Annotated in this window: 69 protein-coding genes (2 of these 69 cut by a window edge); 8 read left to right on the top strand and 61 right to left on the bottom strand. The window is 52.5% G+C overall.

Annotated elements, in window-relative coordinates; all coding sequences use genetic code 11:
• The 5 genes from N5D45_RS06645 to N5D45_RS06665 all read right to left on the bottom strand — a co-directional run.
• Positions 1-2,611: the 5' portion of a hypothetical protein gene (locus tag N5D45_RS06645; protein WP_279938626.1), read on the bottom strand. It extends 356 nt beyond the left edge of the window; 2,611 of the gene's 2,967 nt are visible here — the first part of the coding sequence; the start codon lies at positions 2,609-2,611; its stop codon lies beyond the left edge, outside the window.
• Positions 2,612-2,632: 21 nt separating this feature from the next.
• Positions 2,633-2,983: a hypothetical protein gene (locus tag N5D45_RS06650; RefSeq protein WP_180863349.1), complete on the bottom strand. Its 351-nt coding sequence runs from the start codon at positions 2,981-2,983 to the stop codon at positions 2,633-2,635.
• A gap of 64 nt (positions 2,984-3,047) precedes the next feature.
• Positions 3,048-4,502, bottom strand: coding sequence for a hypothetical protein (locus N5D45_RS06655; RefSeq protein ID WP_279938627.1), 1,455 nt, complete (start codon positions 4,500-4,502; stop codon positions 3,048-3,050).
• 75 nt (positions 4,503-4,577) lie between these two features.
• On the bottom strand, positions 4,578-5,219 hold the full coding sequence (locus N5D45_RS06660) for a hypothetical protein (protein ID WP_279938628.1): 642 nt from the start codon (positions 5,217-5,219) through the stop codon (positions 4,578-4,580).
• Between the two features lie 37 nt (positions 5,220-5,256).
• A complete protein-coding gene (locus N5D45_RS06665) occupies positions 5,257-5,706 on the bottom strand; it encodes a hypothetical protein (protein WP_141650976.1) in 450 nt (149 codons plus the stop codon).
• A gap of 910 nt (positions 5,707-6,616) precedes the next feature.
• Between N5D45_RS06665 and N5D45_RS06670 the strand changes: the two genes are divergently transcribed.
• Positions 6,617-7,627, top strand: coding sequence for a hypothetical protein (locus N5D45_RS06670; protein WP_279938630.1), 1,011 nt, complete (start codon positions 6,617-6,619; stop codon positions 7,625-7,627).
• Between the two features lie 197 nt (positions 7,628-7,824).
• Here N5D45_RS06670 and N5D45_RS06675 read toward each other — a convergent pair whose 3' ends face one another.
• The 14 genes from N5D45_RS06675 to N5D45_RS06740 all read right to left on the bottom strand — a co-directional run bounded on the left by N5D45_RS06675 (position 7,825) and on the right by N5D45_RS06740 (position 16,579).
• Positions 7,825-8,085, bottom strand: a complete 261-nt coding sequence (locus tag N5D45_RS06675; RefSeq protein WP_032960383.1) for a hypothetical protein — start codon at positions 8,083-8,085, stop codon at positions 7,825-7,827.
• A 40-nt stretch (positions 8,086-8,125) separates the two neighbouring features.
• Positions 8,126-8,584 (bottom strand): hypothetical protein, encoded by a 459-nt coding sequence (locus N5D45_RS06680; protein ID WP_004149591.1) that lies wholly within the window; start codon positions 8,582-8,584, stop codon positions 8,126-8,128.
• A 155-nt stretch (positions 8,585-8,739) separates the two neighbouring features.
• Positions 8,740-8,916 carry a hypothetical protein gene (locus N5D45_RS06685; protein WP_154354656.1) on the bottom strand — a complete coding sequence of 59 codons (177 nt, stop codon included), beginning with the start codon at positions 8,914-8,916 and terminating at the stop codon, positions 8,740-8,742.
• Between the two features lie 340 nt (positions 8,917-9,256).
• A complete protein-coding gene (locus N5D45_RS06690) occupies positions 9,257-9,469 on the bottom strand; it encodes a hypothetical protein (protein WP_032960386.1) in 213 nt (70 codons plus the stop codon).
• Positions 9,457-9,759: a hypothetical protein gene (locus N5D45_RS06695; protein WP_004149589.1), complete on the bottom strand. Its 303-nt coding sequence runs from the start codon at positions 9,757-9,759 to the stop codon at positions 9,457-9,459. Before N5D45_RS06695 ends, N5D45_RS06690 begins: the two co-directional genes overlap by 13 nt.
• Positions 9,760-9,943: 184 nt before the next feature.
• Complete coding sequence (locus tag N5D45_RS06700; RefSeq protein ID WP_279938631.1) at positions 9,944-10,156, bottom strand: hypothetical protein; 213 nt, start codon at positions 10,154-10,156, stop codon at positions 9,944-9,946.
• Positions 10,157-10,165: 9 nt separating this feature from the next.
• Entirely contained in the window at positions 10,166-10,501 is a 336-nt protein-coding gene (locus tag N5D45_RS06705; protein WP_279938632.1) for a hypothetical protein, read from the bottom strand.
• Positions 10,502-10,769: 268 nt separating this feature from the next.
• On the bottom strand, positions 10,770-11,126 hold the full coding sequence (locus N5D45_RS06710) for a hypothetical protein (protein ID WP_141650974.1): 357 nt from the start codon (positions 11,124-11,126) through the stop codon (positions 10,770-10,772).
• Between the two features lie 601 nt (positions 11,127-11,727).
• Positions 11,728-12,333: an ankyrin repeat domain-containing protein gene (locus tag N5D45_RS06715; protein ID WP_050483559.1), complete on the bottom strand. Its 606-nt coding sequence runs from the start codon at positions 12,331-12,333 to the stop codon at positions 11,728-11,730.
• A gap of 91 nt (positions 12,334-12,424) precedes the next feature.
• Positions 12,425-12,823: a hypothetical protein gene (locus tag N5D45_RS06720; protein ID WP_279938633.1), complete on the bottom strand. Its 399-nt coding sequence runs from the start codon at positions 12,821-12,823 to the stop codon at positions 12,425-12,427.
• 175 nt (positions 12,824-12,998) lie between these two features.
• Positions 12,999-13,538: a DNA N-6-adenine-methyltransferase gene (locus tag N5D45_RS06725; protein WP_279938634.1), complete on the bottom strand. Its 540-nt coding sequence runs from the start codon at positions 13,536-13,538 to the stop codon at positions 12,999-13,001.
• 81 nt (positions 13,539-13,619) lie between these two features.
• Complete coding sequence (locus tag N5D45_RS06730; protein ID WP_279938635.1) at positions 13,620-15,089, bottom strand: ankyrin repeat domain-containing protein; 1,470 nt, start codon at positions 15,087-15,089, stop codon at positions 13,620-13,622.
• Positions 15,090-15,199: 110 nt separating this feature from the next.
• Positions 15,200-15,640, bottom strand: coding sequence for a hypothetical protein (locus N5D45_RS06735; protein WP_164160745.1), 441 nt, complete (start codon positions 15,638-15,640; stop codon positions 15,200-15,202).
• A gap of 348 nt (positions 15,641-15,988) precedes the next feature.
• Complete coding sequence (locus N5D45_RS06740; protein ID WP_279938636.1) at positions 15,989-16,579, bottom strand: hypothetical protein; 591 nt, start codon at positions 16,577-16,579, stop codon at positions 15,989-15,991.
• Between the two features lie 399 nt (positions 16,580-16,978).
• Here N5D45_RS06740 and N5D45_RS06745 point away from each other — a divergent pair, with 399 nt between their 5' ends.
• Positions 16,979-17,491, top strand: coding sequence for a hypothetical protein (locus N5D45_RS06745; RefSeq protein ID WP_180886775.1), 513 nt, complete (start codon positions 16,979-16,981; stop codon positions 17,489-17,491).
• Here the strand turns inward: N5D45_RS06745 and N5D45_RS06750 are convergent.
• The 3 genes from N5D45_RS06750 to N5D45_RS06760 are packed head-to-tail and all read right to left on the bottom strand — an operon-like array spanning position 17,413 to position 20,732.
• Entirely contained in the window at positions 17,413-18,300 is an 888-nt protein-coding gene (locus N5D45_RS06750; RefSeq protein WP_279938637.1) for a hypothetical protein, read from the bottom strand. The two genes, N5D45_RS06745 and N5D45_RS06750, sit on opposite strands and share 79 nt — an antisense overlap.
• Entirely contained in the window at positions 18,297-19,103 is an 807-nt protein-coding gene (locus N5D45_RS06755; protein WP_258014507.1) for a hypothetical protein, read from the bottom strand. The genes N5D45_RS06750 and N5D45_RS06755 overlap by 4 nt, the downstream gene beginning before the upstream one ends.
• 48 nt (positions 19,104-19,151) lie before the next feature.
• Entirely contained in the window at positions 19,152-20,732 is a 1,581-nt protein-coding gene (locus N5D45_RS06760; protein ID WP_279938638.1) for an LA2681 family HEPN domain-containing protein, read from the bottom strand.
• A gap of 57 nt (positions 20,733-20,789) precedes the next feature.
• Between N5D45_RS06760 and N5D45_RS06765 the strand changes: the two genes are divergently transcribed.
• Both N5D45_RS06765 and N5D45_RS06770 read left to right on the top strand, forming a co-directional pair.
• Positions 20,790-21,164, top strand: a complete 375-nt coding sequence (locus N5D45_RS06765; protein WP_004149544.1) for a hypothetical protein — start codon at positions 20,790-20,792, stop codon at positions 21,162-21,164.
• A 170-nt stretch (positions 21,165-21,334) separates the two neighbouring features.
• Positions 21,335-21,649 carry a hypothetical protein gene (locus tag N5D45_RS06770; RefSeq protein ID WP_032960403.1) on the top strand — a complete coding sequence of 105 codons (315 nt, stop codon included), beginning with the start codon at positions 21,335-21,337 and terminating at the stop codon, positions 21,647-21,649.
• A 125-nt stretch (positions 21,650-21,774) separates the two neighbouring features.
• Here the strand turns inward: N5D45_RS06770 and N5D45_RS06775 are convergent, their stop codons facing one another.
• From N5D45_RS06775 to N5D45_RS06820, 10 genes are all read right to left on the bottom strand, one after another.
• Entirely contained in the window at positions 21,775-22,605 is an 831-nt protein-coding gene (locus tag N5D45_RS06775) for an ankyrin repeat domain-containing protein (protein WP_141650968.1), read from the bottom strand.
• 120 nt (positions 22,606-22,725) lie between these two features.
• Positions 22,726-23,259: a hypothetical protein gene (locus tag N5D45_RS06780; protein WP_141650967.1), complete on the bottom strand. Its 534-nt coding sequence runs from the start codon at positions 23,257-23,259 to the stop codon at positions 22,726-22,728.
• Between the two features lie 22 nt (positions 23,260-23,281).
• Positions 23,282-24,376 carry a hypothetical protein gene (locus N5D45_RS06785; protein ID WP_141650966.1) on the bottom strand — a complete coding sequence of 365 codons (1,095 nt, stop codon included), beginning with the start codon at positions 24,374-24,376 and terminating at the stop codon, positions 23,282-23,284.
• Between the two features lie 100 nt (positions 24,377-24,476).
• Positions 24,477-25,283: a hypothetical protein gene (locus N5D45_RS06790; RefSeq protein WP_141650965.1), complete on the bottom strand. Its 807-nt coding sequence runs from the start codon at positions 25,281-25,283 to the stop codon at positions 24,477-24,479.
• A gap of 70 nt (positions 25,284-25,353) precedes the next feature.
• A complete protein-coding gene (locus N5D45_RS06795) occupies positions 25,354-26,616 on the bottom strand; it encodes a Y-family DNA polymerase (protein WP_164160736.1) in 1,263 nt (420 codons plus the stop codon).
• Positions 26,616-26,945: a hypothetical protein gene (locus N5D45_RS06800; protein WP_164160733.1), complete on the bottom strand. Its 330-nt coding sequence runs from the start codon at positions 26,943-26,945 to the stop codon at positions 26,616-26,618. Before N5D45_RS06800 ends, N5D45_RS06795 begins: the two co-directional genes overlap by 1 nt.
• Positions 26,946-27,000: 55 nt before the next feature.
• A complete protein-coding gene (gene umuD, locus N5D45_RS06805; protein ID WP_164160731.1) occupies positions 27,001-27,441 on the bottom strand; it encodes a translesion error-prone DNA polymerase V autoproteolytic subunit in 441 nt (146 codons plus the stop codon).
• An 85-nt stretch (positions 27,442-27,526) separates the two neighbouring features.
• A complete protein-coding gene (locus tag N5D45_RS06810; protein ID WP_164160729.1) occupies positions 27,527-28,321 on the bottom strand; it encodes a hypothetical protein in 795 nt (264 codons plus the stop codon).
• A gap of 90 nt (positions 28,322-28,411) precedes the next feature.
• Positions 28,412-29,767, bottom strand: a complete 1,356-nt coding sequence (locus N5D45_RS06815) for a hypothetical protein (protein WP_164160727.1) — start codon at positions 29,765-29,767, stop codon at positions 28,412-28,414.
• 8 nt (positions 29,768-29,775) lie between these two features.
• Positions 29,776-30,294, bottom strand: coding sequence for a hypothetical protein (locus tag N5D45_RS06820; protein ID WP_164160725.1), 519 nt, complete (start codon positions 30,292-30,294; stop codon positions 29,776-29,778).
• A gap of 111 nt (positions 30,295-30,405) precedes the next feature.
• Here N5D45_RS06820 and N5D45_RS06825 point away from each other — a divergent pair, with 111 nt between their 5' ends.
• From N5D45_RS06825 to N5D45_RS06835, 3 genes are all read left to right on the top strand, one after another.
• On the top strand, positions 30,406-30,900 hold the full coding sequence (locus N5D45_RS06825) for a hypothetical protein (RefSeq protein ID WP_164160723.1): 495 nt from the start codon (positions 30,406-30,408) through the stop codon (positions 30,898-30,900).
• Positions 30,901-30,956: 56 nt separating this feature from the next.
• On the top strand, positions 30,957-31,460 hold the full coding sequence (locus N5D45_RS06830) for a hypothetical protein (RefSeq protein WP_164160722.1): 504 nt from the start codon (positions 30,957-30,959) through the stop codon (positions 31,458-31,460).
• 164 nt (positions 31,461-31,624) lie between these two features.
• Positions 31,625-32,842 carry a hypothetical protein gene (locus N5D45_RS06835; RefSeq protein ID WP_164160720.1) on the top strand — a complete coding sequence of 406 codons (1,218 nt, stop codon included), beginning with the start codon at positions 31,625-31,627 and terminating at the stop codon, positions 32,840-32,842.
• A gap of 79 nt (positions 32,843-32,921) precedes the next feature.
• Here N5D45_RS06835 and N5D45_RS06840 read toward each other — a convergent pair whose 3' ends face one another.
• From N5D45_RS06840 to N5D45_RS06905, 14 genes are all read right to left on the bottom strand, one after another.
• Positions 32,922-34,037: an ankyrin repeat domain-containing protein gene (locus tag N5D45_RS06840; protein WP_164160718.1), complete on the bottom strand. Its 1,116-nt coding sequence runs from the start codon at positions 34,035-34,037 to the stop codon at positions 32,922-32,924.
• A 100-nt stretch (positions 34,038-34,137) separates the two neighbouring features.
• Positions 34,138-34,794: a hypothetical protein gene (locus tag N5D45_RS06845; RefSeq protein ID WP_164160716.1), complete on the bottom strand. Its 657-nt coding sequence runs from the start codon at positions 34,792-34,794 to the stop codon at positions 34,138-34,140.
• 63 nt (positions 34,795-34,857) lie between these two features.
• Entirely contained in the window at positions 34,858-35,613 is a 756-nt protein-coding gene (locus N5D45_RS06850) for a DUF4942 domain-containing protein (RefSeq protein ID WP_279938639.1), read from the bottom strand.
• 67 nt (positions 35,614-35,680) lie between these two features.
• Positions 35,681-36,442, bottom strand: coding sequence for an ankyrin repeat domain-containing protein (locus tag N5D45_RS06855; protein WP_279938640.1), 762 nt, complete (start codon positions 36,440-36,442; stop codon positions 35,681-35,683).
• The gene (locus N5D45_RS06860; RefSeq protein WP_279938641.1) at positions 36,439-36,807 is read right to left on the bottom strand and encodes a hypothetical protein; all 369 of its coding nucleotides are present in this window, start codon (positions 36,805-36,807) and stop codon (positions 36,439-36,441) included. Before N5D45_RS06860 ends, N5D45_RS06855 begins: the two co-directional genes overlap by 4 nt.
• A 38-nt stretch (positions 36,808-36,845) precedes the next feature.
• On the bottom strand, positions 36,846-37,652 hold the full coding sequence (locus N5D45_RS06865; protein ID WP_279938642.1) for an ankyrin repeat domain-containing protein: 807 nt from the start codon (positions 37,650-37,652) through the stop codon (positions 36,846-36,848).
• Between the two features lie 361 nt (positions 37,653-38,013).
• Positions 38,014-38,604: an ankyrin repeat domain-containing protein gene (locus N5D45_RS06870; protein ID WP_279938643.1), complete on the bottom strand. Its 591-nt coding sequence runs from the start codon at positions 38,602-38,604 to the stop codon at positions 38,014-38,016.
• Positions 38,605-38,696: 92 nt separating this feature from the next.
• Positions 38,697-39,737, bottom strand: a complete 1,041-nt coding sequence (locus N5D45_RS06875) for a hypothetical protein (protein ID WP_164160705.1) — start codon at positions 39,735-39,737, stop codon at positions 38,697-38,699.
• Complete coding sequence (locus N5D45_RS06880) at positions 39,734-40,162, bottom strand: hypothetical protein (RefSeq protein ID WP_164160703.1); 429 nt, start codon at positions 40,160-40,162, stop codon at positions 39,734-39,736. The genes N5D45_RS06875 and N5D45_RS06880 overlap by 4 nt, the downstream gene beginning before the upstream one ends.
• 341 nt (positions 40,163-40,503) lie before the next feature.
• Positions 40,504-41,004, bottom strand: a complete 501-nt coding sequence (locus N5D45_RS06885) for a hypothetical protein (RefSeq protein ID WP_279938645.1) — start codon at positions 41,002-41,004, stop codon at positions 40,504-40,506.
• A gap of 89 nt (positions 41,005-41,093) precedes the next feature.
• A complete protein-coding gene (locus tag N5D45_RS06890; protein WP_141650956.1) occupies positions 41,094-41,486 on the bottom strand; it encodes a hypothetical protein in 393 nt (130 codons plus the stop codon).
• Complete coding sequence (locus tag N5D45_RS06895; RefSeq protein WP_279938646.1) at positions 41,483-43,741, bottom strand: fimbria/pilus outer membrane usher protein; 2,259 nt, start codon at positions 43,739-43,741, stop codon at positions 41,483-41,485. The genes N5D45_RS06890 and N5D45_RS06895 overlap by 4 nt, the downstream gene beginning before the upstream one ends.
• On the bottom strand, positions 43,738-44,370 hold the full coding sequence (locus N5D45_RS06900) for a fimbria/pilus periplasmic chaperone (RefSeq protein ID WP_279938647.1): 633 nt from the start codon (positions 44,368-44,370) through the stop codon (positions 43,738-43,740). Before N5D45_RS06900 ends, N5D45_RS06895 begins: the two co-directional genes overlap by 4 nt.
• A gap of 170 nt (positions 44,371-44,540) precedes the next feature.
• On the bottom strand, positions 44,541-45,041 hold the full coding sequence (locus tag N5D45_RS06905; protein ID WP_164160695.1) for a hypothetical protein: 501 nt from the start codon (positions 45,039-45,041) through the stop codon (positions 44,541-44,543).
• Positions 45,042-45,084: 43 nt separating this feature from the next.
• Here N5D45_RS06905 and N5D45_RS06910 point away from each other — a divergent pair, with 43 nt between their 5' ends.
• Positions 45,085-45,363 carry a hypothetical protein gene (locus N5D45_RS06910; RefSeq protein ID WP_279938648.1) on the top strand — a complete coding sequence of 93 codons (279 nt, stop codon included), beginning with the start codon at positions 45,085-45,087 and terminating at the stop codon, positions 45,361-45,363.
• Between the two features lie 362 nt (positions 45,364-45,725).
• Here N5D45_RS06910 and N5D45_RS06915 read toward each other — a convergent pair whose 3' ends face one another.
• From N5D45_RS06915 to N5D45_RS06985, 15 genes are all read right to left on the bottom strand, one after another.
• Positions 45,726-46,238, bottom strand: coding sequence for a glycine zipper domain-containing protein (locus N5D45_RS06915; protein WP_279938649.1), 513 nt, complete (start codon positions 46,236-46,238; stop codon positions 45,726-45,728).
• A 56-nt stretch (positions 46,239-46,294) separates the two neighbouring features.
• On the bottom strand, positions 46,295-46,687 hold the full coding sequence (locus N5D45_RS06920) for an ankyrin repeat domain-containing protein (RefSeq protein ID WP_279938650.1): 393 nt from the start codon (positions 46,685-46,687) through the stop codon (positions 46,295-46,297).
• Positions 46,688-46,753: 66 nt separating this feature from the next.
• Positions 46,754-47,380 (bottom strand): hypothetical protein, encoded by a 627-nt coding sequence (locus N5D45_RS06925; protein ID WP_279938651.1) that lies wholly within the window; start codon positions 47,378-47,380, stop codon positions 46,754-46,756.
• Positions 47,381-47,382: 2 nt separating this feature from the next.
• Entirely contained in the window at positions 47,383-47,997 is a 615-nt protein-coding gene (locus N5D45_RS06930) for a hypothetical protein (protein WP_279938652.1), read from the bottom strand.
• Positions 47,994-48,995 carry a zincin-like metallopeptidase domain-containing protein gene (locus tag N5D45_RS06935; protein WP_279938653.1) on the bottom strand — a complete coding sequence of 334 codons (1,002 nt, stop codon included), beginning with the start codon at positions 48,993-48,995 and terminating at the stop codon, positions 47,994-47,996. The genes N5D45_RS06930 and N5D45_RS06935 overlap by 4 nt, the downstream gene beginning before the upstream one ends.
• 7 nt (positions 48,996-49,002) lie before the next feature.
• Positions 49,003-50,097, bottom strand: a complete 1,095-nt coding sequence (locus N5D45_RS06940; protein WP_279938654.1) for a zincin-like metallopeptidase domain-containing protein — start codon at positions 50,095-50,097, stop codon at positions 49,003-49,005.
• Complete coding sequence (locus N5D45_RS06945; protein WP_032956330.1) at positions 50,094-50,309, bottom strand: hypothetical protein; 216 nt, start codon at positions 50,307-50,309, stop codon at positions 50,094-50,096. The genes N5D45_RS06940 and N5D45_RS06945 overlap by 4 nt, the downstream gene beginning before the upstream one ends.
• A 151-nt stretch (positions 50,310-50,460) precedes the next feature.
• Entirely contained in the window at positions 50,461-50,784 is a 324-nt protein-coding gene (locus tag N5D45_RS06950; RefSeq protein WP_032956332.1) for a hypothetical protein, read from the bottom strand.
• Positions 50,781-52,397 (bottom strand): DUF5906 domain-containing protein, encoded by a 1,617-nt coding sequence (locus N5D45_RS06955; protein WP_279938655.1) that lies wholly within the window; start codon positions 52,395-52,397, stop codon positions 50,781-50,783. Before N5D45_RS06955 ends, N5D45_RS06950 begins: the two co-directional genes overlap by 4 nt.
• A 57-nt stretch (positions 52,398-52,454) precedes the next feature.
• Entirely contained in the window at positions 52,455-52,679 is a 225-nt protein-coding gene (locus N5D45_RS06960; RefSeq protein WP_032956336.1) for a hypothetical protein, read from the bottom strand.
• A 596-nt stretch (positions 52,680-53,275) separates the two neighbouring features.
• Positions 53,276-53,581: a hypothetical protein gene (locus tag N5D45_RS06965; protein WP_279938657.1), complete on the bottom strand. Its 306-nt coding sequence runs from the start codon at positions 53,579-53,581 to the stop codon at positions 53,276-53,278.
• An 84-nt stretch (positions 53,582-53,665) separates the two neighbouring features.
• On the bottom strand, positions 53,666-54,103 hold the full coding sequence (locus N5D45_RS06970; RefSeq protein ID WP_032956337.1) for a hypothetical protein: 438 nt from the start codon (positions 54,101-54,103) through the stop codon (positions 53,666-53,668).
• Between the two features lie 146 nt (positions 54,104-54,249).
• Positions 54,250-54,738 (bottom strand): helix-turn-helix domain-containing protein, encoded by a 489-nt coding sequence (locus N5D45_RS06975; RefSeq protein ID WP_279938658.1) that lies wholly within the window; start codon positions 54,736-54,738, stop codon positions 54,250-54,252.
• Positions 54,725-55,465 carry a hypothetical protein gene (locus tag N5D45_RS06980; protein WP_279938659.1) on the bottom strand — a complete coding sequence of 247 codons (741 nt, stop codon included), beginning with the start codon at positions 55,463-55,465 and terminating at the stop codon, positions 54,725-54,727. Before N5D45_RS06980 ends, N5D45_RS06975 begins: the two co-directional genes overlap by 14 nt.
• A gap of 3 nt (positions 55,466-55,468) precedes the next feature.
• Positions 55,469-55,697, bottom strand: the 3' portion of a protein-coding gene (locus N5D45_RS06985) for a hypothetical protein (RefSeq protein ID WP_279938660.1). Its footprint extends 185 nt past the window's final position; only the last 229 of its 414 coding nucleotides appear in the window; the start codon falls outside the window, past its right edge — the gene reads right to left on this strand; the stop codon is at positions 55,469-55,471.

The following is a 55,697-nucleotide window of genomic DNA, read 5'->3' on the forward strand; positions in this document are numbered from 1 at the left end:
TTCCCCATGCCTTCATCCGGGCCATTGAGGCACGTTGTGGGTGATCTTCCATGTTTAATGGCGAACGTTTAAATGCTGTTGCTGCTCCTTTGTAGTCAATTCCTCGACCAGTTGGCTTGTACTGAATAAGGTTGGCCTGTCCCAACTTACTCATAACAAACTCATATGTCGCCTCAGACGCCATAGAGCATACGTATGACTGGAATTGATCCAAGAACCCTTTGAGGGCTTCGAGATTGTCGAAACAGCGCATCATGCCTTCGATGTTCTGCGACAAATAGACCGCACCCATTCCCAGCGAACGGGCGATAGAGAGCAAATCAATTTCTTGCTTGTTCACCAACAACTGGCATTCGTCCATAATCTGGATAAATACGGTCTCCTCCGGCATTTCTTTGCGCCAATTCTTGACTTTCACGCGCTGTCTGAGTTTTGCGTACACGCGCTGTTTCAGCAGAATTTGTACCGCTGCACCACCGGATCCGTACAACGCCTCGGGTAAGTCAATACCGATGCGGCTACCGCGCATGACGCTCGTGATGTCCACACCAGTGGTCAATGATGTCCAGGGTGTTCCGTTCTCGTCCACCAAACCTTTGGCTTGGTTCAGTCCGTTGGTGCGTTGATTAACATTCAAGCGGAATGAACTGCGTTGTTCGACAGGCATTGGCACCCAAGTTTCCATGATGTACGTCACTGCATCGCGCAAGTGCTGTTGACCGGACGGACGTAAACCGGGGTGGACAGCGATAGGAGCGCGTTCACCCTGAACATTCACGCCCAAGAATTTGAACCAACGGGTCAACTCAGGACCAGCCACACCCACTTCCGATCCTTTGGGCGTTTCAATGTTGTCTACAAGGTTCAAGGCCCGAATGAAGTTGGCCCAGCTCCATACCCACTCGCGTGGCCGCTGCACTTCTTCTTCGTACAGTCGCTTGCGGTCGCGGGTCTGTTGCAACTCACGAACTGCCTTCATGTGTGCGTCGCTACCGCTCATGGCGCCCATGTTCATTTGCTTCAACTGGTGCTCCATATAGGGGATCATCATGTCGATCTTCGTGAGTTCGGCCACGGCTTTGTTGAAGGTTGTTGTTTCGTGCTCGCACAACGCCTCAAAGATCTGACAGACCTGGAAGACGTGATTGTCGGCACCTTGTTCCCAAATTTTTTCGCGTGAATTGGAACCGACAATCATGGTGTTGACGGCCAATGCCAATTCTTCTGCGTTTAGACCTTCGATAAGTCCAACAGCCATCCCCGGCTTAATGTTCCAATTCAGAACATTCTCAAGCTCACCGGGCAAGGTCCCTTTACCGCACAGTACGAACATGCCAACGGGATAGCCACCCATTGCGGCCAGCGCAATTTGCAATGCGATGGTGCGTGCCACGGTTGTGGATTTACCGATACCGGTCCGACCAAACGAGAATAAGTGGGTGCACAAGTCGTTTACCGATACGACCATGAACTTGTTTGAGTCGGGCGAAAAGCTGTAGCCCTTACTGGACAAGTATCCAGTGGACACGCCCAGCTTAATCAAGGGCGACTTGTCCTTCTGTGCGTTCAACGCTTGGAACTTTTTATCCTCACGATCCCGAGCAAAAGAACGCGACTGAACGACCCCCCCAATTTTTTTGTTCATTTGATCAAACGCAAGTGCCCGCGCACGGAAGTTGTTTTCCGTGTAGTGCATTGGATATGAAGCAACAAACAACAAAATAACCCATGGCGCTAGAGTGGGAGGCAGACATAAAACAATCACACCGCCCACGCAAATCCATGCCCATTTTCTAACCAAAGACTTGCCGGCTTCAAATGCCCCACCCATCTTCTGATCGTTGTTGTAATTACAGCACGCAGAAAATGCAAATACAAACGGAGTGCTCATTACGAATGCAACAAGACCAAACATGATGGTGCTCAATATTGGGCCACCAACCATCAGTTCCTTCGTAAACCCCGGAGCCGCCTGGCTTGCGTTGAACGCTGTCGTCATGTTTATTGCCATAAATACAGGCAATGCGTACCCATAGAAACAAATTTTTAATGCCTCTTTAAAGTCTTCACCTTGTTTGATCGCTGCAAAGTGGGGAATCACCAGCAACGCGGGCGCAAGTGCCAACAAAGCCCACCACCCTGGTAATGCTTGAAGCAAGATGGTGACAGCGGCCAAGATTGGGAACATGCCGTACACAACAGCGGTGGCCGTGGAGTCGGCACCAGTGGTTATATCTTCTTCCGCTACGAAATTTTCCCATGGCGCGCCATCAGTTGTTGTCTTATATGTGCTGTGCTCATCGTCCAAGTCCTCGTGGATAATCGGAGCCCATTTCTTAAAGTCGTTTGGATCGAGCCCCTTTGGCACATAGAACACTCCATTGTCCCCTAGCTTGGCGCCCATGCTTAGAACCTTATCAACATCTTCGTCCGGGACATTGGGGAGTTCCCCAGTGACGATGTATTTGTCCCCACGCCCCATCAAACGCTTGAAACGTTTTTTTGCGTTCTTAACCGTTCGCTGCTCGGATGTTTCAACTCTCCCCGCGTTTTTGACTTTGCCGATTAGTTTTTCAATAAAGTCTGGTAGTGTGAAAATAGATAAACCCATTAGACCTCCTATATTATTTAGTTAGACAGACCCTGCAAGTAGTTTTAAAAGCGTCCAGTACATGCCCCCAAGTATCATCAGGATGACTATGGCGTTCATGAACACAGCTTTTGATACACGAGGAGCCTCTTCGTCACGGATTTGGGCAAGCAGTAAACTTGTATCTCGCCAATTGGACTCTGACTCCTCAATATCTTCCGTCCAGTTCCGATCGCCACGGTTGTAGTAATACTCACGCTCCAAGTGCGGGTTCACATCCTGGAACTTGTGAAACGGCGTCTTGATCAAGAACTTCCCGTAGAAGTCGTAGACCCGCGTTCCGAGCGATATACTCCGAGTGGTTTTGTATTGGTCAAATAAATATTTCAACATGCTGTTTCTCTCCTTATTAGTTGAGGTTCAATCAATCAAGCACAGTTGCGAACTTTGTCAATGCTCATAACTGCCTCGCCCATGCATCAAGATCGCTGTTGGCTTTGTCCTGCCATTTTTCTTTTGATTTTTCCGCTTGACGCGTTGACTCCGGCTTCATCTTTGATGCTTCGGTCGTCGGTTTCTGCGCCATGGTTTGCCGTTGCTGCCGTGGTGCTCCCGCGACTTTGGATCCCGAACCACTGGTCAGCTTGGCGGGTGCCACCTGGGGAACTTCCGGTTTGTTCTGGACGGTTGGGGTTGGTTCGGTTGCCTGAGCATTGACCACTGTCGCAGGAGCACCCTGGGTCTTGGTCTGTTGGACCGGTGCGGTCGTAGGCTGGGTGACAGCGGTTGGTTGCTTAGCAATGGCCTTGCCGACCGGTTGGCTCATGGTGTCAACGTTTGCTTTAGCCTCAGGTGCTTCTACCTTCGGCTTGTCCACTGCCAGTTTGGCTTTGTCGGTCAATGTGATGATCGTGGCCGGCCCAGCGACAAATCGAATGCTCTCTGGCTTGGTTGGGTCGTTCTCAACATGAACCAAATTGACGTTTGCAAACAGTTCTCCGTCGTTTGCGTCGGTCACCACCAAGGACGGTGCTTTTTCCTTGTAGTCTTCTGTTGGCTCGTACTTGTGCTCAGCCCGATCCATTGCGCCGGGAACACTAATGAACAACTTGCCATCGTTGCTGAATTCCATTTCAAAGAAGCCGTTGGTCCATGTCTTACCAAAGAACATCGTCACTTCCTGGTTGAAGACGAACCCGCTTGGGGCGGTGAACTGTTTGGGGATTGAGACCTCCTTCACCACAGGTGACCCATCTACCTGCGATCCGTCAAAGTGACTGAGGGCGTACACGCCCACACCGATGGACACGGCCAGCACCAACGATCCGATGGCTAACAGCGGTCCTTTGCGTCCACCTTTGGCCTTAACTGTACGAACGGCGGGCTCCTCCTCCTCCTCGTCTTCGTCCAGTGGCGCTGTCGCGCGCTTTGGCTTTGTGGATTTCAAAGTGACATCTGGTGCACGTACCGGTGCATTGATCTGCTCGTCTACAGGAGTTGGCGTTTCCTCGATTTCTGGTTTAACGTCTTCCTCTTGGTGAGCGGCTTGTTCAACTTGGGGCGCTTGAAGTTCAACAGCCGCGATGCAGGGCTGAGCCGAGGGTTCAACATTGGACGCAACGGGTGCAGACACTTCGTCCTCATCCCCATCATCCCCGCTTGGCACTTGTTTCGATTTTTTTTTGCGCTCTTGGACTTTCGCCGCTAACTCTTTGCTGCCTTTCTTTAGTCCACTCCAAATCCCAACGCCCATTTTTTTCGCGCCATCTTTCATTTTGGTTGCGGCTTCAATGGTCTTGTCTACTGCTTGGTCCAACTCCTGACTGTTTTGGTCTTCGCCGTCTTCATCGTCGTCATACCCGCGCATCCTCAATGCCCGTGGATCCACATCGCGTTTGTATTTGTCTGTCATTCATTCACTCCTTATCTATATGCGTGGCTTGATTGGAAGTGGGGCGCCAAATCCGACGCCCCTTCCGGTTTTGAGTTACCGCTGAGTCAAATCGGGCAACGGGGTGATAACGAACTTGCTGTCCCCCTGACCGCAACTGACCTTCACCGCGTGTTGCACGCCCGCTCCGTTGAAAGCGCCACGCTTGCTAAGTTCAGCCAAGGGCAGTTCACACCCCTTCTTCCCGCTGAACTCAAAAGTGAGTTGGTTTTGCGAACGGCTGGTGATGCTTGCCACCTTGTCGAACACCGCTGCGGTGCTGGCGGACACAGGCGCCATATCGTTGGGGTCGTAGGCAATGACCATTGCCCCCAGTTCCTTGGTTGGCTTCCCGTGCGCGTCGATCCCGTCGCGTTCGTTGACCGTTGCGGTCAATCCAGCGGCTTGGGCTTGGGCCTGTGCTTCTTGGAACTCTTTAAGTTGACGTTCCTTGCTCCACTTCTTGCCCACAACATTCCCTGCACCGCAGCCCAAAGCCCCAACGGCCACCGCGCCAGCGGCCTTGTCGTCCTTAAACACCTTGCTGCCCAGGACTCCACCCAGGATCCCGCCGACCACACATCCGATTTTGCCGGCCTTGGCAGTGCGGTCCTGATCTTCCTGTGCTTGTGCGCTGGCTCCAAACGAACCAGTCAAAAGTGCTACAGATACGGCTACTGCAATAATTGCTTGTTTCATACATTTACTCCTTTGTTGTTGTTATTGGATTTATTTCTTAATCTTCTTCGGGCAATGTCATTGATCCACTACCGCGCCCTGCCCTCGACGCTGGTTGTGTTTTCACAGAGGGGTGGCTGGTGAAATCCGACCCGCCTTCAACGGAACGAGCTAACGCCGTTGTAATTCCCATGATGTGTTTTTTGGCAATGTCAATGTGCCTGTCCCCGTGCTGCTCAACGGACTCCTTGATTAGCTCAAAGAAGTTCTTCATGTCGGAAATCAGAGACAGACGAAGCCCAGCTATTTCGCGACGCATCTCTTCTTGGGTGCGGAGCAAATCGTTTTTTGCTTCCTCGATCGCATCGACTGTTTCAACTCGGCCCAGTTTTATCTCGGCTGCGTTGCGCATCCAGTCGGTGAAAGTCATACCTGTCTGAGCCATTTGCTGCTCAATTCGACCAACTTGCCGCTCGCTCAGAACTATGTGTTTACGTAAATTTTTCATTTCTCCTCCTTTTTGTTTCAATTTACTGAAACAAATTTGCTGTTTTTGTCAAGCTCATTACTTAAATCCACTAAACATAAGGGTTTGGGGCGTTTAACTACCAGTGTAAAAACACACGCCCACGCACATCTGAAAAGCATTGGCAGGCAAAGCTTTTCATGTGTTTTTGCTTTGCGTTACGCACACGCCGTTAGAACACCAAAGGTGCGACATGTGCATATGTTCTGACCAGTCCCTATCCGACGGCTTTAGACTTTCGGCCCCCGCGTGCTTTTGATTTTGCTTGGAGCTTTTGATTTTTCTTTTTGGCTTTTGCCTTTTCGCTCTTCGCTTGGCTCGTCGCTTCTCGGCTGTTGGCCTTTAGCTCTTTCTTGTTGCTCTTCCGCTCTTTCTCGGCTGCCCCCATCGGGGGCTGTGCCCTTCTTCCGCTTTGGCTGAGCGTTGGGTTTTTCTTTCGACCTGGCTCTAGTTGTCCGGGTTGTTGCCTGCGAGTCTGCCCGTCTGTGGGTTGGGTCTGCTGTTCGTGTGGATGTTCGTTGGGGAGTCGTCCGGTCGCCCGAGCCCGCCGTCGTCTGGTTCCAAACGCTCGTCGTCTGGTCTTGAAATGTTTGCCGTCTGGTCCAGTCTTGTTGGTCGTCTGCTCGCCAAGCCGCGTCGTCAGGTCGTAAGCAATCCCAATCGCCCCAACTCCTGGCCGTCCGTCGTCTGGTTCAAAGGGCAATCAAAGCTCGGTGACAACCCACGTCTGCTGACCATTTTGGATTGCCGGATGAGCGGCCAGCGGCACACCGCTGCAAGGGAACCGGCCGTACTTTTGACTGACTCATAGATGAAGTGATGTAGTCCAACCCAGGTTTGACAAAGATTGATCTTCTGCTTGGATGAAGAGATCTAAAGAACAGGAGACGGGATGACAAACCCATTGGACGAACTGGTTTCTTCGATCTTGAGTCACAGCAAGCGGGCACGGATCAATGTTCCGCGCTACCAAAAACCCGTGATCCTCGACAAGTTCGGTGGGGTCTGCGCGTACTGCGGAACAGTCCTGAACGCGACAAAGAAAAACGGATGGGGTGTCACCCATGCGGTTCCTGTGCACTTGGGGGGTGAGTCCTCGGCGGACAATCGAATCCCGTCGTGCATTTCATGCATTCAACGGTACGGCGCGGTGGACTGCCTCGCTGCGTTACGAGACAACGGATCCACTTTGTCGCCCACCTGGGCGAACAAGCTCAACGGCATTCGGGACGCCGCCGCTCTACGTTCCCGCAATCATCTGACTCACCTATCGCCCAAGTCCGATATTTCGCTGATCCGAAACAACGTTCTGGCCCGCTGGCCCAATGAGCGGTTCACCGCCTTCCTCACCGTCCTGCCAACTTCTGTGATCGTCGGGATGAACAACCGTTGTGGCTCTGCTGAGCGGATTGGATCGATCGCGGCCATGCTTCGGTTTGGCTTCAAGGCTAACCACCTGGCCACATCCGGGGCACACAAAGCGGCGGCCGACCGGATTGGACTGAACCTGTTCGTTGTTGATCGCTCCCTTCTTCTCACTCTGACAATGGCGTTGATCGAGGAGAACGGCTGGCTTCAAGAGATCAAGCATTCCAGTTCGCCCAACCACTTGGACTCCAAGGTCTGGCGCTCGTTTTGGCCACGCTCGTACGTGACGATCGAGCTCAACCGCAAGCGGCGGGTGTACGGAGAAATACAAGCCCCGTGGGCACACAGGGTGTTGTCCAGCAACCCCGGAGCCGTGCGTGCACGCCGGCACTACCAGAAAAAGCAAGACGAACGGTTGAAGGATCTACAGTACGAAGCCAACATGGTTGACCTACGCGCTGCGGCCGGGCAACCCGTTGATTGGGCGGCGCGTCTGGACAACGTGGAAGCCATGTTGCGCCTGCAGCTCAAGTAAGCGGAAGTGCCACAACAAAAAAGGCCGTCACATGACGGCCTTTCTATTGAGTGTTCATCGTTGGGGTCCTTAAATCATCGTGCCGAAGCTAAACGATACTGCGGCCAAGATGAGCGCCATGACGGTGTTGATCTGCATCTGTGTGCGCTTTTCAAAGTCTCTCAATTTTCGTTTTGCATGTAATGTCTTCATAGTTCTCACTCCTTGATCTCGTCAATCGTGTTCCCACTACCAGACAGTGGATACTCCCCGTAAACGTCGGGCATCTGCTGGGTGGCCTTTTGGATGGGTTGTGCAGCCACAACAGTCTGCTCGTAGATCATCGGGTCGTTCTCTTCCACGCAAAACACGTAGAAGACTCCATAAATGTTGAACGCGATGGCTGCGTACAACGCGGCACGTAAGGCGTAGCGGGTGAACGTGCTTTGAGCGGGTTTGTTTGCGTAGTGTAATTTCATAGTCGTGCTCCTAAAGTTTGGGGGGCTGTGCTGCGAGGGTTCAAGCCAAGTCCAACTGCGCGTTGAAGTTGTCCTGGCGGTGCTTGTCGAACGTGCTCATGTCCACGGAGTTGACGTAGGACCGCACGAACGGAGGGAGGCAATCGGCGAACTCTTGGAAGATGGTGCGGCCGGTGGAGTCTTTGAAGCCCTTGCGGCGGTCGATCTCGCGGAACATTTCGGTGGTTAGTGAGGCGTACCCTTCGCGCACCAATGCTTCGATGATGCTGTTGTAGACACCCGCCAACGTGCTGTTGCGTTGCTTCACGGCGTGGCGGAAATAACCGCAAGCCACATGCACTGGGGTCACATCGATCTCACCTTGGCGGGAGTTGGTAAAGGCGGTTACCGCGTCAGGCGTGAGGCGGCCATCCTGTTGTGCAATAGAGTGGATGATGTTGCGAACCGCTGTGAGGTTTGCGGTTTCGATTGCATTAAAAAGTTCTTTGTTCGATTTCATGCTGTGTCTCCAATTGGGTAGGTGTTGTGGATTAGCGGCGGTTCAATTTGTCTTTCAACTTCATCAACCGCTTGACTTCGCGCTTGGCTTTGTCGTTGCTGCGGTCGTACGGTTTTGTGTTCTCGTTCAAGGTGTCTCTCCGACTGGGGGAAGGCTTAGCGGCCTTTGACGGTGGAAGCGCTGATTGCCTCTGCGCGATCAAACATGCTGCTGCTGGATGAAACCGAACTCACCAAGCCGTTGAAGAGGGTCCAGCCCAGGGCGACCACAACGATTGCGACGACGGTTCCACCGATTACTTTTAAGGTTGTTTCGCTAATGATGTTTTCCATAATGTGACTCCTAATTGGTAAATGATAAGTGGATTAAAAGATTTCGCAGATGCGTTCGGCGACTTGGCACAATGCGAAGTGGAGAACGGTTGCAGTAAATAAAGTTGCGATAATCATATTTGTTTCCTTTGTTTTGCTTTGCATGTATTCAATGTAAATGAAAACGCTTACATGTCAATACCTTTTCTTTACATTAAATGCAAATAATGTTAGGTATCTCACAATTTTGCTTATTAGTTCAGCACTTTTGATTTAATATTGAATTGTTTTGCTTGTTCTATGCATTACAGGCACAAAAAAAGCCGGCATATGCCGACCTTTTTCTCTTTCGTTTTGTTCTCTATTTCGTCAACACTGGAACCTTTGCCTGCTCCTCATCGAAGTCCATCATCAGTACAGGTATTGCGATCCCAAACGAACACAGCAAGTGATAACCGATGATGGAGCCGATATCGACGCCACCCAATGTGGCAAGTGATGTCAGTGCCATAACGGTGGCCATTCCCAAGGCAACCAACATTGCTGCAAGGATGTAAGCGATCAAGCTGCGCATAATTCCACCTCCTCACGGCTTTGGTTCGCTTCCTGAGCCATCAACTGTTCGCTGATCGCCACCAGCTCAAGCACGTAGTCCCGAGTGATTGCAGTGGCGTCGCACCAGTTGAACGTGAAGTAGTATTCGGCGCTGTAGTCGCCGTGGTTGCCGCAGGCAAAGAAGTCTTCCTCGTTCACCTTGCTGCGCAAGATCACCTCTTGGATGACAGCGGCACGGGTCCAGACCTGGCACACGTCGTGGATCTGAACAACACCTTGTTCGTTTAACAGTTCAAATATATTTTCCATACCCACTCCTTTGTTGTTGTTATGTATTTAGCTAAGCAGAGTTTTGGGTATTGTCAAGAACTTTTCTTTACATTTATTTCCCAGCCGTACTTTTAGTTGGTCCACAAGTGCGGAGCCATCCCCGTTCCTTTCCCATAAAAAAGCCCGCGAAAGCGGGCCTCTTTAGATCGTGTTGTTGCTGTGGTCACTGTACATCCAACAAGCATGCCGATTGATAACCCAGGGCCATAGCCGCGCGTGTTGCAATGAAATCCTCCAGGTTATCAAACCTATACATCTCAGCCTCGTCGCCCGCGTTGGTGGGCACTTCAAACCCGTCCTCATGGAACTCCAACTCCAGGTCAACACCTATCCACTCATCGGTGTCTAAAACATTCTTTTGATTTATATGTCTCATGCGACCTCCTCACCATTTGCCGAACGCGAGGGCGAATGCATAGTCCATTGGCACAGCATCTACCATTGCATATATTGCATATGCGGTGTCGTACCCTTGCTCACGGGTGTCGGATTGACTTGCCAGCATGCGTGCTTCCAAACGCTCCCATGCTTCAATGACCGCATCGGATGACTTCTCTTGAGTTAGCAACGAATGAGGAGTACCAGACCAATTTCCATCGACAAGCTGATAGACATGGAAGATCTCAAAACTCCCAAACGATCGGGAATGTTCAAAACGAATGGCCGCCCCATTGCAGTCCTCGCACTGTGCGTTGGTTGAAGTGAAATAATATGTATGCATGAAACCTCCTATTTTTTTGTTGTGGTTTCAGCTAAACAGAGATAAATGTATTGTCAAGACCTTTTCTTGACATACATTTATCCAACGATGAAATTTTGGCTCTTCGAGTCGCGCTGTAACGCAGCCAATCAAATTCGGGTGGGTCTTTGATCGCTATTCCGCGTCACGGCGCGACTCAGAACCGTGCAGATGAGTGCGAAGCCCCCTTTTCCTCCCACTACAACAAAGCCGGCTTTCGCCGGCTTGGTTATTGTGGCTTCTTACTTCATCACTGAGGTCTTAGTTCGGCGCTGGTGAGCACATAACCGGATTGCTTTGCGATGTCACTAAGCACGATTAGAAGATCAGAACGTCGCACACTTTCGCGCTTCTCTTCCAACAGTCGCTCCAAGTCCTCAACAGACAACTCATTGATTTTGACGGTCCCACTTTCACTGAGATACGCGCGAACTTCCAGCTTTTGGGTAATAGCGGCCACTCCTGCGGGGCGAACCATGGGGCGTTCATAGCGTTCGTGGTAATAGTCTGACTCACCGATTTCTGAGGCTTTTTGCATTACGTCGTTAGGTATCCGATGGGAACTGCGCGCGGTATCGATGTAAGATTTCTTCTTGAGCCAGTTCACGGGGCCAAGCTTCCACCGGGATTTCACTTCCAACTCAGTGAACATACTTGTGAGAATTACCCACTCAGACTCTGTTGCATTGCAATCAATGCACAGCATAGGGTGGGTGTTTCTAAGGGTGGTACGGACCCCTTCGTTATACAAAGTGTCAACGCAGGCATACACGACTATACCTGGACTAATTTCGTTTACATTGAGCATAGGCAACTCCAAATGATGTTGTCCTTACTCAAGCAGATTTTAAGTTGCAGTCAAGCTCAATGACGATCTTCATTGAGAATGCCGGCGTTCGCCGGCTTTTCGTTTGCCACCCTTCAATTACATGCGGCGCTTCACGCGCTCGGATGCTTCCTCCAACGCTAACGCTTCGGACAACACTTCTCGCTGGTGTTTCGCACGGATCAGTGGCGCCCGTTCGATGAGATCCGTCCATACGTTTTCACGCTCAATCCATATTATGTACTGATCTGGTGTTTTGTTGTGGTAGGTAGAGATGGTCGGCTAAACATGGTCACTAACATTGTCAAGCTAAATTCTTTACCAATGGTTCCGTCCAACAAAAATGCCGGCGAAAGCCGGCATTCCTAACGTCGTATCGCGCTTACATCCGTCGCTTTTGGACTGGCGCTGCTTCGACTTCGCCAATAGCGTCGGCGATCTTGCCGCGTTGCTGTTGGGCGTGTGCTTTGTTCAATGTCTCATTCAACTCAGGGCGCATAGCCAGGTTGGCGGGTATGTCCCCATCTTTGTTCTGAGCCGTAGCGTCCCCACCACGTTGCAGGATCAACAAAGCAACGGCCTTGTTGTCGTATGAGGCCGCAAGATGCAGGGCGTTGTGCCCCATCTTGTCTGTTGCGTTGACATCGGCGCCGCGATCAATCAACTCCACCACAGCCGCGTTGCGGTTCTCAAAGATTGCCGTGTGCAATGGTGTTGCCCCAGTGAGTGCGTGCGGGTTGTTGATATCGGCCCCGGCCTTCATGAGTTCGCTTAGCGCGTGCGTGTGCCCCTCCATGGCCGCAACGTGGATCAGTGTGTACCCCTGCTCGTTGGGCTGCGATATGTCATCCAACTCATTGAGAAGCCCCCTAAATTCATCCAACTGCTCTGAATATTGACGCCAATCATTGTGTACATTTGAGACTTGATAGGCCAAAGTCAAATCCGCGCACTTTTCGATAATGTTATTGAATTCGTACTGATCCATTTACCCCCCCCACTTCGCTATTTTATACCACCAAAAAAAACACAATCCTTCAATTTGTCAAGCTGAAATAAACCCGCTTGCGCGGGTTTTTTTACATTTCGTGATCCTTCCGAACTCTTTTCATTGCGATGTTGTACAAGGCTATTGAGAGAGAAAAAGTTGCAAACAGGAACCACTGGCCAAACTCTCCTACAACCATGCAGTTGTAACCCAAAGAAGCGAAGGTGCCGGCGAAGAGCACGGCACGGAACCAATCGGCCACGTGCAAAGCCAACATGTTTTTGGTGAATGTTCTGGCGATAACGTGAAATACGTTGGGTGTGAACATAACGACGACAGTCAGCACCAACGCCAGTTGATCCAGGGATTGCCGGTATGCAAATACGTTCACGACAGCGGCAATCAGTGCCATAAAGCACGACACAGCAGACAGCATTCCCAAGAAACCGGTTGTTATTTGACTATCGGTAAGTTTTGCTTCTGTGTTCATGTCTACTCCTTAAAAAATGGCTGATGTCTCAAGCAAACACAGAAGCCAATAATGTCAAGCTGACGTTCAATTCCGATGTCCCTAGACACTCAATATCACGCCGCCACATCAAAAAGGGGCAGTGCGTGCTTGATCATCGCGTGCAACATAGCTGCAAACCAAACGAACAGGGCATCTATCGCTTTAAATCGATCAACTTACCGTGCACCGTTGAGCCGTGTATTTTTCGCAGCTGTTTATCTGCACGTTCACCATAAGCAATTAACAGAGAGCCGGCCGTCGCTGGGTCGCCTTGAACGCCATCGGGCTTACAGTAACGAAGGCGGCCTTTGGGCAGTAGGATGGAATGTACGGATGGGTGTTCCAGGATGAACTCATGCATCCATTGAACCTCCATGCGCGCCAGCACAAGCGCAAGACCGTTCCCATGCTCGGCCATTTTCTTCATCCATAGGTCTTGCCCACGCCCATACGGCGGGTTCATCCAAACAAAGGATTGTTGAGGCCACGCGGTTGTTAATCCGTCGTCGCTTGGCTTGAGCATCACCGTGGCTGTTGCCCATGGCATCCCCTGTTCCGGTGTGCACGGATCCAGATCGAATGGACCCAACTGCTCGATAATGTTTCTTGGTGTCAACCACGTGGTGGTGGTGTTTGCTGAAACTTCATAGCCCACGCCCATAGAACTCCTTTGCTTTGTGATGGTGATATCCAACAAAGCAAATCGAACGTCCTAGTCAAGCTCAACAATAAAGCCCGCTTTCGCGGGCTCATTGATGTTTGTGGATATGGTGACTCACATCCGCCGACGCGTGGGTTCAGGCGCGGACATCTTGTGTCCAATCGAACGCATGATTTTATTTTTTTGCAGGCGGGACATGTACGCGTTGAGTATGTCTTTTCCCTTGTCGCACGGGGCTGCATCCACTGGCAACTTGCCAACGTGGTTGCGCACAAATGGATCCGCCTTCCGTTGAATGAGCCAATTCAAGCGCTTGGAATAGCCCTCAATTCGCGCCAGCACATGGAGAGGGGTGTCACCACGTCCGTCTTGCGCGTTGACATCCACGCCCAGGTCGATAACGCGGTGAACCAATTGATAGTCAGCGCTGAACTCCAACAGGTGGTGAAGCAATGTTTTGTCGTCATCCATCAGTGCTTTCGTTGCGGGGTCATACCCGGCATCGAGCATTGGCCGTACCACGCTTGGATCGCACCGCCACATGCAATCAATCGCCCCTCGGCCCAGTTGATTGGTGGCGTTGATGTCCGCGCCCGCGTCCACCAACAAGCGGATGACTTCGGGATGCCTGGGGTGGGTGAAGAACAACGGTGTGCTGCCAATCTCGTCCTCCGCGCTCGGATCCGCCCCGGCCGCAAGCAACAGCGCAACTGTTTCTACGGGCAAGGAGCGTTGCAGTGGAGTGGCTTGCCCTCGTCCACGCGCCCGCACATCCGCCCCAGCGTTGATCAGTGCGGAGACTATTTCGGGGCCGTGGTACGTATGAAGCGGAGCGTTGCCATCGTTGTTGCGCGCATTGGGATCCGCTCCGTAGCGCACCAACACCTCAACCTTGCCGCTGTCGTATGCGAAGTGCAGCGCAGTGCTTCCATCGTGCGCAACGTGCTTAGGGTCCACACCCAACCCGCACAGGTATTCGGCCACCTCGGCTAACGGGGTAAAAAATAAAGTGGTCTCACCACCTTCAAAGATCTTGAATGGATCGGCACCCAACTCCACATAGGCCCGCGCATGGCCTACGGATTTTGCATCAAAGATCCAGTCCTTGTAGGACTGGATTGCACAGGGATGCCCCGGCTTCTGGCTTGATGCAATTTGCCGCACGGCCAGTGCGTTGCCCGTGTGTATTAGAAACGCTTGATCAACCTGTTCATCATCAACCGGATTGCCGAGCATATCCGTCCCCAAATCCAAGGATCTCAACAGCCGCTTGCGTCCGTCGTGGTCCAGCAACTTGGTCAAGGGTTCCAGGTAGGCTGCCGCTTCTTCGCTAGGAACTGAGTAAAACGGTGGTATGTTGTCTGTTGGGTTGGGATCGGCACCGGCGTCCAAACACGCCTGCACCACGGCCACGCTCCTTGCTTCTCCCAGGACACCTTGCAGTGAGCGATATGGTTGGCGCTCATCCGCAATGGAAAGCCTTGCGACCGCTTGCGCCAACTCATCGAACCGTTGTTCGCTAACCAGTTGTTCAAGGTGCACAGCAACTTCTTGATCGCACATCCCGTTAATCACATCGTCCATATCCCCACTCCTGTTTTGCATTGAATACATCTAGCGAAACAGGGAGTCCAACATTGTCAAGCTCAAAAAAAAAGCCCGCTTGCGCGGGCTTAATGGGCTTGGTGTGATTATTACAGATCGCCGTACGTCGGCTTGTTGTCCTTGATCAGCTTCACACCAGCATCGCTGGCTTCAAACTGCTTAAGGATGTCCGGCTTCGGACCTTTGCCACCGTAGTAGAACGGCGTCTTCTTGCCGTCGTGCAAGAAACGGTTATGGGCACGCAATTCCTTCGGAACAGTATTGCGCGGCTTGGAACCAGCAGACTTACCACCCTTCTTGGCCGAGCCAAACAGATTGCTCACCTGCGCCTTCTGTGCATCGGTCAGGTACTCAGCAATGTTGGAGAGGGTATCAAGTGCTTCATTCAGTGCGTCTCCCGCCGACGCGCGGCGAGCTTCTTGGATGCGCTGACGATCCGCAGCCTGCTTTTCTTCCAGTGCCGCCAATTCCTTAGCGAGCTTCTCTTCCAGCGCCTGGGCTTCTTTCCAACTCAAAGATTTATCGGTCATCTCAGCAATTCGTCTGTAGGGCCGCTAGTGGCAATTCGATCATATCGTATAGAATTTCAATTGCCAAGCTTCCTACATCGTCCTTTTACGCGTCGAAATCCCAGAACCGGGACCCATTTGGGCCCAGATGACACCTCGCTACTTGTAGGCTTCAATGAGTTCACGCAGATCCGAGCGGGCATTGAAATTGGCCGCATGGCTCCTAGTTCATCGCGCATGCTCCTGCGCTCGCACTTTTCATCCTACTGATCCAAGTTAAATTTGCGAAACGCAGCCTGCCCTTCCGCGAATTGCTTGTTTTTTGTTTAGCAGGCCGCTGGTGCTTTGGTCCGCGTCCCGACAAGTCCCCTACAAATTTCGTCCGACCAGTCGCCGACCAAAGAACTCCCCGCCGTTGCTAAACGTTGGGGATCCTTTTTCAATCTTTAACTTTTTGCCGCCACCCTTGCACTGCTCGTTTAGATACTCATGAAAGGATTTAAGGTAGTCCAACCTCTTTTGAGGCGACGCCAAACGATAGATCCAAGATCTGACACGCCCCGATTGCTCTAAGTAGTATTCCTCTAAGCGTTCAGGCTCACACTCCAAACTCGTGATGACAATGGTTGAATCGTATGGCAAGAACCATCGAGGATCGTTGTTTTGATGATGATTACCGGACCCATTGAAGTCGTACAGCACGTTTGGCGTCGAATAGTGATGCGCTTCGTACGGCAGGGGCACACTGATAAACCCTTCCCATTTGCAATGCAGCCTGGCGCCACGCCCCTTGGGACATGTGTTGCCGACTGGCCCAAGCACGCCGCAGAAGTTCATCCCTCCGTCGTAACCGATCTTGTCCGACCTGTATGACCCCGTGATGATCATTTCAGCAGCGGCACGAGCGTCGCAGATGTGATAAATGCTCTTGGAACCAATATACGTCTTGTGCGATGTCATACACCAACCCCGTTTTTATTCATTCACTGGCGTTAAGCCTACCCATACAATGCCTGATTTTAATTTGATTTAGACCCTCATAAGCAGACGGCTGCGGACACCTATTGTTAATTATAACGCGGAGTGTAGAATTCCTTCCGCGCAATTCAGAGATGAATATGCCATATCCCAATACAAGGAAAAACAATGGATATCTATATAACTACCGTCGTAATTATTGCAATTTTAAGCCACACCCCAAACTCCAAGTTGAGAATTATTCTGAAATTACTTTCAAAATTTGGTGGCCGCGACAGATGAGAGAGGGCCGGTGCACGCACCGGCCTTATCTTTTATAACCCTTGCCAAATCATGATTGCTGGTGTAAAGAGTCAGCTTATCCACATCAAAGGGGGCATCATGAGCTACATCAAACAAACTGGCGACGTGATTGTTTCAAGCGGCGCCGACACACAAAATCTGCTTGCTGATGAAGTCCAACGCAGCGCGGGCGTAACCGCTGTGATGATGATCAAGAACGATCAGCAGGACGAAAAGCTCAAGAGGCTGAAGGCTCGAAACGACCTGGACAACATCCAGAAATTGCAAGAAGCCCAGCGCGAAATCGCCAAACTTCGGTCACAGCTGGTGCAAATGCAAGCTCGTCATGACGTGATGCGTGACTTGGCGGCAGACATCTTGGTTGACCGCTCGTGCTGCACAGCCGCCGCACGGCAGTTGGGCCAGAAGTGGGCTGGAACTGGTGAAGGTCAAGATATTGAGCGCGACTTTGAACAGTTCAGAGCAAATGAAAAGAACGCAATCAACTCCGACGTAGAGCGCCAGAAGAACGCTTACCGAATTGTGGATGAGGTGGCAAGTGGCTGGCTGCATCCAGAGTCCACGCGCCGGCGCCGTCCCCCCATGGAATGATACATAGCGCTACTGGTCAAGCCAGCTAGGACGCCGGTAGAAGCGCCCGCGTCCGACAAGCTTATCCAACCGCGTAATTCTTTCATGTCTGTTGTGCCGGGGGCGCGCCGCTTGAATTCGGCCAGTGCCTCCCGTGCCGCCTCAATGTCTCCCTGCCCCATGTACCACTCCACAATGTACGTAATGAACGATGTGTTGATTGGCTGGTACGCGTCCATGTCCCGCAACACTTCACCAAATCGACCCGTTTCTGTGCGGTAGGGGTTGAGGTCGTATTGCAATTTTTGAGCCGTCAAAGCGGCTTCAAAGATAACTGCAGCTGGCTTTTTGCTGCGGACCGCAACGTAGTACGGGCGAATAGCCGTCTCCTTGTCGTTCTCTTCTTTGAGTGCGGCGTAGTCCATCCCACGATGGAAGCTTGTTTGATTGAGCAGCCTTTTGTTGTACATCTCTAGCATCTGTTCAAAGATGCTCTGGGCGTGCGCATCGGACATTCCGACCGCCAGGACAACGACGCGGTACTCACCGCCCAGCCGCTCACGAACAAACCATTCCCAGGCTACGCCACCGTTCTTCTGCCACGCGAACGCCCCACGACCGTAGCCGGCGTAGAACGGCACGCCCTCCGCGTCCACGTGCAGCCAAGCGTAATTCTTGTTGGAGTGGGGGCCGGCCATCCACTGCGTTTGCGTCACGCACGCGTCTTGGGAGTAGGACGCAAGCAAGGGGACATCCACGCTGATCTTGCTCACGCCGGACATCTTGGCCTGTGCAACCAATTCTTCCACGTCCACAAGCTTGAATGTCACTGATCGTTCCCCAGTTCGTACACCTTGAGGATGGTGCCGGTCTTGACATCAACCACGGCAATTTTTATCAAGCGCCCTTCAATGAAGTGCTGCTCGTTCTCGTAGTGCGTCGGAAGATCAAAGGTCGGATATTCCCGCTCGGTGTCCTGCGAAATGAGGGGCGGAACAACTGCGTACTGGTAGATCTCCGTAAGGCGGCCTTTATGCGCGCGCGCATCGGCAGGCTCCATAGGAAGAATGGCCACAATCGACTCTTTGTCCACTGTCAAGCCAGGAACGTCAGACGCGGCATCGGTGAGCGCGTTGCGTGGCAGTGCAACTTGGTAGGTTGTTCGCTCAACCTTTGGGACGCGCGCGGTCACACCGTAGGCGTTGGTTCCCATGTACGAACTTTCGCGGCGCCTCGTCTCTTTGCCGTAGATCGGTGCGTAGTAGCCACTGACACGATGCATCTGGATGTACAGATCAGTTCCCTCGTACTGGCGTTTCTCAGCGTTGTACTTCCACGAGTCAACCAATGGGTTGATCACCATGCTGCCCGCGCACAGTTGTCCCGTGGCAATTGCCGCTGGGAGCGCAGCGACAGAACTTTTGACACGCGTTGCGTGATCCGCAGCAGTCTCAAACTCGTCTTTGGCTGGTATCGACTTCAAGGCGTTGTAGACCGCCACCATGTCGTGCCCGGCAAAATTGGTTGGGAGGGTTGCGCCCTCTTCCAATGTGCACGGAGTGGTGAGCGGCAATGGCGCAGCCGACAGGCTTTCCCAGGCCAAAAGCGCTGCAAAAGCAAAGATCCTTTTCACAATTCCCCCTGTAGATTTGTTCTAACACTGAAAAGAGGATACCAGCAGTTAACCTTTAAGCCTGTCAGGTATGTGATCCACTTCAAACGACACGGACCGGGCGCTATTTTTTTCGACGCACTGAACTTCTGCACGATGCATTGCAAGGCAAAGATACACGATTGCAGAACGCGCCATTGTCAGGACACGCTTGGCTTTGCCTTGGAACTCGTCCAGCGTCATTTGCTCAGACAGACGATCATGATGCATCGACGCCTCATCGCATTCGGAACGGGACCAAACTATCTTGAAGAACCGATGCTCTAGAGCGTTGCGCACGACGTGAAGTTCTTGAGCGTCCGGAGATGCGTTACTCCTAACATCTTCGTTGAAGATGTCCTCGGACAAGCTGTACAACGCGCGCAACCAAATATTTTGGCTGCTTTCAAATTCTGGTCGAATGACTGACGCAACATTCTTCTTGGCTTCAGTCCGCCACAGTCGAGCGAAGTCAGCCGATTTGCGCTTCGCACCAATCTCCCACCGGTCACGCACAAAGTACGCCACCTTGTCCAACAGAGAGTACGCCGCACGATAGGCAGTTTTTACCTGCTCAATGGCAATGCTGTAGCGCGCACTATCGGCGTTGCATGACAAGAGAACATCACGGTCGGCCATATGCGCCTTCTGGTCATCCAGCCCAACGAACAAGCACCATCGTGCGTAGATGTATTCCTGCTTGAGTTGGTTGAACGCCGCCAGATAGGAGATCCCTACCCCATCGGCACGGTGTGTGGGGAGAGATAGGCAGTCCGTCGCAGCCACCGACTTGGTGTACGCGTCGTTCATTGGATTGAGAAACAACCTGTTCTTCAAGCACCATTGCCGATAGCGCTTCTCCTGGGCACTGCGGCCCAATGAGAATTCTTCCATCCAATCACGGTCAGGGTGCTGGTCAAATCTGCACTGATGAAAGGCCAATTCTACATCGACCAGAATCCGACGAAAGCGCTCGGCCGCTTCAGTGAACGTTGCACCATGAGTGCCGATGGCAACCGCCTTGCGCAGTTGCTCGCGACCTTCGATGTTGACCCACTCCCGATGACCTAAGTCATACAGGTTGCCAGCATAGTAGAACAACGCGCACGCCATATTGCCTTGGGCCATCGCAAGCATAGGGTCCAGTTCTAACGCTTTGCGCCAATGCTCTAAGGCGTCATGTATTCGACCTGTCTTGTTAAATGCGTTGCCCAAGTTGGAGTGGATCTGTGCGCGGAAATCATCAGGAAGCTTCGCGAAGCCCTCATGCGCTATGGCTGAGCGCAATTGATAGATCTGCCCTGTGTTCTCCGGCTGAATCCATGACAGCGCGTTCTCATCCGTATGCCGCTGTTTGTACAGCCACTCCAAGGCGTTGGCGTGGTAGTAGTGCAGCATGCACCCATGCCGCTTGTCGTCCAATTCCCCACAAATGCCAATGACCGCGATACAACGTAACAACAAATCAAGGTCTTTGGTTTCACCTGCGGCGTCGACAAGCGCGCCCAATTGGTCGATCTGCCTGGACGCAATCGCGCCCTCAACCGCCTTATCAGACAGTTGGTTGGCAAGCCAAAACATCTCCTCACGGGTCAAAATTATCGTGGTCAATGCGTTCTCCGAACGTCTGCGCGTAGCATGGCTTCCTAGCCTCCATTACACACCGTCATGAACCTAATTTCGACCGCTTTGATCATGGCCGTAGCCGGTAATTTTTCACAGCCGGCCCCTGTGGACGCCAAGGTGCTTGTCGCCGCCTACGCCCGCAACGCTGAGGATGCCGACAAGCGCTACAAGGCCGTAAGGCTCAGGATCACCGGGGTGGTTGCCGAGGAGCCTGCGCTGTACCGGCGCTCACCACTGCTGGCGCTCGAAGGCACGGGGATTCACGACCGGCCCGTGGCCGTACTGGACGCGGCGCGCAAGGAAGAACTGGCCGGTTTGCGCACTGGACAGCCAATCACCCTCGATTGCCTAGGCAACGGGCACGTCTCCGGTACGCCGATGCTGAAAAATTGCACACTGGTTCAGGAACGCCCTTAACCCTGCCGCTTGGGTTCACAGCGCGCACTCACCACCAAACTTAGTAGTTGTTCGCGATGCGCACGTGGCACAAGTCTCCGGACCGTTCATCTAACGGCACGCCGAGGCTTGTCATCCGCAGAATTTTTTGCCTATATCTTCCCTCGCCGCTCCGACAAGTGAGTATAGATATGGCCAGAAAGATCCACGATATCGACATGCGCATGATGCACTCAACTAATCGCATCGTTGAAAACGTTAAAGAGGGCGCAAGTCCCGACGCAATTGCGCTGCTGCTTGACGATGAAGAGTTTGATGGGCCCTTCGTCCGGAAGCTCGTCAAGTATCACGAAGCTAATAAGACGAAGCCGGCTTACACCAAGCGGAACTACAAGAACACGAGTCGTATCACTAAGGAGGTTCTGGCTGAGAAAAAGGCCGAACCTGCAACCGAATTACCGATGTACCCAGAGGAACTGGACACGTTCGCCTGCAAATTTGAATGATGGAACACCATAAAATTCTGCTTTTGCCCGCTTCGGCGGGCTTTTTTTATTTTACACCCATGTCACAGCAGTCCCTGGCACCTCCTAAATGTAAATAGAGATGCCAGTGGACCAGTACGCCATGTTCAATCAATCAGCAATTCTTTCTTCATTTCATTGATCTCCTCAGCGGCGGCGATCAAGTCGGCGTGGCAGTCCTGATTTTTTATACTCCACTTGCTCTCCTGGGCGAGATTTCCCTTTTTGTCGCGAACTGTTGGGTCTGCGCCATGAATTAGAAGCAAGCGCTCCATCTCAGCCGATCGGGCGTAAAACAAAGGCGTGCATCCATCGTTGTCCTTGGCGTTTGGATTTGCCCCTGCAATCAACCACTCTTGAACCAATGCCAAATTGTCGTATTTCACGGGCTCGATCAGAACGCCTGTTCCTTCGCGACGATCACAGATGACGTTCACGTCTGCCCCCGCCCAAGCCAACCATTTGGCGTGCTTTGCATTGCTGACATGGAAAATAATTGGGCGACCTTTGCACACAGAATTGGGGTCCGCGCCACTGAGCAAACTTGCCACAACCGAAAGGACCGGCAATTCTAAAAAAGACACGGAAAGTTCTGCTTCTTTAATACGATTGTAAAGCTTCCGCGTGCGCAGCGCTTGCATGACGTTCCAATAGCTCGGGCGCACCTTAATTGCTTCAAGTCGGTCAATCTCTTCCCGTGCACCACGCCAAGCGCTTAAAGCGTTCTGGACCACCCACCCGCCCAAGCCCGCCCAAAATACCATTGCCACAAATGCCAAGAACCAAGGACCGCCATCGCCGTCCACAACTCCATAATTGCGCTTATAGAATGCATACATTTCACCAATAGCGAGTACACCAATGCCAACAATGACAGATACAGCAGCGATGCTCGCAGCGACCTTAAGTGCGAAATAATTTCTAATTTTTAAAATCATACAACCTCCTTGCTAACTGAATTCATTTCAGTCAAACAGGGAAGTCAATATTGTCAATACTTAACATTGGTTGACACAAATTGCATCAACTTAAAATCTGGCGTAACCCCACCTCTTCAATCACTTTGCACTGAGCTTCGCAAACGCAATCAAAGCCGTTTCGGTGCTGCGCAATCGGCTGCGGTACTGGCTGCGGACCTGGGCAATTTGCTGCGGCGTGATACTGGCAGTGGCCTTCTCGATCTTGATGTTGATCAGTGCCATTTTTCGCTCAAACTCGTCCGCCCCAATGCGGCCATTGATGACTTCAAGATAGACCTTGGATCGTTCATCAAATATTGCGCGCAATGCCTCACTGCGCGTTGCCAGCCCTGCCAGCATGACATTGGACGTGCCCGCCACCTTCCACACCCATTGCATGTCGCTCTTGCTTTTGATCGCGGGGATCAACTTCGTATCGACATGGGTTGACATCCCAAGCCCCAGTGACACCAAGACAATTTGCTGATCAAGCGCGGGCAACTCCTTCACCCACGCGGAATTCACCGGCCAATTCTCAGAGTCTTCGGGCGGAACGTCGGACGCAATGGCGGTTTGCATGAGCGCGAAAATCACGATGAAAAGAACCATACAGTTGCGTTGAAAGGCACTCAAGAACAATTCCCCTTAATCTCTATCAATTAGGCTTAGAACAGCCGCGCTGAACCCAGGTGATAATTCGCGCATCACACAACTCATCCTCCTGCCCTTCAACCATCGTCATACCAGACGGCGGCGAACTCCACATGCGCTTGAGAACATATGCGGGATCAACGCCCATCTCTGACGTATAGTCGAAGATTGCCTGGTATATCGGATGCCCCACCGGCACAGCCGTTCCGTTTTCATCGGCGACCTGATGAAAGCCCAAGTCTCCGTATGGTGACCAGTTGACTCGGCCCACGCCGCCCATAAAGACCAATGGGCATGCGGAATAGCAGTTGTTCCACAATGATGTGTCCAACCCCTTGCTGCGGATGTACCGCCCGGCCGCAATTGCTTCAAGCACATATCCACCTCCGCTCCCCAAAGCAACTTGCTCAACATCTGGGTTGGCCTCAACCGCGTCAACTACTTTTTGTGCGAAGCCTTTTTCGATATCGCCCAAGACTTGCAGAACTCGGCCCTCGGCTTTAATCACGTAGAACGACGACTGTCCTACTTGCTCGATTGATGCCTCTCTCGGTATGCCAAATTTACCTACGCAGTCCAAGTTCCATTCGATCACGCGCTCATCGTGAGACTCTCCGATGATGGCGTTTGCCACGCTGTTAAAGTTGCTCAGCGAGACAGCCATAACGCGCAGGTCTTGGGCGTTGTCAGTCGTGGCCGTGACGTAATCTGGATCGTACGTCATCACGGTTCCAGCAATGTATTTATCCTGCTTGAGCAACCGCCCAAGCACATAACATGAATGCTCGGGCATGTGGTACTCGTTGTAGTACGTCCCAACATGGTTGTAGTCGTTGATTGCGACTGCGGCCGCCCACAACTTATCTTGCAGCACCTTCTTCTCTTTCATCTGCCGGTACAGATCTTGGACCACTTCGGAGAGGTCGGACACGTCAACAGAAGCTGACGCCTCGGGCGCAGGCTCTTCTGCTGGTTCCGCTTCTACCACAGGGGCAGACTCTGTAACGGCAGGCTGTGGAACGGGAGACGTAGACGGCGGGGCCGACTGATCGCAGGCTCCCAAAATTGAAATGCTGACAAGCGCGAAGATCCGTTTCATCGTATTCCTTTTAGTCAAGTGATCCAGCCGCGCACCCACTGGATCTCACCTCAATGAGTCGGGCAATAACTGACTTCATAATTAAGGACGGCCAACCATCTCAGTTCACCGTCATTTCTTTAACCGCCAAAACCGATCCATCCCGAAGATCTATCACGCCAACAGCCACAAGTTCAGCCATCACCACAACCTTTTCAACTGCATAACTCACGGGTGAATCAATTGTTGCAGCACGGACATCCGCACCACGCGCAACATAAGGATCCCTCAGCCGATACTGATACACGATTGCCGCGTGCGACTTCACATCACGGGCCACATCTGGCGCCATTGAAATCGACAGAGCACGGGATGGAAATGAACTTTTGAAACGGTGGTATGCCAGCGTCTTGTGGAAATCACTCATTTGGTCTGATGTAAAGCCAACCGAAGCGTACTTGCTTGTGGAGTTGATACCGTCCACGCTGACACCCAATGCGTTCGTCATGACACGATCGGTCACAACCTGATCCCACTCATCTGATACAACATCCCGCACAGTGACCCGTCCAACGTTGGACCAAAATATCCGCGTTCCGGAGGCATCCTCGACATTGGCCCACAGAATTTGTGCATCGGCGTCATAGTCGAAGAGCTTCGGGTTGGCAATCGGGGACACACACAACTGACCAGCCTGGAGCGGCTCGGGGAGAGTCTTGAGAAACGCTACGCCGCTCGCAGCATGCTGGGCCGACGTTTGAAATTCGTCTTTGACGGGTGCCGGCGTGAGCACTGACGCGACATCCCGCGTGGAATGTATTGCCACCCTCTCCCCCAACGTCAGCACACATGGCGCGGACAATTGGGGCGTGCTCGCCCACAGATTGGCACATACGGCAATTGATGCCATACCGAACATCCATTTCATTACAGCCCCCTTATTGAAACCCGCCATTGCATCTGTGAGCCGGCCATCCCAAGCCACGCATGGTGCAGCCCTACCTGGCCACCAGTATCTCATCCCAGCGGGTGGTGTAGGCCGCTGATAGATACTGTTGACGCATGGCCCAAGCTGGGCTGCTGTCCGGCGCTGTGCTGGACGATGCGAATGACATGCTGCCCCTCCCAAATTTGAGGTTGGCTGCGTCCAGAACCTTCATCAATGCCTCGGACTTCGGGTTGCGCACTGGGGCAAACAGGTCTGCTTGCTGGATGTGTTGGGCGCTCAGATCCACCAGCCCCACCCCGGCCTTCTTCCACGCGACATTGGGGCGGTACATCGCCGCTGTGGCGACCTGCACCGCTTCTAAAATCACGCGCGTGTCGGATGTCGGCGCAACCAAACGCACCGTGCGGGAGGGGTGGTACTGCGGTGCGTTCCCAAACGGGTTGGTGTGGAAGAAGACCCACACGCCATGCGCCTTGAGTTGGCGGGCGCGCAACTTCTCTGCAGCTCGTTGGGCGAAGGTTGCCACCGCTTGCGCCAGGTCGTCGTGCGTGTGGATCTCCGCGCCAAACGAACGCGACACAACGATCTGTTGGCGCTCGGGCTCCGCGTCCTGCAGCTCAGCGCACCGCACGCCGTTGAGTTCGGTTTGAGTGCGGACCAGCACCACCCCGTAACGGTCTTGGATGGTCCGTGGATCGGCGGCAACAAGATCCGCAGCCGTGTGGATCCCCTCGGCCGTCAGGCGCGCGGCAAACTTCCTCCCAACGCCCCACACATCACCGATGGGGAAGTCGCCCAGGTCTTTGCGGCGAACGTTCCAGACACCCTGCGGCGTGCGCTTGGCTATCTTGTTCGCCATTTTTGCCAGCGTCTTCGTGGGCCCAATCCCCACACAACAGGGCACCCCCACCCATTGCAGGATCCGTGCGCGGGCTTCAATGGCAACCCTGCGCCGCTCCTGGGCGCGGATCCCATCAAAGGACACGAAGCTCTCATCGATCGAGTACACCTCAACCTGTGAGAACAGGTCCGTCAAGATCGTGGCAATGCGTCCAGAGATATCGCCGTACAGTGCAAAATTGGGTGAGCGAAACGCGATTTGCTTGCGGATGTGCGCGGGGATTTGATGGATGGGTTGCCCCATGGTCACACCCAGCGCTTTAGCTTCCTCACTGCGGGCAATGGCGCACCCATCGTTGTTGGACATCACAACGACAGGAACGCCGCGCAACTTTGGATCGAACACGCGTTCGACGGAACAGTAAAAGTTGTTCCCATCCACCAAGCCAATCAATGGTTGAGCAACAGACATCACATCCTTCTTTTGGGCTTAGGGGCGTCTTCGCTTGGCACAAGACCTTCGTTCATAAGGGCCTGGGCGATGTTGGCGGCGGTCCGTTCGGCGATCAACTGTTCGATCTGTTCGGTTGTGTTTACCAGTACGTCCCGCACCAATCGCATTTGCTTAGAGATTGGGCATTGCACGAACACACATTTCTCGTCGCGCACAACCAAAACATGCACGTCCTCCTCAGCAGCCATGGTGCTGCGGATGTACTCCCGCACCAAAGCAGGTATCGGAGCAACCTTTAAGTCATCCTTGCAATTTGCTGCTGATATTTTTTGTAAATCTAAGCCCACGTTGAACCTCCTATTTGCATTGAATACATTCAAGCAAACACAGAAGCCAACATTGTCAAGCGTGTCGAGTGAACGACCACGTGACCACGCCCCACACATCCAATTCGATTTCGGGCGGGACAATGATGGGTGGGATGTCGTCTGCGGACGAATGCAATTCAAATTGGCCCCGCCGCTGAACCAACTTCTTCACCGTGAACCCGCCTTCCCAGTTCACCATCACGATGTCCCCGCTCCTGGGCGTGCGCGAGCGATCGACAATCAGGGTGTCCCCAGGCTGGATCCCAAAGCCCACCATCGAGGTGCCGGTGTCCGCTTGCGCGAAGAAGGTGGCCACGGGGTTGGAGATGCAGTGCTGGTTGAGGTCCAAGCCGTCGCCGGCACCGTAGAAGTCCTCTGCGGGGCTTGGGAAGCCACAGGTGACGTTGACCGGTAGGAGTGGCGACCGCGCCTCTGCGGGCTCAGGATGGGCTTGGATGGCGTTGGCGAGGGCCATGGGCGTAGCCGGTAGAGACGGGGGGTGGCTATCCTACACCCCCGGTTAGTAGGAATACTAACGCGCTCGGCTGAACGCCTTCACCTCAGTCGGACTGGACACCCGCCTCCCCCGCGTTGAACAAATCCACGCTGTAGGGGGTCTGTGCGCACAGTGCGGCAAAGGACTTGACCATGATGTCGCCCAGTGACGGCTGTGACACCGCCTGCTCGTATGCGGCGTAGACACCCTGGTCGTATTTCAACAGCAGATCCGCATCCCCATCCGCTACGGCTTTGATGGCTCGGCTGTACACCGCTTGATCGAACCACAAAGCCTTGGCATAGGCCACCAGCGTTTCGCGGTTGCGCGTGGCTTGGGCTTCCAGTTGGTAGTTCGCACTCATGTAGTCGCTGGTGTCTTCAAACGCCAACTCGTTGTTCAAGATGCTCGTGACACGCTTTTTGCCTTGATTGAGTTGATCAGTGACTTGCAGCAAAAGCGGCGGGTAACGACCACCGGCAGAATCAAATTGAGTTGTGCGCAGCATGTCGTGAAATGCAGCACCCGAGACCCATTCGTCAATCTGAGTCATCAATTTCTCGTTCGCGCGCATCTCCTGAACTTTTTGTTCCACCACAGTCTGATCGCCGGAAAGCTCGTCAAATGCACTCCGCTTGGCCTGCAATACACACCAAAGCTGGACGATCTCCTCGGCGTGGCGTGGACCCTCACGCAACAAACAACGCCGCCACATCTGCGCACCTTGTTGGTGGAGAAGATCCTGTTCCAAGTCCAGCGTTTGGTTCATCATGGAACGGCGTTGGATATCGGCGGTTCGCGCGCGCGACCGCAACAAGAACAGTGAAACATGCGTATCCATATCGGGGGTGTGCGGCACTGCCATCTCCTTATGAATTATTCAAAGCTTGAACCGACGCTTCCATCGTACACGTATGCGGCTTGCGTACACCTGGTTAACCCAAATGTCTCAAGCAGCCGGTGCGCCGGTCATTGATTGGAACGCTCTTGGCACATCCTCACCGTCGTAGGAACTCAAGCGTTCCAGTGAAATCCGAAGGGTGATCCCGCACAACTGCTGAGCAACTTGGCGCATTTCCGCAAAGGACTTAAGCCGGTCCACGTGGTTGCCGTGGAGGATCTGAGACCGGCCCTTTTCGTAGATGTCATCGACCCATTTTTTCAATGTCTTTGGCTCGGGCCACTTCGTGACAACCGCGTCGCTTTCCAAACCCAGTAGACAGCATACGGTCCGCCGGATGCCGGCCGCTTTATCACCACCGGACAGCACGTCCAACGAAGCGCCAATCTTCGCGACAGCAACCGCGTCGTCAGGCTCGCGGCAACCTTCGGCAAACCAGTGCAGCGCCATCGACCAACGCGCGCACAGTTGGGGGTGAGCCACATCAGGAGCAGTCAAGACGGCCCCTACGACTTGGGAGATGGACGCGCTCAGTTCACTGACGCGCTCCATAACATCGCCAAATCGAGATCCGCCAAGCATCGGCCTGAGCCTGGTATTCCCGGATATATTGAGAAATCCATCCATCTCGCTGAGCGTGCGCGTCTCAAGCGGCTGCAAGCGGTCTTCAATAAGCCCCTGAGTGACAAACGTATCCGGGGTCTCATGAAGCAGCGAGAGGATGTCCAGACAGTTCTTCGCCGCGATGTGGGCAAGCTTTCTTGAGAACTCCTGCTCAAAGCCCTCGATCGTCACTGCAACAACGGCGTTGCATGTACCTAGCGACTCATCGACGGCATCGAGCAAAAGGCTGGTGCGTGCATCAGTTGGCCTTGCCGCGTCACCCTGCACGGCCAGCTTCCACGAAGGGTCAATCGGGTCATCATCCAGACCCGAATAGATTTCAACGGTCTTCAACCAGTCGGATACAGACACAACACGGACCGGCCCAAGGAAGACAGGCCCTTTCCGCTCAAGTCCGGTGGTCCACGCCGGGAAGAAGTGAGTGATGGGATCGGCGGCCTCCTTAATTTTTGCTTCCAGCCGCTCAAGCAACACACGCTTGCCTTTGCGAATTGCCGCTTTGTCCCCGCGCTCCAACAACCCATCCGCATAGGCATGGGCCACAACCGGCCGAAGCATCTTGATCAATTCGGTGGCTTCGATCCGCACGTCCACCGCGCGCCTGTTGCTGTGAATCATCCGGCCAATCCTGGAAATGCTCACCAGTGCTTGGCTGGAAAAATGGCACTGGCCTCCCCTTACAGTCACGAAGTTGGGGAACTGGGCCTCTGAACTCCAATCGAAGTCTTTGGAGTTCACCCGCTCCAACTGAGCAATCAACTGATCAATCTCGTCGTCCATCTGTGCCCTCACTCCGGCAAGCGTGCGCGGTACGGAGCAAGCTTCACGAAACCGTCCTCGCCCAACCCCACAATTTTGGACGTGAGCGCGTACTGATTGAGATAGATTTTGACTGGACGGTCCTCGATCGTGGCCCACGGTCGGGCAACACCGTACGCAACCGCGTCCTTCTCACCGTCACTACGGAACTCAAGCCGGTCGTGACGATAGTGCAGGCCCAGGACCTCCGCGTCGTCGCTGCTACCACAAGCCATGATCAACTCGCGCTCAGATCCAGCGCCAAGTGACTTGAAGTCGTCCAGAGAGAACGGCGGCAGTTCGTCAAACCACTTGACGCGCCGTTGTTCGCGGCTCAGAAGCACGCGATCGGCAACCGCGTCCAACACCTGCCTCAACGCGGCAATGTCCCTGCCCTGCTGCCCCGATTGCTCACGCAGTTCACGGATCACCCTATCCCTGGACGCCACAACGTTGAACAGGACCGCGAGCAAAAGCACCAGAACCACGAACCCCACGAAACCAGCCATAGAACCCCCTTCCTTGACAGGCCCAGTTTAGCGGCTTCGTGGGCAAGCGCCACGCAACCAAGGGATATGATGGCGGTTGGCACACTGAGCCTTTTGGACAAGGACTGTGGAATGAGCATGGAAGACCTAACGGACCGACAGTTGCTGGAACTCCATTGCACGGTCATGGAAACGCTTCGGGAACGAGGGGTGGTGCGTTCTTCCAACAACCCCGTAGCGGACTACACAGAGACGCTGGTGGCCCGCGCCCTCAACGCCACTCTGGCGGCTGGCTCCCAGGCAGGTTTCGATGCGGTTGGACAAGACGGCACGCGCTATCAAATCAAGGGACGACGGCTTACCGCAACCAACAAAAGCACGCAGTTGAGCGCACTGCGGAACTTGGCGTCCAACCCTTTTGACCAACTTGCCGCCGTCGTCTACAACAGCACTCTGAATGTTGAGCACGCGGCGCTCATTCCGCTGGACTTGGTGGTGCAATTTGGTCGCTACCGCTCCCACACAAATGCGCACATTCTGAATTTTAGACGCAGCTTATTGGGTGAGGACGGCGTTATCGACATCACGAAGCTCATCGTTCAAACGGCAAGTGAGAAGTCGGAATGATCACCAGCCACCCATTCAATTCACGAAGCCAACGCGAATAGGACTTAGCACAGATCATGAAACACAGATTCACAAAGATCATCGAAAACAAAGCGCGATCGAAGCAGCCTGAACTGCACGACTACAGGCCCGTCTACACCATCCACATTACGTACAAAGACAGCAACACCCCGACGCCAGCATATTTCGTCTTCGTGTGCTTTTTAAATGCCGCAACGATGAGCGACGCCGCAGCAGAAGCAAGCGAACGCAACCTATCTGTACTCCAAGTATTGCTGCCCGTGTTCAATGCGATGTACCAAGACACCACATACCGCCCGGCAACCATGGTCAAGGCCATCTTGTACAACATGGAAACGGGAATGGATCTGTATGAGGACTCGATTGAATTTGAGATTGTCCCGAGCGATGCGCGCCGCACTGGCTTCATGGGCGCTTGCTATGGCCGCGAGTACATTCACATCATCTACAAATTGTTGCACACAGAGATCGAACGCATTCCCTCAACAGTCGTGGTAAGGGAGCTTCCACAAATGAGCATTAAGCCTCGCAAGCACTGACACTCTTTATTCAAATCTCAAACCGAAAATCACCCTACAAGTTTTAGCACCAGCGCTCACCAGTTGTGCGTCCCGTCTCGTTGTGCATGGGGAGACAATGGTAGTCTCTCAGATCGAGGCAAGTGAACGCCTCGATAGCTTGTTACAAACTCAGGAGATGTCGCATGAAACGGAAGGTTCTAGGATGCTCCGCAGCACTTCTTGTATCCACCTGTGCTTTGGCGCAAGTGCCGAACGCTGACACGCAAGAAGGCAAGGAGATGCAGATTCAGATTCACAGCTATATGAGTGAACACCCCACGGTCTCGATAGATGACGCAATCACGCGCCTAGCTGTTCAAGGTGAGGTGATGTCGGATATTGAAGCGTTGCGAATCGAGTTCGCAGATCGTCTAACGGAACTGTCGATCAAAGACGCGCCAGATCAACACATCCTGGTGCAACTCAAAGGGCCCGATCCAGTCGCGGGTCGAACGATCACCACCGAGAGCGGGACGACCCGTGTGGTGTTCGAGGTTGGTCACAAGTACACCCAGGGCGAGTTTTACGCGCTCCTTGCTCAGCACAGACCTCTTCTTAACAGCGCCATACCAGGCATCACCGGGACGACTGGCTTCCCAGGCGAAGAACGGGTGGTGATCGACATAGAAGGAGACAGCGGCCAAGCAGAAAAGTTGAAGGATACGATCAAGAAGCTCGAAAGAGTCACCGGGCTCAAGATTGAAGTCCGCCCCAACATCCCGAAGTCAGTCAACGCGGAATATGTTGTTGGCGGCGCCCCACTCCAATCCAATAATAGCTACTGCACCTCAGGGTTTCCGGTTATTCATAAGGCCACTGGGCGAAGAGGTATCACCACTGCCGCGCATTGCCCCGACAATCTGATCTATGGAAACTACGCAACCGGCGCAGGGAAGTACACCGTGCCGCTGACATTCGTGGACCAGATCAATGATGCGAGCCACGACGTTCAGTGGCATACGGTGGGGTCCCACACACCACTCAGGGAGGTGTATGCCACCTCCACTTCGGATTACAGTAGGCGCCGCATCATGTACATGTGGACCAACGCTACTCAAGGCCAGAGCATGTGCTTCAGAGGCGTCACCAGCCAATACACCTGCGGAACTGTCGTGAGCATCAAGCACAGGCCCGAGCTCGCATGCGGTCCAACCGGAAACCTTCCCTGCGCTGACGCGTGGATACGCATCGAAGGATCGTCGTTGGCGTGCGGATTTGGAGATAGCGGTGCCGCGATCTTCTTCGGAGACAATGGGTACGGCATTGTCGCTAAGGCAAGCCTGAAAGACGGAAGCTGCAAGGGAGTCTCCGCAATGCCTTGGGGCGCAGTCAGCGCATTAGGGCTGGAGGCAGGCGGTTAGCCTCTCCAACGAAATGTCCGGCTGAGCATAAATCTCAGCCGGACCACAATGGACCGGCATTAAACTACCGCCCCTTCTTTCAAATTCGCCGCCACCGCGATACGGTTTGCGGCGTGTCATGTTGGATGTTCAAGGCTTCCTGCAAGGTTTCCTTCTGAGCGCGGTTTTGAAGCAGCGACACCAGCCCTTCACCGTTGGCTATTTCATCAGCCAACTTGCCTTGAGATGTGTGCTTGTAGTGCTGTTTGGCCACATCCAGAACTGTCATCCCTTGGTTGTTCTGGATAGACACTGTTGCGCCCTGGTCAATCAGGGTTCGTACAACATTGTCCTGTTTGCCTTGTGCAGCAAAATGGAGCGCGGTGTTGCCGCTCTTATCCACGGCGTTGATGTCAGCGCCGGCCTCGATCATTTTTGAGACAAGCTCTGCACGCTGTGGTTGTTCGCCCATCAATTTAGCCCACTGATCGGTTGGTCCGTGGGCCAACAAATGCAACGGCGTTAGGTTATCGGCGTTGGCAACTGTGGGATCGGCGCCAGCGTCCAACAACACTCTCGCGCATTCAAACTGCTCAAACCGCGCACAGTAGTTCAAGACACTCATACCGGTGTTGGAAACCGCGTTGATATCCGCTCCCAGCGCAATCAGGAGCTTTGTGTTCTCAACGTCCCCCTCCGCCGTAGACCAACACAACACACCCTGCCCATCGTTGCTCACGGCGTTGAGGTCGGCGCCCGCCTCCACCAACGCTTCAATGAACTCTGTGGGCCGACGTGCTTCCAGCGCAGACAGGAGTGGTGTAACACCGTTTTTGTCAGCGTGGTTGATATTGGCTCCACCCTCTAAAAGAGCTTGGACACGCGCCATGGGGCAGATGGATTTTTCCTTCGACAAGTTGACGTGCAAAGGGGTCTGGCCGTTCACGTCGCCCAGATTGGGGTTGGCGCCGATTTCAATAAGTTCCGCGATGGCCTCGGGGTGACGCGCGTAATGCAACGGCGTGCGCTGGTTGACTTCACGGGCGTTGGGATCCAATCCGGCGTTGACCAGTGCGGTGACAACACCAGGCTCGTAAAACTTTTCATCAACAACGCGGTGCAAAGCAGTGCTTTGAGTTATCCCACTGCGCTCATGAATGTTGCGCCCCGAAGCAATAACATCCTGAACATTTTCTATAGTTGACCCGATATACATATTGCCCCCGCTTTAATGATTGAATGCACCCATCAAAACAACAAAGGGAATATTGTCAATCCCTCAAATATAAACCCTGCCAAAGCAGGGTTTTCACGTCTCACATCCGCCGACGCGGCCTGTTTTCAACGTCACCCGCCGCAATACCAAGCTCACGCAACAGTGTATTTTTTTGCGTTTTGGCCTCGATGGCGTCGAACGAAGACAATCCGTCAATGATGTTCTGCAATTCTGTTCCTTCAACCTTTAGGGGACCACCGTTGAACCTTCGAAAAACCGAAACAATGTTTGCAGCGGTCATCGTATCCACCCTCCAACCTTTGACGGGACGCGCTCCGTGTTCAATGAGAAATGGGATCAATCTAAAGCTGTAACTGTTGATAGCCAGTTCCAGTGGGGTCAAACCGTAATCGCCCCGTGCGTTGATATCGGCTCCGCATTCAAGCGCGAACAGGATCATCTCCTTACACGCATTGAGAAGCTCTTCTTGTTGTCCGCACTCAACAATGTGGCTGAGAGTATGTATGACGTTCCCCCGAGCAATTGAGGTTGGGCGCCTGTGAAATGTGTGCTGCTTAGCAAGACTTGGATCATCCCCTACCAAAGACTTGAAAGTCTCTGCGTCACCGCTGCTAATGGCATGAGAAAGACGATTTCCAGGAGACAATAAATAATCCAACTCAGGTTCGCCACTTGTACCAGCAGAGTGGGCCATACCGCGCATCAATCTTGCCGCCATAACCAATATATTTTTCATCATAATATCCACCCCCTTTTTTATTTTCCGGTTCCACTCAGCAAATCAGACAACGCAACTTTGTCAAGCGTGCGACTTGGGGGCGGGAAGTGCGTTTGGGTAGTGCCGTGCGATGACGGAGTTGAGCTTGCCCACCAAATCCTGTCGTTTGAAAATGATGTGAGCGTTGCCGTTCTTGTACAACTTCACGTCAATGTACTCTGCAAAGCGTTCGACGGAGCGATGATCGCGAAAGTCTGGATGCGGCTTGCCGTCGTATCGATAGAAGGCCCGCAAGAGATCGTGCAGGGCGTGATCTTTGAACACCGAACTCATTCCGTAAGTGTTGTGCTTGGTGATGATCTTCTTGCCCAGACGTGCAGGCAAATGGGATTTAAAGTCCCAAGACAGTCCACGGAACGCATCAACCACCCCCTCCTCCATCAACGAAGCGCGTTCGGCAATCAACGTGTCGAACGTTGCTACAACAGTGTCGAGGGTGAACGCCGGCACGTCGGAATGCTTTGAGTTGAGTGTGTCGGACCACTGCGCGCGGCGTGTGCTGGACATGCAATCGTACAGGCCTGTTCCTTTCAGTACATGCCACCACCCAGCGCGTGTCATTGCGCGGTCGAATTCAGCACGGACAGCGCCCATTGGCTCCAGCGAACAGTAGTCAATCTTTTGCAACGCCGTTTGCACGGGCACATGCAACTTCATGGCCTTTGCTTCTTCAACAAAGGACTCGATGGATTGGATCATTTCTTCAAAGCGCTGGCGCACCACATCATGGCGCATAAGAACGGCTTCAATCGATACGGACTTGATCAGTTCAGACATTTGGGACCCCCATAATTGTTCGATGAGCCAATCAAACATGGATCCCAACTTTGTCAATACGCATGGTTTACATCTTTCGGCGCTGCTTTTCTTCCGACTTTGAACCTATGGCAGCGTGTATAACATTGGCCTGTGTTTGGGCAATGTGGGCGTCAAGAAGATCAATGCCTTCATGGAACGCCAAACGCCGGCAGTGGGTGTGCAGCGATACGCCTTGATAGTCTTCGGCGAGTGGATCGGCTCCGGCGTCCAAAAGCATCTGTGCGACCTTCAAGACCTCGATGTGATCGTCGCTGTACCATGCACCGAAACTTGTGTTCATAACGCTGGCTTTGCGAAGCGCCATCAACAATGGTGTCTCGCCTGTAACATCGCGGGCGTGGACATCCGCGCCAAATTCCAGCAACAGCCGGCACGTGGGCACGTAGTGTTCAACCGCTGGATACGAACGCAACAGATTTGATATGCCGTGCAAGGGCGTGTCCCCTATGCGCGAAACCACGTTGGGGTTGGCGCCGCATTCCAACAGAACACGGAGAACGTCGGGAACGGCACGGAAAACAACAGGGTCCAATCGCCCAGCCACCAGGTCCAAGTTTGCGCCAGCGTTGGCAAGGGCTCGGACCACTTGAATGCTTTGGCTGTCAACGGCGAGGTCCAGGAGCCGCCGATCAACATTTCGTGCGGGATGATGGGAGTGATGAAATATGATTTTTGGTGGCGCAATCGTGTGGTCCGGTGACATACCGCCTTTTAAGTAATCACGAACAACAGCCACATCGTCTGTCGTGATTGCCAAATACAATTGAACATCGGCGCTGTCGATCATTGGCGGCTCCGTTGCGCGGCCGATGCGCGCAAGTGATCCACATCGGCGCTGACAGCAAGCGGCCCGAATTCCGTGTGGCAGATCCCTTGGTCGCAATCGAACTTGAAGCTTTCAGTGTCCCCAGGCTTCCACTCCGCTTTGTGCCGCACTTGGACGGGAAGCGGCAGACCATCGATCACGCACGAGTCGTCACCGCAGTCCAAAGTGACAGGTTCCTCTTTGTTGCAACCAATGAGGCGGCCTGCGGGTGTGTCCTGGACGAATGCGCAGGTTTGCTCAACGGTAAGATACGCCCCCACCGGAGTTGATTGTGCGCCCCATGCCAACATGGGAAGAGCGGTCAGGGCAAAAAGTGTCTGTTTCATAGTTGTCTCCTTGTTATTGTTGTTGGTTGGAGTTCGGATCAGCGGCCAATCAGCAGTTCAATGAATCGCTTGAGTCCTCTCGATGGCTTCCCGATGGATGATTGGGTGCATTCAATGCCATTGCACGGCTCCAAGGTATCGATGTCGATAGGGTCCGCTTGGGGTGCAGGGGGTTGCGTCTCGAAACGCATCAAAGCTTCAAAGGACTTCACGTGCCCGTAGTGTGAGGCCACTTCAATGGCGGTGTAGCCATCCAAGTCCTGCAGCTTTGCCGGCGCACCGGTGTTGAGCATCCGTGTGATCAACGCGTCGTCGTCGTACAGTGCACAGCACCAATGCAACAGGGTCATGCCCCGCTCGTCTTTGCCCACCATGTTGACTCCATGATCCATGCACAAATTGATCATGGCTTTGGCTGCGCCAATCTTCTGTTCCTGGTCGGGAGTGAAGTGCTCGGCTCCTTCGCACATGATGGAACTGAACATGTCGAACAAAGCCACCACAGTGCCGTTGACATAGCGATCGCGTCCCACAACAACCGCCATACCGCCGTCTGTGGCGAAGATGGTTTTCTCGGCCAATCCATTGAAGGTGATCGGCGCTCCGGAACTGTAGGTGTCTTTCATTAACGCCGCATTTGGGTCCACGCTGGCGCATTGCTTGTGGGGTTCCACTTCGTTGGCGGCCACAGCGAACTGAGCCACCAAACGGTCGTCGCACTGCTTGAACAGTGGCGATGGCTCAGCCTTGTTCATCAACGCGTCTTGCGCTGTCTCCACATCAATGGAACGGATCGCTTCAATGAAGCGTTTGGTTTGGTTGCGGCTGTATTTGGGTACGAACATAGATCTCCTTTTAGTACGTGATGACTTTGACTGTGCGGGTTTGTTGCTCGCCTGTTGGTGTGCGAACCGTCCTCACTTCCTCCGCGACATTCGGTTGGGCCATGCCCAAGGTGCACTTGGCCAATCCCTCGTCGGTGATGCGGCATGAGCCGACAATCGACATGGAGACAACGAACCGAGCTTGAGATTCGCTTGCATTGGCAAGCAATGGAATGAATATAATGAGAGCGGCTATAAGATGTTTCATACGTATCCCCTTTCTGTTTCTTTCAGATAAACAGACACTCAAACATTGTCAAGCTCTTATCTTTACACTGGGCGAAATAATAAAGCCCGCGAAAGCGGGCTTGGTTATTGTTCGTTACATTCGCCGACGTGTTCGTATTGGAGTGTCCTCCGCTGCCACCGCCTGGGCCAACCGATCGCGTTGCTGTTGTGCCTGGGCGTGTTCAAGGTATGCGCTGATTGACGCATGCATGCTCGTCTCTGAGGGGGTCATATCGTCAGCGTTTCGTGCGCTTGCGTCCGCCCCCGCCTCAACAAGCAAGGCAACCGTCCTTAGATCGCCCCACATGGCCGCTGCGTGCAATGGAGTGTTGCCAATGCAGTCTCGTAACGTCAGATCCGCGCCTGCCGCTACCAGAACGTCAACCGTTTCGTGCGCGCCAACACTCAACGCCAAGTGCAACGGTGTCGCGTAGGACCAATCGGATCGCTTGTTGATATCGATGCCCGCGTTTATGCACCGCTGGATGGCCTTAAATTGGTTGTGCTGGGCAAGAACATGGAGAAGATGGTTACCCTCCCCGTCCACCGCTGAGGCGAGCCCTGTGGCGATGTAGTGGTCGCAAATGCGGTCCCACTCCTGCTCAATTTCGTCCTTGCCGATCACGCCCGTGAAAATGTGATTCACCAATATATCCACAGGCGTAATTGTTGTTGGTCTGGTCATATGCCCTCCAAAATGCTGATATGCATTCAATCAAACAGATCCGTCAAGTTTGTCAAGAAACAAAAGCCCCCAAATTGGGGGCTTTTGTTTTCTCACATCCGGCGCACTTGCGATCGTCGCTCATTCAACGCATCCCCGTTCTCATTGAGTATTGCTCTTTTTAATGTGTAGTTCTCTAAGAGAGTCTTGGACTCAATATGATCCTCAAGATTGACACCAAACGGCACCTCCATGTTGGCAGGTGTCTGGCCTTTATTGTTGCGCACCAATGGATCTGCACCCGCCTCCAACAAGTTGTGGATCAATTCAGGATTGGGACCTTTCTGCATTAGCCGGTGTAGTGCCGTGTTGCCGGAATATTGATCAGCGGCGTTTAAATCAATACCCAGTTCTTTCATCAACTGAACCCCATCCTGGCTCGCGTTGCGTTCAACAAACGCAGCATCACAATGATCCACGAACCGTTCCCCTTTCTTATTTTCGATATCCGTGGACGCGCCTGCATCCACAAGATACTTTGCATGCTCGATGTTCTGAATATGGTGGAGTGCGGTATCGCCCCTTTTCCCTTGTGCATTCACGTCATAACCAGACATCACAAGCTGATCCAACAACTGCGAGCCTTCACGATGGGCGTGTATTGATGCGAAGTGGTGAGGCTGGATCATTTCAGCGTATTTTTCGACCAGCAAATTTATATCAGCGCTTGATTTCATCAACCCCTCAATATGATCTTCCTTTGCGGGCGCTCCATTTTTAACAAGCAGTTCAACTCGATCAGGACCATTTGCCAAATCGACCAAATCAACAAGACTGCGACTATCGAAATCACCATCTCCATCGCTGTACGAATTCACATTAGCTTTGGCGTTAACATTCGCGCCCATTTCAATCATGTCGTTCATCACATCCAGAACGTGCCCATTAGCTTCCTTAGACATGACTTTGGCTGCAACGAAAGCCAACGGGGTTAATTCTTTGTTATCACTCAAACTGTGAACTTCGATTGGCGTGTTGATATCGTGCGCTTCAAAGAACTTCTTAATAGCGTCACGATCCAAGACAGCGCTTATATCATTTGTGTTGAGCACGAAATGTACGTCCTGGGTATTTATTGTTTGGTTTTGCTTCATTTGCACTCCTTATATATTGATTTCAGACTCTTGCGCAGGATGTACCGCAGCAATTCGCTTTTTCGCAACTTCTGCTCGCGGGCAATCGAGTCGAACTTTTCAACCAATGCCGGAGCATCCGAAACGAAACTAATACCCGAGCGAACAACTTCCCCATTGTTGGCGGTCTTATCTGGTCCTGTATATGAGTGCGGAGCACATCCCATTGAGATAAGTTCATCGCGATTGACCACTGGATTTTCCAGGAACTTCCACACGAGTTCTCTCATCGTCCCACCCATTGTCTTGTCGTGGCGCGCGGCGTAGGCGTCCAGCCGGTCATAGTTCGATTGCGTTTCAAAGAACATGGGGTAACCAATTTTACGTCGGCTGTAGACCCCAGATGGTTTCACTCGTCGCTGCTTGTGTTTCTTCGTTTGTTTCATCCCCCCTCCTTATTCATTGTGATTTTTAGCTGCTCATCCCTCCATTGCTGCAAGGTTAAGAACTTACTGTTACCGGTGAACGCCGTCATCTTCATGTACGCACGGCTCAAATCATCTTTTAGCAGATAGTCATGAACCCCTTTCGGCTGCCAAAAAGTCCTCCCCGTTATGTGCCGCCACTCGTAGTATCTCTTTCGTTTCATAGAATTCCATTTCTGTTGGCGTTGTATTCATAAAATCAGAACGTCCAACTTTGTCAAGCTCATTTCTTTACGGTGAAGTGTGGCCAAACAAAAGCCCCCCAAAAGGGGGGCTTTAGCTCTACCAGGACGCGATGACCTTTAGAAAGTCAAAGTCATGTTGATCGCACCAGTGTACACACCAGCAGTAAGCATACTCACGCCGTTGTCTCCCGCATCAAACTTAAACTCATAATCAAGGGCTTGCGTGCGCCCGTTCCCGACGTTGGACCACTCACCGCTGTTGGCGATGGTTGAGAAAGGACGCCCATCCGTGTGTTTAACGGTTGCAAAATAGGTCTTGTTTTGTCCAGATGTGTTTGTGACAAAGATTTTGCCTTCCGCGTCCGCATTTGTTTCAACCGTGTAGGGAAGCAAATCAGAACAAGTAGCAAACACGCGGCGGCTTTCAATAAAGCCTTCGTTAAGTGTCCCTTGGCGAGCATCAATTTCTGCTGAGATATCACCGTCAACTAACACTTCACAGTTAGCCTCGACCTTGATTGTGATAGGAACTGTCGCGGTTGAAGTTCCCGCGTAAGCAGAGCCCACAGACAGCAATGACAACGCTGCAACAACAATAGTTTTTTTAATCATATGCATTTAACTCCTTTATAGTTAGAAAGATGTTGGGGTGCAGGTATTGCACCAATTTAGTGAAACAGACAATTCAACATTGTCAAGACCACCGATTAGTATTCCAATCTCAATGAAATATCTGCGCGATACTCACCAGCAGCCGGGTAAAGGGCAGACGTTACTTTGAATTGGATGGGAATAGGCGTCCCGGCCTGGTCCGCCTGAATAGCTAAAGGCTGATCGACTGGATGACCATTTATTGAAACTGCGGTTTGCAAATCACTACCGGCACCCGCTCCCATCAGAGACCTGCCATCGGGGGCTGTGACCCACAGTGCGCCATTGGTCGGTTCATCGCAGCGCACAAGAAGTTGAACGACAGCCTCTGCGGACAACTGCTTTTCTATTTGCAATCCAACATCATCGTTCATAACGTCAACTGTACAGTCGGCTTTCGCAATTATCGGAATAGTAAAAAACATTAGTACCAGTAGCATTTTTTTCATTTAATAACCTCCTTGCATTCGATGGAGAGAACATCGAAAATTGACGAAGAAATTGCAGGCAATGTTGCTGTGCAACGTCCAGTTTCAGTCACAGCCTCGACACTGGCGCCCTCTGAGGGTTTTGCCAACACGAACGCACCACCTGGAGCAATCGCAACTGTTTCGTCACCTGTTTGAAGAAAGCGACCGTTATCGATGGGTACTCCGTGTCGAACCAAGCGGTATTCCCGCATGGTGTTGCTAATGGCGACGAACGTTACTTTTGCGCCACCATTACGAGGCGCTACAAAATCTTGGCTGGATGAGGCCAACTGAACGTCAAACGGCAACGTTGTTCCATCCACCGTAACGGCTGTGCGGTGCAATGATTGGACGTTGGATATGACGGCCACGCCGGATCGGTTCGATTTGAGTCTTTGCCCACCGACTCTCACAACAGAGTGGGGCTGACCAACATTTACCAGCGCATAGGATCCATAGGGACGTGCGGTGAGTGCCACCCCGCCCTCTCCCAGCCATAAGCCACCGCGTGCCCCGATGCGGGTTTGACTGTAGACGCCACTGCTCGTATCGGCGTCCAGTTCTATTTTGCTAAAGCGGGTGCGTGCTTGAAGGTAGGTGGTGTTGCCGTTGGGGTTTTGATTGGCCGTAGCGCTCCAATTAACGGTTTGACCGGCCACGCTTGTTCGCGAACGAAGCGCCGCGTTCAAGATGTTGCCCCGATTGGTATTGTTGGCGGTCACGGTGCCCGCCGTGACCTGGCCCCACTGGTGACGCCACGACACCATTGCCATGGTGTCTTTGCTGGTGAGGTTGCGCGACGCAAAGAAGCTCAATTCGTCTTTGGTGCTGACCCTCCACTGGGCACGCGCGGACAACACCTCGTTGGGATCCCGGCCGTCGTATTGGACCTTTGTGTAGTTGATCGAGCCGGTGACGCCCGGACGGTACAGGGCAAACCCTGCGCTGGTCAGAGACTTGGCACGGAACAACTGATCCCGCAGATCCGAAACCTGCCAGTAGTCGTCGTCCATCTGCGTGTGGCTGGCTTGCACGGCCCAATTGCGGGACCGACGCTCGTATGAAGCTGTGTAAGCCATGCCGTTGCCCCCCTTAGCCACGTCCACGGACAGGGCGCCCATGCGGCCCAAATTGAAGAGGTTGCCAAGCATGATGTTTGACTTGCCTTCCGCGACCTGGGCGGACCCAGATATCGTCCAGCGGTCGTTGAGCCCTCGGGAATAGAACCCACTGGCAACGAACTCGTCATAGTTGTTGCCCAACGATCCGTGGCGCAACTTGCCGGCTTGAAACTCCCATTCGCTGGCCCCTTGGCGCAGGCTGTTGGGGATGATGTAGACACTGCGGGTGGTCAAGGTTTCGCGGCCGAATTCGTCGCGCACAACCAATGCAATATCGTTCAATCCACCGTTAATATTCAGATTGGCGAATTGGTAAGGACCTGGCCGCAACTCGGCTTGCTGATTGCGCTGGCTGTTGATCAACAGTTCGGCGGTTGAGCGGGTGTCGGCAACACCCCCAAGCATGGGGACGGGATACAGGTTGTCGGACCGCAATGAGCGATCGGTTCCAACGCGGATGCCCCCGATGTTCACCACACCGTTCAATGACGCGTTTCGTGGTGTATTGAACACATCCCCGACCTGCACAACCACGCTCTTGCTAAAAATGTCTTTGCTCCAGGTGGTCAGCGATCGTTGGTAGTCGCTGCCCTCTGCATCAGTATTAAATTGCGCGGAGTAAAAGGCGTTTCCACCCCATACGTTCGTTCGCACATCGTGCGCAACCGAAGTGCGCCACTGATCAGAGTGATATGAAGACACGTCGTAGCCGATCATCAGCCCCTTTGGTGCTTCGCTCAGGTCGGTGTGCAGTTCACGCCCGGATCCAAGTTGCTGAGAGGGCAAGCGGGCCGACGGGACCGATAGCATGTACAACTGCTTGCTTGCATCAAAAGTGACCGTGACACCCAACGCATCAGCATTGATTGTTTCGTCCGTGATGGTGTCGGGGACCGTGACGCGGAACGACTCCCAGCGCTCTCGCGGCAAGGCAATTGTGTCCCCGACGACCTGTACAGGCTCAACGTCGGACATGCTCTTTCCGTTGACGCTAATCCCCGCAAGCGTTTCATTACTTGAGACGGTGGAATTGGTGTCTTGTGCGCGCGATCCAGTGGAAGCGAATGAGAAAAGAACCAAAGCCACCGCCGATGCGATGGCTCGATGTTTCATTCGTCTTTCAACTCCATTGGTTGACCGTTGACCAAGACACTTACAGAACCTGGGCTAAACCCAGTGAGAGCGAATTCGCGCGTCTCACCGGGATAGACATATCCCAGAAGTCCAGTTTTGGTCTTCCCGACACCGACGGCCGATGCCAATTGGGCGGTTGCATTGCCCGTGTTAGTAACAACCCACTTTCCGCCAACCCAACGCGCCGTCAATTGCGGCTTAGCGTCAGCGGAGCGAAAGATCCACGGGAAGTCCAAAGATGAAAGAGTCTGAATTCCTTTGATCTCAGGATTGGACAGTTGGGTCGCCCGTATTCGGTACACTTCTTCCCCGCCGCCCATTGGCGTGCGCAAGAAACGCACTGTCTGGGTTTTACCTGGACCAACGGTCACAACACTGGGAGCGAAGCGAATGTTTTGACTTGGGCTGCGTTTAGCCGTTCCGTTCTCGACAGTAACACTTTCAACAGAAATGCTGTACGTGACAGTCGATGATCCGTCGCTGTTGTTAATGGTCAATACACCCGTCTTTTCATTACCAGTATAGACCGTTGCCAATGGACCCATGGACACAGCATTGGCTAACAACGGCACTGAAAACAACGCCAAAGTCAATAGTTTTTTTATCATCCCAACCCCCTGTAATTACTAAGTTCATTCCATCCAACCAGATGATCGAACTTTGTCAATACATTCTCTTGACACTTTCTGCAATTCGCACGAAACCGAGCCTATTTCGTCCGATGTTCCTCATTGTTGTTATCGGCGTCACAGTAAATTTTTGACGGATACACTGGTTGTTACATCTTTCTAGATTGTCCAACAGAGGTGTGCGGGGGGTTCAATTCCTTACTGATCCGATTTGCCAGGGCAACCCTTTTGCGATGTAGATGGTCGGTCAGAAGGGCGACCACCGGTTCACATTGAACGGCCAACGCGACATTCAAAGTGGATTCAATTTCATGCTCATCAACACCCTGTTGCAGGATCCTCTCCATAACTGCGATAGCGTCGGATCCTATTTCGCCAGATAAAAACGCTTCTTTACAGATTAGCCATGTCGGATGAGGTGGCAGTCTTTCACCAACATCAATCATCGCGTCAATGAGCACAAGCAGATTGCTTGATCCACTGCGGATAAGGATGTTCAATGCACGCATGCATATTTCGTAAACACGCCCCGGAAACATATCGTGCGCGATGCGTACGTGCCATCTCAATGCGGCAATATTGTTTAGATTGGACACCAGTGATTTAGCCAGCCTAATTTCGTTTTTGGTTAAATGTTTTTCGGTAATCACTTGCCCTCCTCTTTTATTTGGCTATATCCTTTGCATGAGTTCAATGGAAGCCCAAACAATTCCCGCGCAAGCAGTCATACCACCCGCGAATATTGATGGAATAGTCAACGGGATCCGACACGGAATAAATTGCAAGCAGCAAACAAGCGCGCCGGCCGCTATCGACATTATTATTTTTAGCGAAGCAATCGCCACCCACATTGCGTCAAAGGAAACGCACCACATGATGCACACTTCCCTCATGATCACGACCATTGCAAAAGGAACTATTGAGCAAACAGCCATAAAAAATGCTTTCGTCCATCTCTTTGATCCAGCGTAAATGCCGGCGCTGATTAGATAAAACAGAAAGGCGGCAACGCTAGTTGCGTTCAGGGCTCCGAGGTCAGATACACCAATCATTGAGATCGAGCTTGAATGTTATCAATCGAACTCTGGATGACCCCTATCTTTTCAAAGGCCTCGGAAGAAAAATGCATCAAAAACAGAGGCAGCCCGACGTAAAGAACGTATTTCGCGGCTTGTTTTCGCAGGTAATTCATAGATATCTCCTTATTGTGTTGACGTACTTTGAGCTAAACAGACATTCCAACTTTGTCAAGCAAAAAACTTTACAAGATAAAGCGCTAAATTAAGAAATAAAAAGCCCCCGTTTTGCGGGGGCTTGATCAATAGGCAACGCTCTTAACGGCCGGTGTATCTCGCTTCATCTAAAGCCACAACGCGTACATCTCTTCCCTTGCCACTAAGGAACACACGCTGACCAGGATGGATGCGGCTGTCGGCGTCTTGGATGATCGATACAACTTCCGAACGTCCCCGCCCATCTGTGGTGCGGACGAAAATCTCGATTCCGTTCCGGTTGCTTGCAGCGCGTTGAATTGCGCCACCGGCCAATGCACCCGAGGTCGCACCAACCACGCGCGCCACATTGCGGCTGTCTCGGTGCTTGCGCTTGCTGGTGGCACGATCGCCCATCGCGGCCCCTAATGCCCCACCGATGACCGTGCCGGTGTTGACGGTGGAACGGTTGTCAATCCGAACATCGCGGACCATAACAACCACGCCTTCCTGGACGTTGCGCGAGACAAGCGCTTGGTCGCGTCCAAAGTGGGAGGCTGAGGTTGTCGATCCGGCATGGACGGTTCCAGCAACCATCATGGCTGCGATAGCAATTGAAATTAAAGATGTACGCATAAATCCCCCTTGTGTGAGAATTCTTCAATTCATCACACTTACGCATAATGTCAAGCTCACATCTTTAAGTTCTGTGCCCGCAGACGAAATCGTTCTTGCGCTTGAGCCAGAATGATGCTGCGTTCTCGTATTCGCAGCAGTGCTTTGTCCACATTGAATTGTTCAATAGGCGCCATTTTTAGCCAGTATTGAGCAATCACACTGGTCCGCAAACGCCAGTCCTGCTCCTGATTTACGCAGCGGTTAGCGAAATCCATGGGTGTCTTCCCTTTTTTGTCTTTTGCAAGAGGGTTGGCCCCATAGGCAACCAAAGCGTCGGCAACATCAAATCTTTTGTTGATCACCGCCCAGTGCAAAGCGGTTCGCCCCTGCTCGTCGGTATGCGTGATCAGATGTTGACGCGAGGTGTTAGCAAGCACACGCACGTCTTGTAGTGTTAGTTTATTCATGGCTTCCTCCAGAGTTTTCCTCAGAATTACAGAAGAGGAAACTTTGTCAAGCCAAAGAGTCTGACACTAAAAGATCAACTGCTGCTGGACCACTTCCCGACCTTTAAGCCCGACAGACATTTGCACAAGCGCGGCATCCATTAAAATAGATTTGCCGCCACCTTCTAGAAGCACTTCTTTAATTGGAACGTACCAACGGGTCTCGTCGTCGCCTTTGACGTTGAACTCAAGGTAGTCATCACGGATGGCTGCAATTTCTATGGTTTGGCGATCGACGCGTGCGCGCTGAACAGACGCAACAACATCATCCCCCAAACCAAAACGCTCCGACAGACGCTCCATGAAGATGTTGCACAGAACGGGCATTATGGGTGGGATGCTCATATCCAATAAATCACCATACTCTTGCGAATGTGATGTGCGGTTTGCAGTTGACCCAACCCCAGTGCGGGATATTATTTGGTGGCCGATATCTTCATCGGTCAACCCATCGCACAACCTCTGCACGTCCAACACGCTTGATGTTGTTGGCTGAGCAAGTAAGCGGGATCTAAAGCGAAGACCCGTGAGCTTGCACACTTCGTCTACCATGACCTTCAATGACTCCTCCTCACGCTTTTGAGCGTACTCAGCGGCCTTTGCTTTTACGCTGTAAATCAGAGTCATTTCATCTGCTAATGTTGGCTTCTCCATGCTCACCTCTGAGGTTGTTGGGTTGCGTGACGCCCTGGGGACATCTGGCGCAAGACACTTGATATCGAAACGTCGCGCTCACCACCATGCAAATAGACCTTGCTTGAGGCCACACTGTGAGTGGCCCCTGTATCGTTGTGCAGAAAGGTCACCACATCGTCTTTCACAGATTGCATTCGTACGGGGTGGTTTTCCCAACTGCCCCGAACAAAGAGTTGGGCGTCGCTCGGAAGATTGAAACGCTCACGCACCCGTTCTAGGAAGACATCACACAACTGCGCATTCAACAACGGAATGCTTGTGTCAATCATGTCGCGCATATTTTGGGGCAGTGTTGCACGCGACTGGGGGCCGGCAATGCCGGTGTTGGTCATGACCTGACGGCCGATTTCAAAATCGTTGTAGTCGCCCGATATGTTGTCAAAAGCCTCACGATGGCGTTCCACTTTGGACTCAAATAGTTTGAGTCGCAGATTCAATCCAGCCAACTCTTTGATTTGGTCAATCATCCCTTCCAACGAACGAGCATTGCCTGCCTTGTCGTAAACGGAAGACAGGCGGACGATCTCGCTTTCAAGAAGTTTTTGTGTTTGTTTAGCGCTCGCGTACCACATCACGCCACCTCCATTTCAGCCGTCTTAGTGCGGCGCACAACTTGAATGGTTGGCTTGGGTGACTCCTCACTGGATGGGCGCACCTCTTGTTCGTCGCGCTCCATCTCAAAGGCTTTACGGGTGTACTCTTTGACGTTGTAGTACGTCGCAATCTTTTCAGCCTCGGCAAACGCCGTGAAGATCAAAGCGTGGTCGTTTTTGAGAACCTTGATCCACGATTGCAAATAGGCAATGTGGTTGCCGGGGTCGTAGTCTTGATCCACCGACAAGCCCAAGCGGTCGGCGACGATCAGCGAAAAACATTCTGCGATCAACTCTTCTTTAGCGTACTTCTCCGAACCGAACTTGCCGCTGAGATCGCGCCCCAGGCGTGTGGGGTGAGCGCTTGCGTGTCCCGTTTCGTGCAAGGCGGTGGCGTAGAACCCTTCCATCGTGCGGAATTGTTCTTTGGTGGGAAGTTGCACATAGTCTTGGCCCACCGTGTAAAACGCGGCGTTGCCGCCGTACCGATAGTCAACGCCGCTGTCCTTCATCAGACGCTCGGCCTGTTCGTGACTCCACTCCACCGGCTTGGGTATTTTCGCCTCGCGAATGGGCAAGCCATCGCACTGTTCGCTGTTGAACACCGCCGATGTAATCAATGCAATTTTCTGCCGTCCATTCTCATCAAGGACGGGGTTTCCCTGCTTATCGGAGACATTGATGACGCGAACGACTTTGGAGCCTTTTTCACCTTTGCGCACCGTGCCGCCCAGTGCTTTGGCTTGGTTGAAGGTTAACCAGCCGTTGCTTTGGAAGCCCTGCGACGCCTGCGCCATCATCAGCATCATGACGTTGCTGCCGTGGTAGGTGTTTCCTCGGGCGTAGTTGTACGGCAGGCTTCCAAACGCTCCTGTCGAAATGTGCTGCTTCCAATCCCGTCGCCATGGGATTACGCCTTGCTGCATTTGCTCAATGATGTATTCGGCGGCAATGCTGCGTGCTTCGTCTTGCTTACTCATTGCCACCTCACATTGATAGTGTTTGTTCTTTCTTCGCCGCTCCATTGAGCTTTCTTGCAGCAGCTTTCTTAACGGCCTTACCAACTTCTTTGCTGGGCTTGTCCGCCACATGGATCACTTGCAACTTGTCTTCAACAAACGACTGCACAGGATCGAGTTGTGCCTGCTCTTGCTCAGCGGGTTTTACGGTCGGGTGGAACGCTTGTGATGTCTCCTGCTTCCAAACCTTGGAGCGCACGGGCTCGTGTTGGACTTCCGGCACTCCAATTGTTTTCAGGATTGCGTCTGCAGCTTTCGATGCCCGCAGCAATTCTTGCCAGTTGGGTCGGCTGTTGATGTAGTTTTGAGTCCAACCGCTGTCGTCGGGCTCGTAGGTCATCCCCAAACGGCTGGCGATCTGCAACAACGCCAATTGACGGCCCAAGCGGTATTGGCTGTCCTGCTCGCTGCCCTGTTCCCCAGGTTGCACGCCTTGGTAGCGGCTGGGGTGCGTGGCCCAATCGCTCAGAACGAACATCAGATCGTGGTAGTACGCGCTCTTGCCGTCCGGGTGCTTGGATGTGTATTCCGACTGGGGCCGCATATACAAGGTGTCGGTTGAACGCTCGTAGTAGGGCGCGTTCATGGGATCAAAGGAAATTTTGGCGCCAGTCTTGGCGATCAGATCGTCCAAGAACGTGTCACGAGTTTCGGCCTTACCGTTCCAGGCGAACTGTTGCTGGGTTAGTGGCAAATTTTTGATTTGATCGCCGTTGAAACACACCGACATTACCGACTTGATTTCGCCATCCTCTTGCTTGTAGGTGCTTTCAATCTTTGTGGCTTTGCTTTCGCCTTTCGCGATGTAGTACCCATTCTTCTTGATTTGCTCGGACTTCATATAGATGGGGCTTGTGAAGCCACGATCGAGCGCAACAGTCATCAATTGAAGTGCGTTGAAATCCTTGAATGGGTAGCCACTTGCTCCAATCGGCCAGCCGCCAATGACCGGCAGCGGCTTTTCTTTTTCGTTGAATCCATAGTCCAAAATGGACCGGCGTTCTCTTAGTTGGTCGTAAAACCGTTCTGCAATGTCCTGCTTCAATTCGTTTGATGCGCTCATAACCGTGCCTCCAAGTTAATAGAAATGCTCACCCCTTTTTCCAATGCTTGCCGTATGCGGTACAGAACTTCGTCAACCGTGAGAAGCTGTACGCTTGCGTCGTCAAAGTCGTGGTGCAAGAGAATTCTTAAATCACCACCAACCTTGTACACAGCGAACCGCTCTGCCGCGATCAGATCGTCCCACCAGTCTTCTTCTTGTTCTGAATTCATGATATGTAATTCCAAATTATTGAAAATCATTAAATGGATGAAAATTTGAAAGTCAAGCTTTTTGGTGTTTCGCAATTCAGTGTTTAAAAAAAGTATCACGCACAAAAAAGCCGCCCGAGGGCGGCCATTCTTGTATGCATCGTACTTTTAACTATCGTCCATCCTCATTCCTCCGGTGCACGTTGGTCATGACCTCCAACAGACGCAGACAGTGACCATGAAGGGCCATTGATTGCACGTGCGCATGCAACTGTTCATCAACCCCTTCTCTAACCTTTCCATATCCCAGCATCAACTCACCCTTAGTCGCAATCATCGCGTTCCATTCGTGCAACATATGAGAGGGCATCTTGTGCAAGTGTGTAAAACCTTGCGCCACCCAACGCGCCCTCTCCTGCAACTGTTGAGGATCTTCGTACAGCTGCTGAAAAGCCGCGCAGAATGCCTCTTCGATGTCTTTGTTTGTGTTCGTCATTGCAGGAACCTCCATTCGTCGTCCATAAAATCTTTATCACTCATTTGCAAAACAGCGGGGACAGCATTGAAAGAGACCTGCTCATCAACCTCTTTAAGTGCTTGCGAGCGATCGAGGGGGCTGGACGGCATAAGAAGCTCGCCAGTCGGCAGTTCGTAGCGCGGCTGCACGGCAAAGCGGGCGCGAACGCAATTGACCTGGACACCCTCAATACGCCGCGTATCGCCGCGAGGGGACTGGGGCCGCTCAAACCCTGGCATGGCCCAAAAACGGGTCCAGAACTGCGGCGCGTTAAGCACGTAACGGCCATCACCTTCGCAGAATTTGACGTACGAGTTGTACACCTCAGATTTGGGAGTCAAGGTGTTGGCGTCGGGCACAATACCGACATCCTCACGCCACGCACCAACACAATCATTTTTGTTGCGAATAGAGTGTTTGAACGTTTTGGAGGCTTCCGGCCACTCGTTTTCGGGGAGGAAACCGCCGCGCTTCACAATGCGGCTGACGCCTTCCAGCAACCAGTCTAGGACTATGTGAGCTTCATCCTTGAGAATACGCTCAGCAAGATTTTGAATGGCCTGGTACGTACCGTGGCGTTGGCTCCACTTGACCACGCACAAGCGGCGGTACATGCCGTCTGTTGCGTCGGTGATCATGGGTTCGTCGTTGGAACTGACGATGTGGCACGATGTGTTTACGAACTCCACCATATCGCGGTACAAAAACTTAGCGGTCAGCAAATCTCCACCGCTGAGGGCTTTGAACGCCTCTTGATCAATGCCGCGTGCCCCCTTCTTAACTTCCGGGGTGAAGATCAAACTGGAGTTCACGCAGTTTGCAAGCATCTGTGGTTCACCACACTTATCCAGCCAGATTTGAGCCGTGCGGTGATGGAAGCCCCGAATGATTGACGACATCACGCCCTTGCCATTGCCGCCCGTTCCGACCCACCACCACACCAATTGATGGGGACCCGGAATAAGCGTCAATGCACACTGTTCTTGCACCAGAGCGCGAATATCCAAGTCCGGCAATGCGCTGGCCAGAAACCGCCCAAACATCGAGTTGGCGGGGACCGATTGAGGTGTGTGGCGCTTGTTGTACGCAGTGCTTACGGTGGCGTTGACCCCAAAAGTCAACCCAAGTTTTTTGTCCGCTGGAAGAACTGTGACCACGCCTTCATTGTCAACATGTAGATAGCCATTCTTTGTAGCAATAACAAACGTTGATCCATTCCGCTCAGGAAGTGGCTCAAGGGAGTTCACTGAAAATTTGAAACAATCCATGGACGCAGCATTGGTGGCTTTGTCCGGCATATGATTGAACAGGAATTGTGATGCCATTGCCGTGCCCTCGGACAGCGACACCGTGTCCCAGAAGACCCCGTTCCACTTATAGGCAATACCATTTGCCATCGCCCAGTCCCCACACGCGCCACTGTTGATGTAATTGACCCAGTTCCACGCGGGTGTGTGGGAGGTCACAATGTTCGCGCTGTTGATTTTTTTGATCTTCGGCTGACCTGCTTTTGCTTTTGGCTTAGTTTTTTTCGCGACCGCGGGTGATGGTGTTGACACACCAACGTTATTTGATACGTTAATTGCAGACATATTTTTCTCCTATAGTTTTACCTCTCTAAAACCGCGCGGTTGCCGCCGCGCGGTTTTTTATGCTTTTTTGACCGACTGGAACAACCAACCGTCCTGAACAGCCAAATCTGTGAGTTCGCGGATGTACTCTGAAACGGTCAATCCACTGCGTTGCGCCACGTCTTCCAGAAGCGCCAACTTCTCCTGGTCAAAGCGAAATGTTCGATTGACTTTCTGAGGCCGTGCGCGACGACGATACGGCTTCCTTTTTTTGATGATCTTGAATTGTAAAACGTCACCCATAAAAAACCTCCACATTTAAATAAACACCAACCAGTTCTAATTTATTTTTTTATCTTGTCAAGCATATTTTGCATTGCAAAATTCAAGAGCCTTACGGCGCAAATTATTTGCGTCATTTAACCCGAGTCAATACCGCCTATTTCACGATGCAACTTCAGTGTTTTTTTTGCCCCTACATCAAAATCCCATTCAAACCCTTGCGCCACAATGGCTTGAGCCAAATCTTGTTGAATATATTGCAATACAAATTATTGCGTGAGTAGGGTCTTGAGTAGGGTCTTGAGTAGGGTAAAAATGAACCACCCTACTCACTCAAAACCTTTGGCACATAAGCATTTCAGCCATATTGAGTAGGGTGAGTAGGGTAAAACCTTTAAAAGTTATATATAAAAATGCATTCCCGCACCACTTTTAAGCAATTTTCATAAATATTTATAAAATTCCACCCTACTCACCTACTCACCCCTCAGAAAGCTACTGCCGCAATGCTTTGTGGTGAGTAGGGTGTATTGTGGGCCACCCTACTCATCCAATAATTTGCATTGCGTTTTATTATTTCAAACAACAACCCTGAGACCAACCTCACATCACCAGGTCTAATTTTGGAAGAACCGGCTCCTGTTTTCGACCATGAAATCACGAAAAGCCGGAACAATTCCGGATCGATCGGAGTGACGAATTCCGTGCATCACTCCCAACCCTTCCGGGTACACGTCAGTAGAGAACATCATCAAGTAATGAATGCGCCTCTTCCGGATTGTTGAGCTTGGGTTGTCGTGCACTGAATATGCGTTAATCGCTGCTTTGAATGCCGCGCAGCTTTCTTCCCGCGCCGCTTTCAATTCGGCCACTGACATGCCTGCATTAAGTTCTTTTCCATAAAAAAATGTGTATGCTCCCATTACTTTCTCCCGTGTTAATTTAGATTTGCCTTCCTACGTATTTCATTGCGTTATCAGCCATTGCAATTCAAATGACTTTTCATTTCACCCGACCTCACTCATGCCCACTGCATAGACCCTCGCGTACTCCTCAGCAAAATCACAGAAGTCCTTTTTGAGTTGTTTGTTGACGGTGCCAATGAGTTCCTGACTGCCACCAATCCACTCCAAACACACGCCCTTCTCGCTGGTGAAAACACACAAGCACGCTTCAAACAGCTTGCGAAGCTCATCGAAGTCGTACTTTGCAACAGCAAACTCCGTCAAGGTCTCGGCAGCAAATGTATTAAGGCGAGACAACATAACGTTCGTGGAACTCCCTTCGCGCATAAAATGCATTTCCGCACTCGATTTAATGATCAGTTTTTTAAGATCATTTTCACGGTCAGCTGATGAGGCAAGGTCCGACGCGAGGACTGCGAGCGGGCCAAATCCAATGACAACGAATGCTTCGTGGGCGGGGTTAATGGCGTAATCCAACATTGATATTTCCTTTCGGTCACCGCGTCGTTGCGGCAAGCAAATATTGCGTTCGGCTGGATTTATTTGCGACAAAAAAAAAGCCCCCAAATTGGGGGCTGCAAAGGACTGCAAGGGACAACTAGGGACTGGGGCTTAACGCAGCATTATTACAATGCTTGAGTCAGGACGTTCCGTTCGTGCGCGGCAATACGTTCTTGAACCACATCGCGTTGTTGCTGCTGCTCATCCAACAACAACTGTTGCGCTTCAATCATCAATTCCGTGCTTCCCCACTCCATTTCGGTGATCAAGTCATAGATGCCGTCCACAACCGTGTTGTCGTCCAGTTGGTTGGCGTGGGCCACGATGACCCCGTTCGCCACCTGGAACGCATGGAAATGCACACTGGGCATTACGGGGTGTTGGAGCCACGCGTCCACGTCGCTCTTTCTGTAGCGCACAGGCGTGGTGGACCATCTCTCATCGGTGCGTGCAGGGCGTTCCCCAATGGTGGGGGGCGGCAAGCCTTGATTGCGCAGGCGCTGCAACGTCTTCGTGCTGACCTGCATCAACACTGCAGCTTGTGCAGCGGTTAAGTGCAGATCCCCAGGCGCTTGGGCGAGCGCTTGCCTCTGCTGTTCGTCAACCTTCGCCATCGCTGCCTCCAATGTGACGCAACAGTTCGTGCCGTTGGACCCTGGACAGGCGCAGCTCGTCCAAATCCCCTATTCCAGAAGTGAGTGCGACACGAACGGTGTCAGCCCATTGCACGAATACATTGATATCCGCCCACTGAAGCTCCAATGCCTCCAATGCTGACAGGTGTTCAATACGGGCTTCGGTCAGCGCTGAAATTACGTCCTCCTCGCTCAAATCGTAAACCGTTCCTAGCAGGCGCGACTTGTCATCATGGATCCAAGGCAGTGATGACGTGGCGTCGTGGATCCCAGCAAAGCCCATGCTCTTCTTATCCAGCAGACGCCTTAGACGTGCAATCTCAGATTGCAGCCCCTTGTTTTCAAGCTCCAATTCCAGCAGCGCCAATTCCGTCTTCTTTGCGGCCACGGCCGATTTGATCTTGCGTTCCTTGTAGCTTGACGCCGACAACTGCTCGCGCCATTCGTCCAGATCGGCCAGCTTATAGAACACTTTTGCCGTTTGGCCCAGGCCACCGCTGCTGCTTAAACTTGTTGACTTTGGCCCCATACCTTGCGCGTTGTACCGCGACAAGGTGCGTGTGTGAATCCCCAAATAATAGGACGCCGCTTCGCGCCCCACGGACTGAATTGCCCCGGATTTGGCGCGTTCAATCTCGGCCTCCAATTCGCTCGCACGCAGTGCTTGGTAGCCATCAGCGTCACGCTTAAGTGTCACAGCACTCATTGGTCAAACCTCTTTGATCTGGATGTCCACACCGATACCTTGAATTTCGTCCAAGATACAGCCCAGACTTCCAATTGTTGCACCCATCTTCCCCTTTAGGCGGTCTTTGCGTTGAACAGTTAGAGCGTTTGAGAAGTTCTCAAGGATCCAGTTCCGGCTTCGCCGGATCTCATCACTGTCCAGCGCTGCCAATCGTTCATTGATGGGATGAAACAAGCACCTCAACTCCTGA

The sequence above is a fragment of the Stenotrophomonas sp. GD03819 genome (genome assembly GCF_029841665.1).
Classification (GTDB): domain Bacteria; phylum Pseudomonadota; class Gammaproteobacteria; order Xanthomonadales; family Xanthomonadaceae; genus Stenotrophomonas; species Stenotrophomonas geniculata.

Coding starts and splice junctions, on each gene's coding strand:
- N5D45_RS06770 (WP_032960403.1), top strand. CDS start 21,335: ATGGCCAGAAAGATCCACGATATCGACATGCGCATGATGCACTCAACT.
- N5D45_RS06900 (WP_279938647.1), bottom strand. CDS start 44,370: ATGATAAAAAAACTATTGACTTTGGCGTTGTTTTCAGTGCCGTTGTTA.
- N5D45_RS06785 (WP_141650966.1), bottom strand. CDS start 24,376: ATGAAACGGATCTTCGCGCTTGTCAGCATTTCAATTTTGGGAGCCTGC.
- N5D45_RS06935 (WP_279938653.1), bottom strand. CDS start 48,995: ATGAGTAAGCAAGACGAAGCACGCAGCATTGCCGCCGAATACATCATT.
- N5D45_RS06795 (WP_164160736.1), bottom strand. CDS start 26,616: ATGTCTGTTGCTCAACCATTGATTGGCTTGGTGGATGGGAACAACTTT.
- N5D45_RS06835 (WP_164160720.1), top strand. CDS start 31,625: ATGAAACGGAAGGTTCTAGGATGCTCCGCAGCACTTCTTGTATCCACC.
- N5D45_RS06980 (WP_279938659.1), bottom strand. CDS start 55,465: ATGAGTGCTGTGACACTTAAGCGTGACGCTGATGGCTACCAAGCACTG.
- N5D45_RS06880 (WP_164160703.1), bottom strand. CDS start 40,162: ATGAAACAAACGAAGAAACACAAGCAGCGACGAGTGAAACCATCTGGG.
- N5D45_RS06950 (WP_032956332.1), bottom strand. CDS start 50,784: ATGACGAACACAAACAAAGACATCGAAGAGGCATTCTGCGCGGCTTTT.
- N5D45_RS06845 (WP_164160716.1), bottom strand. CDS start 34,794: ATGAAAAATATATTGGTTATGGCGGCAAGATTGATGCGCGGTATGGCC.
- N5D45_RS06885 (WP_279938645.1), bottom strand. CDS start 41,004: ATGCATATGATTAAAAAAACTATTGTTGTTGCAGCGTTGTCATTGCTG.
- N5D45_RS06715 (WP_050483559.1), bottom strand. CDS start 12,333: ATGGATCAGTACGAATTCAATAACATTATCGAAAAGTGCGCGGATTTG.
- N5D45_RS06705 (WP_279938632.1), bottom strand. CDS start 10,501: ATGCATACATATTATTTCACTTCAACCAACGCACAGTGCGAGGACTGC.
- N5D45_RS06975 (WP_279938658.1), bottom strand. CDS start 54,738: ATGGCGAAGGTTGACGAACAGCAGAGGCAAGCGCTCGCCCAAGCGCCT.
- N5D45_RS06895 (WP_279938646.1), bottom strand. CDS start 43,741: ATGAAACATCGAGCCATCGCATCGGCGGTGGCTTTGGTTCTTTTCTCA.
- N5D45_RS06720 (WP_279938633.1), bottom strand. CDS start 12,823: ATGAACACAGAAGCAAAACTTACCGATAGTCAAATAACAACCGGTTTC.
- N5D45_RS06700 (WP_279938631.1), bottom strand. CDS start 10,156: ATGAGACATATAAATCAAAAGAATGTTTTAGACACCGATGAGTGGATA.
- N5D45_RS06670 (WP_279938630.1), top strand. CDS start 6,617: ATGACAAACCCATTGGACGAACTGGTTTCTTCGATCTTGAGTCACAGC.
- N5D45_RS06870 (WP_279938643.1), bottom strand. CDS start 38,604: ATGACCAGACCAACAACAATTACGCCTGTGGATATATTGGTGAATCAC.
- N5D45_RS06690 (WP_032960386.1), bottom strand. CDS start 9,469: ATGCGCAGCTTGATCGCTTACATCCTTGCAGCAATGTTGGTTGCCTTG.
- N5D45_RS06650 (WP_180863349.1), bottom strand. CDS start 2,983: ATGTTGAAATATTTATTTGACCAATACAAAACCACTCGGAGTATATCG.
- N5D45_RS06790 (WP_141650965.1), bottom strand. CDS start 25,283: ATGAAATGGATGTTCGGTATGGCATCAATTGCCGTATGTGCCAATCTG.
- N5D45_RS06960 (WP_032956336.1), bottom strand. CDS start 52,679: ATGGGTGACGTTTTACAATTCAAGATCATCAAAAAAAGGAAGCCGTAT.
- N5D45_RS06815 (WP_164160727.1), bottom strand. CDS start 29,767: ATGGACGACGAGATTGATCAGTTGATTGCTCAGTTGGAGCGGGTGAAC.
- N5D45_RS06910 (WP_279938648.1), top strand. CDS start 45,085: ATGGAAGCCCAAACAATTCCCGCGCAAGCAGTCATACCACCCGCGAAT.
- N5D45_RS06915 (WP_279938649.1), bottom strand. CDS start 46,238: ATGCGTACATCTTTAATTTCAATTGCTATCGCAGCCATGATGGTTGCT.
- N5D45_RS06875 (WP_164160705.1), bottom strand. CDS start 39,737: ATGAAGCAAAACCAAACAATAAATACCCAGGACGTACATTTCGTGCTC.
- N5D45_RS06675 (WP_032960383.1), bottom strand. CDS start 8,085: ATGAAATTACACTACGCAAACAAACCCGCTCAAAGCACGTTCACCCGC.
- N5D45_RS06660 (WP_279938628.1), bottom strand. CDS start 5,219: ATGAAACAAGCAATTATTGCAGTAGCCGTATCTGTAGCACTTTTGACT.
- umuD (WP_164160731.1), bottom strand. CDS start 27,441: ATGGCCCTCGCCAACGCCATCCAAGCCCATCCTGAGCCCGCAGAGGCG.
- N5D45_RS06680 (WP_004149591.1), bottom strand. CDS start 8,584: ATGAAATCGAACAAAGAACTTTTTAATGCAATCGAAACCGCAAACCTC.
- N5D45_RS06740 (WP_279938636.1), bottom strand. CDS start 16,579: ATGACATCGCACAAGACGTATATTGGTTCCAAGAGCATTTATCACATC.
- N5D45_RS06940 (WP_279938654.1), bottom strand. CDS start 50,097: ATGAGCGCATCAAACGAATTGAAGCAGGACATTGCAGAACGGTTTTAC.
- N5D45_RS06655 (WP_279938627.1), bottom strand. CDS start 4,502: ATGACAGACAAATACAAACGCGATGTGGATCCACGGGCATTGAGGATG.
- N5D45_RS06890 (WP_141650956.1), bottom strand. CDS start 41,486: ATGAAAAAAATGCTACTGGTACTAATGTTTTTTACTATTCCGATAATT.
- N5D45_RS06775 (WP_141650968.1), bottom strand. CDS start 22,605: ATGATTTTAAAAATTAGAAATTATTTCGCACTTAAGGTCGCTGCGAGC.
- N5D45_RS06860 (WP_279938641.1), bottom strand. CDS start 36,807: ATGAAACAGACACTTTTTGCCCTGACCGCTCTTCCCATGTTGGCATGG.
- N5D45_RS06865 (WP_279938642.1), bottom strand. CDS start 37,652: ATGTTCGTACCCAAATACAGCCGCAACCAAACCAAACGCTTCATTGAA.
- N5D45_RS06820 (WP_164160725.1), bottom strand. CDS start 30,294: ATGGCTGGTTTCGTGGGGTTCGTGGTTCTGGTGCTTTTGCTCGCGGTC.
- N5D45_RS06665 (WP_141650976.1), bottom strand. CDS start 5,706: ATGAAAAATTTACGTAAACACATAGTTCTGAGCGAGCGGCAAGTTGGT.
- N5D45_RS06745 (WP_180886775.1), top strand. CDS start 16,979: ATGAGCTACATCAAACAAACTGGCGACGTGATTGTTTCAAGCGGCGCC.
- N5D45_RS06825 (WP_164160723.1), top strand. CDS start 30,406: ATGAGCATGGAAGACCTAACGGACCGACAGTTGCTGGAACTCCATTGC.
- N5D45_RS06925 (WP_279938651.1), bottom strand. CDS start 47,380: ATGGAGAAGCCAACATTAGCAGATGAAATGACTCTGATTTACAGCGTA.
- N5D45_RS06695 (WP_004149589.1), bottom strand. CDS start 9,759: ATGGAAAATATATTTGAACTGTTAAACGAACAAGGTGTTGTTCAGATC.
- N5D45_RS06730 (WP_279938635.1), bottom strand. CDS start 15,089: ATGGACGATGTGATTAACGGGATGTGCGATCAAGAAGTTGCTGTGCAC.
- N5D45_RS06840 (WP_164160718.1), bottom strand. CDS start 34,037: ATGTATATCGGGTCAACTATAGAAAATGTTCAGGATGTTATTGCTTCG.
- N5D45_RS06765 (WP_004149544.1), top strand. CDS start 20,790: ATGAACCTAATTTCGACCGCTTTGATCATGGCCGTAGCCGGTAATTTT.
- N5D45_RS06955 (WP_279938655.1), bottom strand. CDS start 52,397: ATGTCTGCAATTAACGTATCAAATAACGTTGGTGTGTCAACACCATCA.
- N5D45_RS06970 (WP_032956337.1), bottom strand. CDS start 54,103: ATGTTGGATTACGCCATTAACCCCGCCCACGAAGCATTCGTTGTCATT.
- N5D45_RS06685 (WP_154354656.1), bottom strand. CDS start 8,916: ATGGAAAACATCATTAGCGAAACAACCTTAAAAGTAATCGGTGGAACC.
- N5D45_RS06945 (WP_032956330.1), bottom strand. CDS start 50,309: ATGAATTCAGAACAAGAAGAAGACTGGTGGGACGATCTGATCGCGGCA.
- N5D45_RS06965 (WP_279938657.1), bottom strand. CDS start 53,581: ATGGGAGCATACACATTTTTTTATGGAAAAGAACTTAATGCAGGCATG.
- N5D45_RS06920 (WP_279938650.1), bottom strand. CDS start 46,687: ATGAATAAACTAACACTACAAGACGTGCGTGTGCTTGCTAACACCTCG.
- N5D45_RS06855 (WP_279938640.1), bottom strand. CDS start 36,442: ATGATCGACAGCGCCGATGTTCAATTGTATTTGGCAATCACGACAGAC.
- N5D45_RS06735 (WP_164160745.1), bottom strand. CDS start 15,640: ATGACCGATAAATCTTTGAGTTGGAAAGAAGCCCAGGCGCTGGAAGAG.
- N5D45_RS06830 (WP_164160722.1), top strand. CDS start 30,957: ATGAAACACAGATTCACAAAGATCATCGAAAACAAAGCGCGATCGAAG.
- N5D45_RS06850 (WP_279938639.1), bottom strand. CDS start 35,613: ATGTCTGAACTGATCAAGTCCGTATCGATTGAAGCCGTTCTTATGCGC.